The sequence below is a fragment of the Variovorax boronicumulans genome, from assembly GCF_040544675.1.
Classification (GTDB): domain Bacteria; phylum Pseudomonadota; class Gammaproteobacteria; order Burkholderiales; family Burkholderiaceae_C; genus Variovorax; species Variovorax boronicumulans_D.
This window is the reverse complement of the sequence record NZ_JBEPKK010000005.1, coordinates 1-57,042: the sequence shown is the minus strand read 5'-3', so window position 1 is coordinate 57,042 and position 57,042 is coordinate 1. Positions and strand designations below refer to the sequence as shown.

Annotated in this window: 45 protein-coding genes (1 of these 45 only partly in view); 27 read left to right on the top strand and 18 right to left on the bottom strand. The window is 69.1% G+C overall.

Annotation, left to right across the window (positions count from 1 at the left end; genetic code table 11):
* The 5 genes in view from ABIC90_RS10965 to ABIC90_RS10945 are tightly spaced (at most 22 nt apart) and all read left to right on the top strand, a layout consistent with a single transcriptional unit that may run on beyond the window.
* Positions 1-484, top strand: the 3' portion of a protein-coding gene (locus ABIC90_RS10965) for a type II secretion system F family protein (RefSeq protein ID WP_354354142.1). The gene continues 374 nt to the left of window position 1, outside the view; 484 of the gene's 858 nt are visible here — the last part of the coding sequence; the start codon falls outside the window, past its left edge; it ends in the stop codon at positions 482-484.
* Positions 485-491: 7 nt separating this feature from the next.
* Positions 492-1,382: a type II secretion system F family protein gene (locus ABIC90_RS10960; protein WP_354354141.1), complete on the top strand. Its 891-nt coding sequence runs from the start codon at positions 492-494 to the stop codon at positions 1,380-1,382.
* A 9-nt stretch (positions 1,383-1,391) separates the two neighbouring features.
* Complete coding sequence (locus ABIC90_RS10955) at positions 1,392-1,733, top strand: DUF192 domain-containing protein (protein WP_354354140.1); 342 nt, start codon at positions 1,392-1,394, stop codon at positions 1,731-1,733.
* 22 nt (positions 1,734-1,755) lie between these two features.
* On the top strand, positions 1,756-2,982 hold the full coding sequence (locus ABIC90_RS10950) for a TadE/TadG family type IV pilus assembly protein (RefSeq protein WP_354354139.1): 1,227 nt from the start codon (positions 1,756-1,758) through the stop codon (positions 2,980-2,982).
* Entirely contained in the window at positions 2,982-5,249 is a 2,268-nt protein-coding gene (locus ABIC90_RS10945; RefSeq protein WP_354354138.1) for a fused MFS/spermidine synthase, read from the top strand. The genes ABIC90_RS10950 and ABIC90_RS10945 overlap by 1 nt, the downstream gene beginning before the upstream one ends.
* Positions 5,250-5,272: 23 nt before the next feature.
* Here the strand turns inward: ABIC90_RS10945 and ABIC90_RS10940 are convergent, their stop codons facing one another.
* Positions 5,273-6,178: a hypothetical protein gene (locus ABIC90_RS10940; protein WP_354354137.1), complete on the bottom strand. Its 906-nt coding sequence runs from the start codon at positions 6,176-6,178 to the stop codon at positions 5,273-5,275.
* A gap of 64 nt (positions 6,179-6,242) precedes the next feature.
* On the bottom strand, positions 6,243-8,030 hold the full coding sequence (locus tag ABIC90_RS10935; protein ID WP_354354136.1) for an FMN-binding glutamate synthase family protein: 1,788 nt from the start codon (positions 8,028-8,030) through the stop codon (positions 6,243-6,245).
* A gap of 57 nt (positions 8,031-8,087) precedes the next feature.
* Between ABIC90_RS10935 and ABIC90_RS10930 the strand changes: the two genes are divergently transcribed.
* Both ABIC90_RS10930 and ABIC90_RS10925 read left to right on the top strand, forming a co-directional pair.
* Positions 8,088-8,870, top strand: coding sequence for a UPF0149 family protein (locus ABIC90_RS10930; RefSeq protein ID WP_354354135.1), 783 nt, complete (start codon positions 8,088-8,090; stop codon positions 8,868-8,870).
* Positions 8,871-8,930: 60 nt separating this feature from the next.
* Entirely contained in the window at positions 8,931-10,118 is a 1,188-nt protein-coding gene (locus ABIC90_RS10925; protein ID WP_354354431.1) for an MFS transporter, read from the top strand.
* Here ABIC90_RS10925 and ABIC90_RS10920 read toward each other — a convergent pair.
* From ABIC90_RS10920 to ABIC90_RS10905, 4 genes are read right to left on the bottom strand one after another with little or no spacing between them, the layout of a single operon-like run.
* On the bottom strand, positions 10,108-10,416 hold the full coding sequence (locus ABIC90_RS10920) for a GNAT family N-acetyltransferase (protein ID WP_354354134.1): 309 nt from the start codon (positions 10,414-10,416) through the stop codon (positions 10,108-10,110). The genes ABIC90_RS10925 and ABIC90_RS10920 overlap by 11 nt on opposite strands.
* Positions 10,417-10,422: 6 nt before the next feature.
* Positions 10,423-10,920, bottom strand: coding sequence for a nuclear transport factor 2 family protein (locus ABIC90_RS10915; RefSeq protein WP_354354133.1), 498 nt, complete (start codon positions 10,918-10,920; stop codon positions 10,423-10,425).
* A 55-nt stretch (positions 10,921-10,975) separates the two neighbouring features.
* Positions 10,976-11,500, bottom strand: a complete 525-nt coding sequence (locus tag ABIC90_RS10910) for a CinA family protein (RefSeq protein WP_354354132.1) — start codon at positions 11,498-11,500, stop codon at positions 10,976-10,978.
* 5 nt (positions 11,501-11,505) lie between these two features.
* Positions 11,506-12,033: a phosphatidylglycerophosphatase A family protein gene (locus ABIC90_RS10905; RefSeq protein WP_354354131.1), complete on the bottom strand. Its 528-nt coding sequence runs from the start codon at positions 12,031-12,033 to the stop codon at positions 11,506-11,508.
* On the opposite strand from ABIC90_RS10905, the gene ABIC90_RS10900 reads away from it, so the two are divergent.
* The 3 genes from ABIC90_RS10900 (at position 12,032) to ABIC90_RS10890 (ending at position 14,479) form a co-directional block, all read left to right on the top strand.
* Positions 12,032-12,166, top strand: a complete 135-nt coding sequence (locus tag ABIC90_RS10900) for a hypothetical protein (protein ID WP_354354130.1) — start codon at positions 12,032-12,034, stop codon at positions 12,164-12,166. The genes ABIC90_RS10905 and ABIC90_RS10900 overlap by 2 nt on opposite strands.
* A 47-nt stretch (positions 12,167-12,213) precedes the next feature.
* The gene (locus tag ABIC90_RS10895) at positions 12,214-13,677 is read left to right on the top strand and encodes an MFS transporter (RefSeq protein ID WP_354354129.1); all 1,464 of its coding nucleotides are present in this window, start codon (positions 12,214-12,216) and stop codon (positions 13,675-13,677) included.
* Positions 13,678-13,771: 94 nt separating this feature from the next.
* Positions 13,772-14,479 (top strand): DUF3053 domain-containing protein, encoded by a 708-nt coding sequence (locus ABIC90_RS10890; RefSeq protein ID WP_354354128.1) that lies wholly within the window; start codon positions 13,772-13,774, stop codon positions 14,477-14,479.
* Between the two features lie 33 nt (positions 14,480-14,512).
* On the opposite strand, the gene thiL is transcribed toward ABIC90_RS10890, so the two are convergent.
* The gene (gene thiL / locus ABIC90_RS10885; RefSeq protein ID WP_354354127.1) at positions 14,513-15,472 is read right to left on the bottom strand and encodes a thiamine-phosphate kinase; all 960 of its coding nucleotides are present in this window, start codon (positions 15,470-15,472) and stop codon (positions 14,513-14,515) included.
* Positions 15,473-15,594: 122 nt separating this feature from the next.
* Between thiL and ABIC90_RS10880 the strand changes: the two genes are divergently transcribed.
* Together ABIC90_RS10880 and ABIC90_RS10875 are read left to right on the top strand one after the other, a co-directional pair.
* Positions 15,595-16,548 carry a hypothetical protein gene (locus ABIC90_RS10880; protein WP_354354126.1) on the top strand — a complete coding sequence of 318 codons (954 nt, stop codon included), beginning with the start codon at positions 15,595-15,597 and terminating at the stop codon, positions 16,546-16,548.
* Positions 16,545-16,769: a hypothetical protein gene (locus tag ABIC90_RS10875; RefSeq protein WP_354354125.1), complete on the top strand. Its 225-nt coding sequence runs from the start codon at positions 16,545-16,547 to the stop codon at positions 16,767-16,769. The genes ABIC90_RS10880 and ABIC90_RS10875 overlap by 4 nt, the downstream gene beginning before the upstream one ends.
* A 34-nt stretch (positions 16,770-16,803) precedes the next feature.
* Here the strand turns inward: ABIC90_RS10875 and ABIC90_RS10870 are convergent, their stop codons facing one another.
* The 4 genes from ABIC90_RS10870 to apaG form a co-directional block, all read right to left on the bottom strand.
* Positions 16,804-18,024 (bottom strand): YbdK family carboxylate-amine ligase, encoded by a 1,221-nt coding sequence (locus tag ABIC90_RS10870; protein ID WP_354354124.1) that lies wholly within the window; start codon positions 18,022-18,024, stop codon positions 16,804-16,806.
* Positions 18,021-19,292 carry a cation:proton antiporter gene (locus ABIC90_RS10865; protein WP_354354123.1) on the bottom strand — a complete coding sequence of 424 codons (1,272 nt, stop codon included), beginning with the start codon at positions 19,290-19,292 and terminating at the stop codon, positions 18,021-18,023. Before ABIC90_RS10865 ends, ABIC90_RS10870 begins: the two co-directional genes overlap by 4 nt.
* A complete protein-coding gene (locus ABIC90_RS10860) occupies positions 19,289-21,280 on the bottom strand; it encodes a site-specific recombinase (protein ID WP_354354122.1) in 1,992 nt (663 codons plus the stop codon). Before ABIC90_RS10860 ends, ABIC90_RS10865 begins: the two co-directional genes overlap by 4 nt.
* Positions 21,281-21,400: 120 nt before the next feature.
* Entirely contained in the window at positions 21,401-21,796 is a 396-nt protein-coding gene (gene apaG, locus ABIC90_RS10855; protein ID WP_354354121.1) for a Co2+/Mg2+ efflux protein ApaG, read from the bottom strand.
* Between the two features lie 83 nt (positions 21,797-21,879).
* Here apaG and rpe point away from each other — a divergent pair, with 83 nt between their 5' ends.
* Complete coding sequence (gene rpe, locus ABIC90_RS10850) at positions 21,880-22,572, top strand: ribulose-phosphate 3-epimerase (RefSeq protein ID WP_354354120.1); 693 nt, start codon at positions 21,880-21,882, stop codon at positions 22,570-22,572.
* Here the strand turns inward: rpe and ABIC90_RS10845 are convergent.
* The 3 genes from ABIC90_RS10845 to ABIC90_RS10835 form a co-directional block, all read right to left on the bottom strand.
* Positions 22,562-22,831 carry a hypothetical protein gene (locus tag ABIC90_RS10845; RefSeq protein ID WP_354354119.1) on the bottom strand — a complete coding sequence of 90 codons (270 nt, stop codon included), beginning with the start codon at positions 22,829-22,831 and terminating at the stop codon, positions 22,562-22,564. The genes rpe and ABIC90_RS10845 overlap by 11 nt on opposite strands.
* 172 nt (positions 22,832-23,003) lie before the next feature.
* The gene (locus ABIC90_RS10840; RefSeq protein WP_354354118.1) at positions 23,004-23,225 is read right to left on the bottom strand and encodes a hypothetical protein; all 222 of its coding nucleotides are present in this window, start codon (positions 23,223-23,225) and stop codon (positions 23,004-23,006) included.
* A gap of 188 nt (positions 23,226-23,413) precedes the next feature.
* The gene (locus ABIC90_RS10835) at positions 23,414-24,220 is read right to left on the bottom strand and encodes an Imm49 family immunity protein (protein ID WP_354354117.1); all 807 of its coding nucleotides are present in this window, start codon (positions 24,218-24,220) and stop codon (positions 23,414-23,416) included.
* Between the two features lie 164 nt (positions 24,221-24,384).
* Between ABIC90_RS10835 and ABIC90_RS10830 the strand changes: the two genes are divergently transcribed.
* The 3 genes from ABIC90_RS10830 (at position 24,385) to ligD (ending at position 29,078) form a co-directional block, all read left to right on the top strand.
* Positions 24,385-25,383 carry a succinylglutamate desuccinylase/aspartoacylase domain-containing protein gene (locus ABIC90_RS10830; protein WP_354354116.1) on the top strand — a complete coding sequence of 333 codons (999 nt, stop codon included), beginning with the start codon at positions 24,385-24,387 and terminating at the stop codon, positions 25,381-25,383.
* 65 nt (positions 25,384-25,448) lie between these two features.
* The gene (locus ABIC90_RS10825; protein ID WP_354354115.1) at positions 25,449-26,471 is read left to right on the top strand and encodes a Ku protein; all 1,023 of its coding nucleotides are present in this window, start codon (positions 25,449-25,451) and stop codon (positions 26,469-26,471) included.
* A 12-nt stretch (positions 26,472-26,483) separates the two neighbouring features.
* The gene (gene ligD, locus ABIC90_RS10820) at positions 26,484-29,078 is read left to right on the top strand and encodes a DNA ligase D (RefSeq protein ID WP_354354114.1); all 2,595 of its coding nucleotides are present in this window, start codon (positions 26,484-26,486) and stop codon (positions 29,076-29,078) included.
* A gap of 18 nt (positions 29,079-29,096) precedes the next feature.
* Here the strand turns inward: ligD and ABIC90_RS10815 are convergent, their stop codons facing one another.
* Complete coding sequence (locus ABIC90_RS10815; RefSeq protein WP_354354113.1) at positions 29,097-29,915, bottom strand: transglutaminase-like domain-containing protein; 819 nt, start codon at positions 29,913-29,915, stop codon at positions 29,097-29,099.
* A 317-nt stretch (positions 29,916-30,232) separates the two neighbouring features.
* Here ABIC90_RS10815 and ABIC90_RS10810 point away from each other — a divergent pair, with 317 nt between their 5' ends.
* From ABIC90_RS10810 to ABIC90_RS10790, 5 genes are all read left to right on the top strand, one after another.
* Entirely contained in the window at positions 30,233-30,385 is a 153-nt protein-coding gene (locus ABIC90_RS10810; RefSeq protein WP_354354112.1) for a hypothetical protein, read from the top strand.
* A 54-nt stretch (positions 30,386-30,439) separates the two neighbouring features.
* The gene (gene katE / locus ABIC90_RS10805; protein ID WP_436318195.1) at positions 30,440-32,626 is read left to right on the top strand and encodes a catalase HPII; all 2,187 of its coding nucleotides are present in this window, start codon (positions 30,440-30,442) and stop codon (positions 32,624-32,626) included.
* A 169-nt stretch (positions 32,627-32,795) separates the two neighbouring features.
* Complete coding sequence (locus tag ABIC90_RS10800; protein ID WP_354354110.1) at positions 32,796-34,946, top strand: CHAT domain-containing protein; 2,151 nt, start codon at positions 32,796-32,798, stop codon at positions 34,944-34,946.
* 1 nt (position 34,947) lies between these two features.
* A complete protein-coding gene (locus ABIC90_RS10795; protein WP_354354109.1) occupies positions 34,948-36,654 on the top strand; it encodes a ShlB/FhaC/HecB family hemolysin secretion/activation protein in 1,707 nt (568 codons plus the stop codon).
* A gap of 2 nt (positions 36,655-36,656) precedes the next feature.
* On the top strand, positions 36,657-42,020 hold the full coding sequence (locus ABIC90_RS10790; RefSeq protein WP_354354108.1) for a beta strand repeat-containing protein: 5,364 nt from the start codon (positions 36,657-36,659) through the stop codon (positions 42,018-42,020).
* A 165-nt stretch (positions 42,021-42,185) separates the two neighbouring features.
* Here ABIC90_RS10790 and ABIC90_RS10785 read toward each other — a convergent pair whose 3' ends face one another.
* The 3 genes from ABIC90_RS10785 to ABIC90_RS10775 all read right to left on the bottom strand — a co-directional run bounded on the left by ABIC90_RS10785 (position 42,186) and on the right by ABIC90_RS10775 (position 47,291).
* The gene (locus ABIC90_RS10785; RefSeq protein WP_354354107.1) at positions 42,186-44,150 is read right to left on the bottom strand and encodes a hybrid sensor histidine kinase/response regulator; all 1,965 of its coding nucleotides are present in this window, start codon (positions 44,148-44,150) and stop codon (positions 42,186-42,188) included.
* Positions 44,147-45,250, bottom strand: coding sequence for an ABC transporter substrate binding protein (locus ABIC90_RS10780; RefSeq protein ID WP_354354106.1), 1,104 nt, complete (start codon positions 45,248-45,250; stop codon positions 44,147-44,149). The genes ABIC90_RS10785 and ABIC90_RS10780 overlap by 4 nt, the downstream gene beginning before the upstream one ends.
* A gap of 151 nt (positions 45,251-45,401) precedes the next feature.
* Positions 45,402-47,291, bottom strand: a complete 1,890-nt coding sequence (locus tag ABIC90_RS10775; protein WP_354354105.1) for an ATP-binding response regulator — start codon at positions 47,289-47,291, stop codon at positions 45,402-45,404.
* Between the two features lie 175 nt (positions 47,292-47,466).
* Here ABIC90_RS10775 and phnD (ABIC90_RS10770) point away from each other — a divergent pair, with 175 nt between their 5' ends.
* From phnD (ABIC90_RS10770) to tagF, 6 genes are all read left to right on the top strand, one after another.
* Entirely contained in the window at positions 47,467-48,543 is a 1,077-nt protein-coding gene (phnD, locus tag ABIC90_RS10770) for a phosphate/phosphite/phosphonate ABC transporter substrate-binding protein (protein WP_354354104.1), read from the top strand.
* Positions 48,544-48,686: 143 nt separating this feature from the next.
* Complete coding sequence (gene phnD / locus ABIC90_RS10765) at positions 48,687-49,709, top strand: phosphate/phosphite/phosphonate ABC transporter substrate-binding protein (RefSeq protein WP_354354430.1); 1,023 nt, start codon at positions 48,687-48,689, stop codon at positions 49,707-49,709.
* A gap of 184 nt (positions 49,710-49,893) precedes the next feature.
* A complete protein-coding gene (gene tssK / locus ABIC90_RS10760) occupies positions 49,894-51,225 on the top strand; it encodes a type VI secretion system baseplate subunit TssK (protein ID WP_354354103.1) in 1,332 nt (443 codons plus the stop codon).
* Positions 51,226-51,256: 31 nt separating this feature from the next.
* Complete coding sequence (locus ABIC90_RS10755) at positions 51,257-52,621, top strand: DotU family type VI secretion system protein (RefSeq protein WP_354354102.1); 1,365 nt, start codon at positions 51,257-51,259, stop codon at positions 52,619-52,621.
* Positions 52,618-56,217, top strand: a complete 3,600-nt coding sequence (gene tssM / locus ABIC90_RS10750) for a type VI secretion system membrane subunit TssM (RefSeq protein WP_354354101.1) — start codon at positions 52,618-52,620, stop codon at positions 56,215-56,217. The genes ABIC90_RS10755 and tssM overlap by 4 nt, the downstream gene beginning before the upstream one ends.
* Positions 56,214-56,861 (top strand): type VI secretion system-associated protein TagF, encoded by a 648-nt coding sequence (gene tagF / locus ABIC90_RS10745; RefSeq protein WP_354354100.1) that lies wholly within the window; start codon positions 56,214-56,216, stop codon positions 56,859-56,861. Before tssM ends, tagF begins: the two co-directional genes overlap by 4 nt.
* Positions 56,862-57,042 lie beyond the last annotated feature (181 nt).

Below are 57,042 nucleotides of genomic sequence, written 5' to 3'. Positions count from 1 at the left end.
GTTGCGCGCGGGCAGTGCGCTGTCGGTGGCCATCCAGGTGCTGGTGCGCGACCAGGTGGGTCCGCTGGGCCAGGAGTTCGGCCTGGTGCTCAAGGAGCAGCGCCTGGGCGTGAGCTTCGACGACGCCATCCAGAAGATGTCGCAGCGCCTGGGCATTCCCGACTTCGTGCTGGTGGTGGTGGCGCTCCGAGTGTCCAAGGAAGTGGGTGGCAACCTGTCGGAGCCGCTGCAGGTGCTGGCCGAGACGCTGCGGCGCAAGGCCATCCTCGAAGGCCGCATCAAGGCGCTGACGGCGCAGGGCCGCATCCAGGGGCTTGTGATGACGCTCTTTCCGCTGCTGCTGATGGGCGTGCTCTACCTGATGCAACCCACCATGGGCCTGCTGTTCTCCACCACCATCGGCTGGATCGTGCTGAGCGTGATCGCCATCATGCTGCTGCTGGGCTACGCCATGATCCGCAAGATCGTGGCTATCGACATCTGAGGCCGCCATGCGCTCGCTGATCCTCCTGGCCATCATCTTCCTGTGCGCAACCACGGGCGTGATCCTGCTGCTGTACATCATCTCGCTGATCCGCAAGGCCAGGCCTTCGGAGCGCACCCACATGGACCCGCTGCCACCCACGCTGCGGCTCATCTGGCCGGTGGTGAACATCCTGCAGTTCCATGTGTCGGAGATCGCGCCCACGTCGATGCTGGTCAAGCGCAAGCGCCAGCTGCAGCTGGCGGGCCTGGAGTTCGTGCTCAAGGCCGAAGAGTTCATTGCGGTGCAGTGCGTGTCCATGCTCATCGTGGCCGCGCTGGGCCTTTGGACTGCGGGCCTCCTCGATGCGATGGCCGCCACCAAGGTGTGGGTCACGCTCGCGTCCTGCGTGGTGGGGTGGTACTACCCGGTCATGTGGATGCGCGACCGGCGCAAGAAGCGCGAGAAGGACATCCTTCGCACGCTGCCGGGCTACCTGGACATGATCACGCTGTGCTGCCAGGCGGGCCTGAGCCTCACGGGCGCGATCGCGCAGGCGGTGCAGAAGGGCCCTGGGGGCGCGCTGGGCCAGGAGTTCGACCGCATGATGCGCGAGATGCGCACCGGCGCGAGCCGCATGGACGCGCTCAACGCGCTGGCCGACCGCCTGGACAACAAGCACATCAAGAGCCTGGTGTCCAACCTGACGCAGGCCGAGTCGCTGGGCGCGAGCCTGGCCGACACGCTCTCGGCCATTTCGGACCAGCGCCGCACCGAGCGCTTCCAGATGGCCGAGAAGCTCGCCATGGAAGCGCCCGTGAAGATGATCGGGCCGTTGGTGATCTTCATCTTTCCGGTGACCTTCATCATCATCTTCTTCCCGCTGGTGATGCAGTTCCTCGAAACCCAGAACCACTGAACCCGCCTCATGCGCATCGTCTCTCTACGGTCCCTCCATGCCCAGCCCTTCGGTCCCGTGCGCGTGGCCGAGCGCGGCTGGGACCGCACGCGCGGGCTGCTCGGCCGGCCGCGGCTGGCGGCGAGCGAGGGGCTTCTGATCATGCGTTGCCGCTCGGTGCACACGGTGGGCATGCGCTATCCGATCGACGTGGTCTTCCTCGACCGGCACGGCGGCATCGCGCGCGTGGTCGAGAGCCTGCGGCCGATGCGCATGGCCATGTGCCTGGGCGCGGCCCATGCGCTCGAACTGGCCGCGGGCCAGGCGAAGCGGCTGGCGCTGCGCCCGGGGTCGAGGTTGTCGGGCTGGTAAACACACTCAGGAGAACAAGGCCATGCATTCCACGCTTGAACGGAACCCGCAACGCCGCCCCGCGAAAGTGCCGCGTGCGCGGCGCGGGCAGCGGGCGCAGGGCGGCGCCTCCATGACCGAGACGATGATCGCGCTGCCGGTGCTGATTCTTTTCGTGATGTGCGTGGTGCAGTTCGGCCTCATCTACCGCGCGCGCCTCACGCTGGAGTACGCCGCGCACGAGGCCGCGCGCGCGGGCTCGCTGAACAACGGCATGCCGCTGCCCTTCATCTTTCGCATCGGCAACTCGACCACGCCGGGGCTGAGCACGCTCAACAGCGCCGCGCTGGAGCTCACCACCAACGCGCTCACGCGCGGCAGCGTGTGGCAGGGCCTGGTGAAAGGCATGATGCCGCTGAACGTGCGGGACGCCAGCGTGGGCGGCATGTTCAGGGGCTGGATCGACACCAACACCGACATGATCGAGTCGGCCTGCATCGAGTACCTGAACCCCACGCAGACCTCCTTCGTCGACTGGGCCTTCATCGAGAACTTCGGCGAGAACCGCTGGATCGTGCAGATCCCCAACGACACCATGCGCTACCGCAAGCCGCTGCCCTACGACTTCAAGGCCAAGGCCATGAGCACCACCGCGGGCATCAACGACCCGACGCCGCCCGATGCGGAACTGCGCGGCAATGTGTCCAACAAGACGCTGGGCGAAGCCAGCGTGCTGCACCTGCGGGTGCACTATGGCTACCGGCTGGGCATTCCGGTGGCCAACAAGATCATCCTGACCGCGCTCAAGGGCTACCAGTTCGCGGGCGAGGCGTGGTTCAAGCTGCTGTCGGTGGACGGTGCCACCGCGCCGGGCACCGACTTCCGGCTGAACCAGCTGGACGCCTACTACATCGCCAACGGCAAGATCCCGCTGGCCGCCGACGGCGTGGCGGGCATGGAGTCGCCGATGTTCTGGCATCCTTTCTATTCCTTCGGGCCCAAGAGCGACCGCAGCATCGACCTGCAGTGGGACCCGGCGTGGAGCAACAACATCGGCATCAACGTGCTGGAGAAGCCGCAGGACGCCATGACCAACATCTTCGCCTTCGTGCGCAACAACAGCACCGAGTGGGCTTCGCAGCTGACGGCCCGCGGCATCGACGCGCTGGCCGACAAGGTGGGCGACGGCAACTCCTTCTGCCCCGCCATCTGGGACGCCTCCGTGAAAGGGCAACTGGACAAGGTGCCCAACCCCGGCAGCCCGCCCTGATGCGCAAGGCTTCGAATGGCGCGGGCGCGCTGGTGCTTTGCGCATCGACGATCTTCGTCTCGGCCTTCCTGCTGTTCCTGGTGCAGCCGCTGATCGCCCGGCAGATATTGCCGTGGTTCGGCGGCTCGGCTGCGGTGTGGACGCTCTGCCTGGTGTTCTTCCAGGTGGTGCTGCTGCTCGGTTATTTCTATGCCGACTGGCTCTCGCGCCGGCCGCTGCGCCTGCAGGCCATCGTGCATGCGCTCCTGCTGTTCGCGGCTTGCGCGATGCTGCCGGTGATTCCCGATGCGGCGTGGAAGCCGACCGGGCAGGGCGATCCCTCGGCGGGCGTGCTCCTGGTACTGGCCGCCACCATCGGGCTGCCGTACCTCGCGGTGTGCACCACCGGGCCGCTGGTGCAGAGCTGGGTGACGCGGCTGCATGCGGGCGATGCGCCCCGGCAGGCCAAGGTCTACCGGTTGTTCGCGCTGTCGAACCTCGCGGCGCTGGCGGCGCTGGTGGTGTACCCCTTCGTGCTCGAGCCTGTGTTCGCGCTGCGCGCGCAGGCCATGGCATGGTCGGTGGGCTTCGGGCTGTTCGCCATGCTGGCCATCGTGTCGGTGGTGGCCGTGGGCAAGGCGCGGCCGGTGCGGGCGAGCGCCGAGGCGACCGCAGCATCGAGCGTTGCATCGGCCGCACCCGCGGCCCCGCTGCCGTGGTCCGACCAGCTGCTCTGGCTGGTGCTGGCCGCGCTCGGCACGGTCGCGCTGCTGTCCGTGTCGGCCTTCATCACGCAGGACATCGCCTCGGTGCCCATGCTGTGGATCGTGCCGCTCGCGCTGTACCTGCTGAGCTTTGTGCTGTGCTTCGACAGCGACCGCTGGTACCGGCGCTGGCTCTTCTGGCCCGCGGTGCTGCTGCTCACGCCGGTGATGGGCTGGTACCTGAACACGCCGCAGCGTTCGCTGCCGATTGCCGCTGCCATCGGCCTCTACTGCGCAGGGCTCTTTGCGATCTGCATGTTCGCCAACGGCGAGCTCGCGCGGGCGCGGCCGGGGCCCGAGCGCCTCACGCGCTTCTACCTGCTGCTGGCGCTGGGCGGCGCGGTGGGCGGCCTGTTCGCGGGCGTGTTCGCGCCGCACTTCTTCAACGGCTACTGGGAGCTGCCGGCGAGCCTGGCGGTGCCGGGGCTGCTCATGCTGTGGCTCACGCGGGCGCGCCAGCAGTGGGTGTGGCTCGTGTTCGCATTCGCCGTGGTGGTGGGGTTCGGCGCATTCCTGAAGATGGACGCGGTCGCGGTGTCGGTCAACGTGTTCTATGCATCGGTGACCGCGCTGGCCTGCTTTGCGACGGCCTATACCGCGTGGCGCGCACGTTCATGGGCGGCGGGCGCCGGGCTCTTCGGTGCGCTGGCATCGGTGGCGGTGGCCTGGCTCTCGATTTCCTATGTGCTCGAAACCGACAACCGCACGATGCTGCGCGTGCGCAACTTCTACGGCGCGCTGCGGGTGGAGCAGTTCGGCATTCCGGGTGGGCTGACCTCGTCGCGCCGGCTGATGCACGGCGTGATCTCGCACGGCGAGCAATTGCAGGGTGCGGTGCAGCGGCGCCTGCCCAGCACCTACTACGGGCCGGCCTCGGGCGGCGGCCTCGCGCTGCTCACCCACCGCCATGCGGCGCAGCGCGTGGGCGTGATCGGCCTGGGCGTGGGCACGCTCGCGGCCTATGGGCGCGCCGGCGACACGCACCGCTTCTACGAGATCAACCCGCGCGTGACCGAGGCGGCGCGCTCGCATTTCACCTACCTGGCCGATTCGGCCGCGACGGTCGAAGTCGCGCAGGGCGATGCGCGGCTGTTGATGCAGCAGGAGCTGGACGCGCACGGGTCGCAGCGCTTCGACGTGATCATGGTCGACGCCTTCTCGGGCGATGCGATTCCCATGCACCTGATGACGCGCGAGGCGCTCGCGCTCTACAGCCGGCACCTTGCGCCCACGGGCGTGATCGCCTTCCACATCAGCAACCGGCATCTCAAGCTCGCGCCGGTGGTCAAGCGCCTGGCCGAGGATGCGGGCATGCAGGCGGTGCGCGTCGAGTTCACGCCGGCGCCGGGCAATGCCACGCTCGAACATGCGTCGGAATACGTGCTGCTGACGCGCGACGCGCGCTTCCTGCAGGACCCGGTGATCCGCGAGCGCGGCGAGGCCATCGATGCGGGCGGCGTGGCGGTCTGGACCGACGACCACAGCAACCTGCTGGCCGCACTTCGATGGAGGGCCAAGCCCTGAGACGGCGAAGCGGCAGGCCGTGATCAGGCGGGCGCGGTGTCGTGCCAGCGCCCCAGCAGCCGCGCCACCGCGCGCACGCGCTGCGTGTCGCGGCCCCAGCGGCGGCTGGCCGGCAGCTTCTGGGCCCAGCGCATGCGCCGCGCCGCGTTGGCGATGCGCTCGCGCACCTCGCCGTTCACCGAGGCCAGCGCCGCATGCCAATGCTGGCCCGCGGCCTGCGGCGCGGCGGCCTCCAGCATCATGGCCGTGGAGTGCAGGTAGCTGAGCCAGTCGCGGGCCTGGCATTCGGCCAGCGTCATGACCTCGGCGGGGTCGTCCTCGAAGTCGATGTAGCCGATCACGCCGTCGGGGCACTGCACCAGGTTGCGGTCGAAGGCCTGGCTCAGGTGCTGGCCGCGCAGGTGCACGGCGGCGATGGCGGCGAGCCCTTCGCGCCACACGGCGAGCAGCGCGGCGGGGCCGGCCGCGGCGGCCTGGTCCAGGCGCTCCTGCAGCGCGACGGTGGTGCGGCCGCTTTCGCCGAGGTCGGAAATCAGCAGGCCGTCGGGTTGCTGCGCCAGCACCCGGGGCACGCGCAGGCCCGCGGCGGCGAGTTGCTTCAGGCGCCGCGCCTCGGTGGCGATGGCGGCTTCGCCGCCGGGGTTGGGCACCGGCTTGATGATGTCCAGCCGCACCATGCGCGCGACCGCCGCCATCACGCGGTAGCCCCATTTGCCGTGGCGCGGGCCGGCCTTCTTGAGCCACACGCGCTCGCCGCCCAGGCGGTGGCTGGCCACGTTCTTCTGCTGCCGGGGCAGGGTGACGCGCAGGAACTCGGCGTAGTCGCCAGGGCCGGGCGTGCGCGCGAGCGCGTCCAGGGGCGCGGGCGCCGAAGCGGCACCCTTGCGCGATTGCAGGCGCGCCAGGGCGCCTCGTCTCAAAGGATTCATCGGGTCGTTACTTCCGCATTTCGTGCGGCGGTGCGAGCCTTTGGGGGGCGGCTCGGCGCTGCGCTCATGCGGCCATGGCAAAACCGGGCACCAGGCCGTACGGCCCCTGCGTCACGGGCTGGAAACTCTCCGCACTGGCCAGCGGCCAGTAGGTACGAAAAACATTGTGCTGCGCATCGAGCGGGCCGAGCAGCGCGCCCGGCTGCACCTGCATCACCAGGTTGCTCAACAGGCGCACCTCGGTGTCGGAGATGCGCCGCACGATGTGGTGCGCCGTGATCTGCTGCGGATGATCGAGGCCCGCGGCCTGCACCAGCTCCTGCAGCGCATGCAGCGTGCTGCGGTGGAAGTTGCGCACCCGGTCGGCCTTGGTGGGCACCACCAGTGCCTGCTGGCGCAGCGGGTCCTGCGTGGTCACGCCGGTGGGGCAGTGGCCGGTGTGGCAGCTCTGCGCCTGGATGCAGCCCAGCGCCATCATGAAACCGCGTCCCGCGTTGCACCAGTCGGCGCCCAGCGCCATCATGCGGGCCACGTCGAAGGCGGTGATCACCTTGGCCGCGCAGCCGATCTTGATGCGATGGCGCAGGTTCACGCCGATCAGCGTGTTGTGCACCAGCAAGAGGCCCTCTTGCAGCGGCGCGCCCACGTGGTCGCTGAACTCCACCGGCGCCGCGCCGGTGCCGCCCTCGGCGCCGTCCACCACGATGAAATCGGGCGTGATGCCGGTGGCCTGCATCGCCTTGACGATGCCGAACCATTCCCACGGATGGCCCAGGCAGAACTTGAACCCGGTCGGCTTGCCGCCCGAGAGCTCGCGCAGCTTCGCGATGAAATGCATCATCTCCGTCGGCGTGGAGAACGCGCTGTGCGACGAGGGCGAGATGCAGTCCACCCCCACCGGCACGCCGCGCGCCGCCGCGATCTCGGGCGTGACCTTGGGCGCGGGCAGCACGCCGCCGTGGCCGGGCTTGGCGCCCTGGCTCAGCTTGATCTCGATCATCTTGACCTGCGGATCGCGCGCGTTGGCGGCAAAGCGCTCGGCGTTGAACGTGCCGTCGTCGTTGCGGCAGCCGAAGTAGCCGGAGCCTATTTCCCAGATGAGGTCGCCGCCGTGCACCCGGTGGTGCTGCGAGATCGAGCCCTCGCCGGTGTCGTGCGCAAAGCCTCCCATCTTGGCGCCCTGGTTGAGCGCCAGGATCGCGTTGGCCGACAGCGCGCCGAAGCTCATCGCGGAGATATTGAAGACACTCGCGCTGTAAGGCTGCGTGCAGGGATGGTTGGCCCCCCGGCTTGCCACTTCGTGTGCTTCGCCACCCCCCGAGGGGGAGGCTCGACCGCCTTGGGGCGGCCCGGCGGCGGCCGATTGCGCCGGGTTCGCATCGCCCGGCTGCGGCGTGCCGCCGATCACGATTCGGAAGTCGTGGTTCGCGAGCTTGGTCGGCTGCATCGAATGGTTGATCCATTCGTAGCCTGCAATGGTCACGTTCAGTTGCGTGCCGAACGGCCGGTTGTCGGGCTCGCCCTTGGCGCGCTGGTAGACCAGCGAGCGCTGCGCGCGCGAGAACGGCGCCGCTTCGGAGTCGCTTTCAATGAAGTACTGCCGCATCTCGGGCCGGATGAACTCCAGCAGAAAGCGCAGATGGCCGATCACCGGGTAGTTGCGCAGGATGGCATGGCGCGTCTGCCGCAGGTCGTGGATGCCGGTGCCCGTGAGCACCGCGAAAACCGCCACGCCGATCCAGGCCAGCCACAGATGCGGCGCCACCAGAACAAAGGCCAGGCAGGCGACCAGGCCGACCGCACACAGGGCAAAGGCGGTGTAGCGCGTCGGAAACGGAATAATCGAGGGCATAGAAATTGGATGACTCCGGGAGCCTGCTGCATCATAGAGGGCTGCCCGGAACCCGCCATGACGACATCCCCCGATACCCCAACACCCCCCACACCCGCCCAGGAACCCCTCGGTCCCGACGATTTCGACGCCCTCGACCAGGCCCTGGACGCCATGCGCGAGCATGACGAAGAGATTCCCCAGTGGGAGTTCTGCGAAGGCTTCATGGCCGCGCTGATCTGCACCCGCCGGGCCATCGAACCCACCGAATACTGGCCCGTGCTGCTGGGCGACGACTTCGTGCCCGCGCAGCACATGGAGTTCATCTGGAACTGGAAGCGCCGCTGGCGCGAAATCGAGGAAGGTCTCGATGCCCCGGTCGAGACGCTGGACGACGAGCGCAGCTGGCAGCCCGAGGTGCTGGACACCCGCGGCGCCATCGCCTCGCTGCCCGAGGAAGAGCGCGCCGAAGTCGAGGGCGAGGAGATCCCGTCCTTCGCCCAGGTCTGGGCGCTGGGCTTCATGTACGCGGTCGAGAACTGGCCCGAAGAATGGACCGCGCCGCGCGACAAGGAAGCCGCGCAGATGCTGGACGACGCGCTGGACAACATCGTCGCGCTGACCGAGGACGACAAGGCCGTGCCCACGGTGTCCATGTACAGCGACGACGGCCCGCCCAGCGTGAGCCAGCAGCGCCTGGACGACTTCGGCGCCGCCATCTGGGCGGTGTACGACCTGCGCCAGCTCTGGAAGAGCCTGGGGCCCAAGGTCGAGACGATCCGCAAGGAACCCACGCCGGGACGCAACGATCCGTGCCCCTGCGGCAGCGGCAAGAAGTACAAGAAGTGCCACGGTGAATAACTGGCGCGTGCGGGGCGTGTCTTGCTCAAGGAACCCCTGACGCCGCGCGCCGCCTGGGTCATGGTCCTGGCCCTGTGCGCCGGGGTCGCGCTCAGCCAGGCTTTCCGCACGGTCGGCGCCATCATGGCGAGCCCGCTGCAGACCGATTTCAAGCTCTCCGCCCAGGCCCTCGGGATCTTCTCGGGGGCTTTTCATTTCGCCTTCGGTGCGATGCAGCTCTTCATGGGCATCGGCATCGACCTGCACGGCGTGCGCCGCACGGTGCTGGTGGCCTTCCCGATCGCCATCGCGGGCGCGCTGCTCTCGGCGGTGTCGTCCAGCTACCTGGTGCTGGTGGCGGGGCAGGCGCTGATCGGCGTGGGCTGCGCACCGGCCTTCCTGGTGTGCACCGTGTTCATCGCGCGGCACTTTCCGGCGGCGCGCTTTGCCACCGTCTCGGGCATGGTGCTGGCCATCGGCGGCATCGGCATGCTGGTCACGGGCACGCCGCTCGCGTGGCTGGTGCAGGCTTATTCATGGCGCGCGGGCTTCCTGGTGCTGGCGGTGGCCGCGGCGCTGGCGTGGCTGGCGATCTGGCGCTGGGTGCATGAGCCCGCGTCGGCCATGCCGCAGAAGAAAGAATCCGTGCCCGAAGCGATCCGCCAGTTCGGCGCGCTGTTCGCGATGCCGCACACGCTGGGCATCATGGTGCTCGGCGCGGTCACCTATGCCGCCTTCATTTCGCTGCGCGGCCTCTGGCTCGGCCCGCTGATGATGGAGCGCCACGGCTACTCGCTGGTGCAGAGCGGCAACGTCGCGCTTGCGGTGTCGGTGATCTCGCTGGTGGGCGCGCCGCTGTTCGGCCGGCTCGACCGCGACGGCGCCGGGCGCCGCCGCTGGATCGTGATCTGCGCGCTGGTCTACGCCGCGCTCTTCGCCCTCATCGCCGTGCTGCACTCGGCCTGGCTCGACGTCTTCGGCATGGTGCTGATCGGTGTGCTCTCGGGCTTCATCGTGTGGCAGTACGCGGACGTGCGGGTGGCCTATCCGGCCGCGCTCACCGGGCGCGCGATGGCTGTCTTCACGATGGCGATGTTCCTGGGCGTCGCGCTCATGCAATGGGGCACGGGCGTGGCGGCCTCAATTGCCGCGGCGCACGGCGGCGATCCGCTCACCGCTGTGCTCGCCACCATCGCCGCGCTGCTGGTGATGGGCATCGCGGCCTTCGCGTGGCTGCCCGCGCCGAAGGCTGCCGCCCTCAGATCTTGAAGGCGCGCTGGACGTCGGGCCGCACCAGGTCCGCGTATTCGCGGTGCTTGCGGATGTAGCCCGCAATGAACTGGCACACCGGAATCACATGCAGCGCCTTGTCGCGCGCTTCGTTGAGCACGTGCTTCGCAAGTCCCGAGCCCACGCCCTTGCCTTCGTGTTCGGGCAGCACCTCGGTGTGCGTGAACATGATCGCGTCGGTCAGGAGGTTGAACTCGGCGTAGCCCGCAAGCTGGCCGCCGATGGAGGCCTCGTAGCGGTGGGCTGCTTCGTTGGTGGTGTAGGTGATGTCGCTCATGGTGGTTCAGGGTTGGTTCGCGGCAAGGAACTTGTCGAGATTGGCGCCGGCCGTCGCGCGGATCTTGTTGCGCAGCATCGGCGTCCAGCCGAGCAGGAGGCCCGGCATGCCCAGCGCCTGGCGCGCCCAGGCCGGGAAGGAAAAACTGTCGCGGTGCGTGGCGATGAGGCCCTCGGGCGTGAAGGTGAAGCGGGCGTCCACGCTGTTGTCGACGATCCGGCCGGTGGTGCTGAAGCGGTAGTGCGCGTCCCAGTGGGCGCTGCCCGTGGCCTCGTCGGCCTTCACGTCGCGCCACGTCAGGCGCCACACGTCCGCGCCCTTGGCCTGCGTGGCCGTGGCCAGCATGCGCCACATGCCGGCAACCTCGCGCCGGCCGCGCAGCGAGAAGACCTCGTCGTCGAACACCGCATCGGGGGCGTAGCAGGCCTCCATGGCGGCGGCGTCGAGCCGGGCGAAGGCGCTGTAGAAGCGCTCGATGGTCTGGGCGTTGGCGGTTGCTGTCATGAGGCCTCCTGGAGTGATGGAAATCAGAGTTGGCGCCGGGATCTTGCGTGCGGGCTCAGTCGCCCAGCAGTTCCAGCAGCGTCTGCAAGGCGTAGTGCACGGTGGCCGCGCGCACCGTGGCGCGGTCGCCGTCGAAGCGCCGGCGTTCGGTGCGGATCTGTCCGTCGACCGACCAGCCGAACCACACCGTGCCCACCGGCTTCTGGTCCGTGCCGCCGGTGGGGCCGGCGATGCCCGTCACCGCGATGGCCGCGCGCGAGGGTGCCGAACGCGCGATGGCGCCTGCCGCCATGGCGCGCGCCACCGGCTCGCTGACCGCGCCGTGGGCCGCGACCAGGGCCGCATCCACGCCCAGCACCTCGGTCTTGGCCGCGTTCGAATAGGTGATGAAGCCGCGCTCGAACCATGCGCTGGAGCCTGCCAGCTCGGTGCAGGCCGCCGCGATCAGGCCGCCGGTGCAGCTCTCTGCGGTGGACAGCAGCCAGCCTTTTTCAAGCAGGCGCCCGGCCACGGCCGCCACCAGCGCGGGCGTGTCCTGTTCGGGGAGCGGCAACAGGGCCGAAGGAAAAGAAGAATCCATGGGGTTCACCACGCGCGCCAGAGTGCAATGACCAGCAGCGTGCAGAAGGCCGCCACCAGGTCGTCCAGGATGATGCCGAAGCCCGCACGCCGCCAGTTCACCTGGGTGGCATCGCGCTGCTTGAAGAGCGCATCGGCCCAGGCCACCGGGCCGGGCTTGGCGGCATCGAAGAAACGGAACAGCGCAAAGGCGATGACCTGCGCAAGGAGCCCGGCCGGCGTGACCAGCCACAGCACGATCCAGAACGCGACCACCTCGTCCCACACGATGGCGCCGGGGTCGGCCAGGTTCATGTCGCGCGCGGTGACCGTGCAGGCCCACCAGCCGACGGGCAGCGACACCAGGATGATCCAGCCGATGGTGGCCGGCGTGAACCACAGCTGCATCACCACGAAGGCCACCCAGGCCCAGAGCGTGCCCACGGTGCCGGGCGCCCAGCGCGGCAGCCCCGAGCCGAAGCCCAGTGCGATGGCATGCGCCGGATGCCCGAACAGAAAGCGCAGGCTGGGGCGGCGGATCGAGGGTTGCGGCATGGTGCCGGAAGCGCTGGAGGAGGAAGAAGGGGAAGAAGAAGCGGCTTGCATCAGGGCGGAAGTGTCGCGCATCTGGGCGCGGGGCGATTCGGCGCCCTGGTTTATTTATCAAAGCAATGACTTGTTTAATTGACTGGCGGCGCCTAGTATCCGGGCTCCTGTCACGTCATCCGTTCCGCCATGCCGTCCGTCACCGCTTCCTCCGCCGATCCCTCCGAGATGCCGCCGACCGCGTCATGGGCCGAGCTCTTCACCGGCCGCAATGGCTGGCGTGCCCTGGCCCTCACCGGCGGCGTGGCGCTGCATGCGGTCAACGTCCACATCGTGACCACGGTGCTGCCGTCGGTGGTGCGCGAGATCCGCGGGCTCGACTGGTACGCATGGAGCACCACGCTGTTCGTGGTGGGCTCCATCCTCGGCGCCACGCTGTCGGTGCGGCTGCTCGCGGTGCTGGGGCCGCGCGGCGCGTGCCTGGCGGCGCTGGCCGTGTTCACCGCCGGCTCGGTGGGCTGTGCGCTCGCGCCGGCCATGCCATGGCTGCTGGCCGGCCGCACAGTGCAGGGGTTGGGCGGCGGCCTGCTCGGGGCCCTGAGCTACGGGCTGATCCAGCTGGTGTTCGCACAGCGCCTGTGGCCGCGCGCGGTGGCGCTGGTGTCGGGCATGTGGGGCGTCGCCACGCTGTGCGGGCCGGCCGTGGGCGGGCTGTTTGCACAGGCGGGGCACTGGCGCTGGGCCTTCTGGTTCCTGCTGCCCGTGGCGGCGGCGCAGGCGCTGCTGGTCGCGGTGCAGTTGCGGCCCGGCGCCGGCGTGCGGCATGTGCGGCCGGCCGCGATGCCGGGCATTCCTTTGCTGCAGATCGGCTTGCTCGCCGCATCGGTGCTGGCGATCGCGGCGAGCGGGCTGCTGCCCCGCCTGGCCTGGCAGGCGTCCGGCGTGGTGGCGGGCCTTGCCATCGGCGTGGCCGCCACGCGCATCGACCGCCGCGCGGCGGTGCGGCTGCTGCCCACCGGCGCCTATGCGCTGAGCGCGCCGCTGGGCGCCATCTACGCGAGCGTGGCGCTGCTGCTCGTCGGCGTCACCACCGAAATCTTCGTGCCGTACTTCCTGCAGACGCTGCATGGGCATTCGCCGCTGGCGGCGGGGTACCTGACGGCTGCGATGGCCGGTGGCTGGAGCGCGGGCTCGCTGTTGTCGTCGGGGCGCAGCGGCGCCGGCGCCAACCGCATGCTGCGCGCCGGGCCGGTGGCCTGCACGCTGGGGCTGGCCGCGCTCGCGCTGCTGCTGCCGTTTCCGGGGCGCCTGGGCCAGGGCTTCGAAACCTCGCTGGTGGCTGCGGCGCTCGCGGTCGTGGGGCTGGGCGTGGGCATCGGCTGGCCGCACCTGGTCACGCGCGTGATGTCGCTGGCACCGCAGGGCGAGGGCGGGCTGGCCTCGGCCTCGATCACGACCATCCAGCTCTACGGCATGGCCGTGGGCGCCGCGGTGGCGGGGCTGGTGGCCAATGCCGCGGGCCTCACGGTGCCGGGCGGCGTCGAGGGCGCGCAGTCGGCGGCGGTCTGGCTGTTTGCGAGCTTCGCACTCGCGCCCGCGCTGGCGGCGCTGCTGGCCTACCGCGTCATTGCCGCGGCGCCGCGCCGGTGGTGACAGAAGACGCAAGGGCGCGGCGTTCGCCGACGGTCCGACGGCCTATGCCGGACGTCAGCTTGACCGCCATTCCGCAAGAGAAAACACTCCCCTCATGAAGAACATGCTTCGTTTCAGCGCCCTGGGCCTTTGCCTGGCTTTCAGCCTCATGCTCGCGGCCTGCGGCAACAAGGAGGCCGAGCAACGCACGGCCTTCATCGCCTTCCTGCAGACGCGCGTGCTCGACAAGCCCGGCCTGCGCGTGCCCAAGCCGACCGAGGAAGAGAAGGCCTCGTTCGGCGACTACGCCGCGCACTACGCGGTGATCGCCGATTTCAACGAAGGCATGAACAAGTCGGTGAGCCAGCCGATGGGCGAAGTCGTCGCCAAGGGCGCGTTGCGATCCATCGGCGACCTGGCCACGCGCCGCGACGACCTCAAGGCGGCGAAAGAAGGGCTGGCGGGCCTGCGCACCGCGCTCGACCAGCAGCTGTCCAAGGCCGATGCCGCGCGCGCGCAGCTCAAGCAGCCCGAGGACCTGAAGCAGGTCTACGACAAGGCCTACGAGAAGACCGTCTCGGCCCCGGCCGCCACCTTCAAGGAAGTGTTCCCCGCGCTCGCCACCACCTTCGACGGCGCGCTGGCCGTGGGCGACTACCTGCAGAAGAACAAGTCGAAGATCCAGATCTCGGGCTCCTCGGTCACCGTGACCGATCCGGCCGTGCAGGCCGAACTCAACAAGATGCTGCAGGACCTCAACAGCCAGTCGGCGGCCATCAACGCCGCGCAGCGCAAGATGCAGGCGATGGTCAGGGGGTCCTGATCGCAGGCCGATCGGGCGCCGTTAGGCCGCCGATCAGACGAAGTGGTCGAACGAGCCGAAGCGCTGCACCACCGGCGCGCCGCTTGCGTCCACGATGCGCAGGCCTGGTTCGGCCTCGATGCGGCCGATGCGCGTCACGCGCGTGGCGCTGTCCTTGCCGGCTTGCTCGACGGCTGCGCGCGCCGAGGGCGGCGCGGTGAACGCCAGTTCGTAGTCGTCCCCGCCCGACAGCGCGCAGGTGCGCAGCATGTCGGCGCTCAGGCCCGGCGTGCCCGCGGCCGCCACCGTGCCGGTGGCCGCATCGACATCGAGCGTGGCGCCCAAGTTGCTTGAGCCGAGGATGTGACCCAGGTCGCCGACCAGGCCGTCGCTCACATCCACCGCCGACGAGGCAATGCCGCGCAGCGCCTGGCCCAGCGCCACGCGCGGCGCGGGCTGTTCCATGCGCGCGCGGGCCTGCGTGAACACATCGGCCGGCAGCGCGAGCGTGCCGCGGAACACTTCGAGCGCCAGGCGCGCGTCGCCCAGCGAGCCGCTCACCCAGATGTCGTCGCCGGCGCGCGCACCCGAGCGCAGCAGCGCCGCGCCGGCCGGCACCTCGCCGAACACCGTGATGCAGATGTTGAGCGGGCCGCGCGTGGTGTCGCCGCCCACCAGCTCGCAGCCGTGTTCGTCGGCCAATGCGAAGAGGCCGCGCGAGAAGCCTTCGAGCCAATGCTCGTCCACACCCGGCAACGCGAGCGCGAGCGTGAAGGCCAAGGGCTTGGCGCCGCAGGCCGCGAGGTCGCTGAGGTTGACTGCCAGCGCCTTGTGGCCCAGCCGCGCCGGATCGACCGTCGAGAGAAAGTGCCGGCCCTCGACCAGCATGTCGCAGGACACCGCCAGCTGCATGCCCGGCGCGGGCGCAAGCAGTGCGCAGTCGTCGCCCACGCCCAGCGGCGAGCGCTTGGCGGGGCGCTTGAAGTAGCGTGTGATCAGGTCGAATTCACCCATGCGGCGAGCATAAGCGGTGGCCGTGGCGCAGGCCTACAGCCGCGGCGGAAGGCTTGGGTTAGATTCACCGCGACGCCCTCCTGCCACTGCACAAGTGCGCTGTACAAAGAAAGTTCGCGACGATGGCCGAAACCCTCTCCATGTCCGTTGGCAACCTCTCTGCGACCGACCGCGTCGGCGAGGCCATGCGCAGGTCCTTGCCCCTGTTGTCCGGCGATGCGCGCAAGACCGTCGAGGCCATGCTGGAGCCCGCGGCGCTGGCCATCGTGGCCGGCACGCTGGTGGTCTGGGCCGGCTCGCACTTCTTCGGTGTCGGCGAAGTGGTGGACGTGATCCTGCTGGTGGTCGGTTTCGCCGCGCTGGGCACGGCGGTCTTTTCGGGCGCGAGCGAGCTCTACGCCTTTGCCGACAAATCGGTCAACGCCCGCACCGGCGCCGACCTGGACGAGGCCGCGGCGCATTTCTCCAAGGCGGTGATGCTGCTGGGCATCTCGGCCATCCAGGCCCTCTTGCTGCGCGGTGCGGTCAAGCCGGTGGCCGCCCGAGGCATGCCCAAGATCGAGCCGCTGCCCGAGGTCGGCCTGCCGCCGCCGGCCGGCGGCCCCGGCCTGCTGATCAGCCGTCCTCGCTCCATTCCCGGCGGCGCGCTCGGCGGCACCGACATGTACGGTGCAGTCACCGTGGCGCGCAACCAGAGCCTGACCGAACAGCGCATCACGCTGTTCCACGAGCTCGTGCATCGCTATTTCTCGCCGCGCACCGGTCCGCTGCGGCAACTGCGCGCGCAGCTGCGATGGAACATGTATTCCAAGTCGGCGCTGCTGCGCTACCTCGAGGAAGCCATGGCCGAGGGCTACGGCCAGCTGCGGGTGCACGGGTTGTCGCAGGCGCTCGGCGCCTATCGCTTTCCGCTGCAGTGGGGCTATGTCACGGTCTCGCAGATGCAGGTCGAAGGCATGGCGATCGGCACCATCATTCTGGGCGGCACCACCTTCTGGGTCAGCGTGAGCGACGGGCCGATTCCGCGGGGCGCGGCGCCTGCCCTGCCGCCCCTGCCGCCACCGGGGTCGCGATGATCGACGAGCAAGCCGCCATCGCGCTGGCGCGCGCCGCCGCAGCAGCGGCCGGATGGGCCTTCGTCGATCCGGTGCAGACCCGGCTGCGCAAGCCCTGGTTCGGCAAGGGCGCGGGGCGCTGGGAAATCCAGAGCAATGCCATGGCCTTCGGCGCGCGTGCACGCTTCGTGATCGACGCGGCGGACGGCCGCATCCTGGACAAGGGCTATATCCCGCGTTGAAGAAGGCCGCCTGAAGAAGACGGCCTGAAGACGATCAGGCCGCCGCGCCGCGGAACCGGAGCGCCGCCTGGCGAACCACCTCCGCCAGCAGACGTTCCTTGCCCTGCTTTTCCCGCAGCCATCGCGCATCGTTGCGGTTGGCTTCCACGCTGGTGCGCAGTTCGCCCAGTGCCTGCGTGGCGTTGAGCGCCTCGCTGTGCCATTCGAGCTGCGTCATCGTCATGAGGATGTGGTCGCGCAGCGGCATGTGCTGGCCGCTGGCCGGGTCCACGTACACCGCATCGAGCCCGAAGCGGCAGGCCTGGAAGCGGTTGTAGGTGTAGACCAGGTAGTCGTCTTCCGTCGGCTCGAAGGGCTGCTCCTGCAGGAACCATGCGGCCAGCGACTGCACATAGCCCGCGAGCGCGGCGGCGCGTTCCACAGTGAGGGGCGTGTCGAACACGCGGATCTCGATGGTGCCGAACTCGGGCTTGGGGCGGATGTCCCAGTAGAAGTCTTTCATGCTGCGCACGACGCCGGTGCGGGTCATGCGCTCGAAGTAGGCCTCGAACTCCTTCCAGCTCAGCGTGAAGGGCGCGCGGCCCGACAGCGGGAACGCGAACACCGAGTTCAGCCGCGCCGAGTCGAACTGCGTGTCCTGCCCCTGCACGAACGGCGAGGAGGCCGACAGCGCAATGAAGTGCGGGATGTAGCGCGACATGCGGTGCAGCATCAAGAGCGCCGCATCGGCATCGGGGCAGCCGATGTGCACATGCTGGCCGAAGATGGTGAACTGCTTGCTGAGGTAGCCGTACAACTCCGACAGCTCACGGAAGCGCGGCTTGTCGTAGATGCGCCGCTCGTGCCACTGCTGGAAGGCATGCGTGCCGCCGCCGACCACCGCGATGTTGAGCTTGTCGGCGTTCCGGATCAGCGCCTCGCGAATGGGCGAGAGCTGCGTGATCACGTCCTGCGCCGAATGGCAGATGTCGGTGGAGATCTCGATCATGCTCGAGGTCATCTCGGGCACCACGCTGCCGGGCAGCGGGGTTTGCGCCATCAGGCGCAGCATGTCCTCGGCATAGGGCGCAAGGTCGTAGTCGTGCGTGTTCACGAGCTGCAGTTCCAGCTCCACGCCCAGCGACAGCGCTTCGGACTTGTTGAACGGCTCGAGCTTGACCGCGCGGCTCGCGGGGTCGGCCGCCAGCGGCGCCGAGCGCACGTCGTCGCTGTCCTTGTCGGCTTGCGGATCGATGGTGGGGAGGGCGGTACTCATCGCTGGGTGTCCTCGGTGGTGCTGAAGGCCTGGGGCGCCCATGGCACCGAGCTCTCGCCCACCGCATGGATGGCCACGGTGGCGAGCACGGCGCCCACCACCTCCATCAAGAGAATCGAAGGCAGGGCGACCTGCGTGATCATGGTGCCCAGGAGCGGCGAGGCCGTGGCGAAGTTCGACGCGATCAGAAGCGCGATCGACGACAGCGGCGACATCGCGCAGCCGACCCAGAAGGCCTGCTTCCAGCTTGCGCCGCTGCCGGGGTTGGCAATGGCCACGCCGGAGATCTTGGCGACCATGCGCACGCCGATCACGGCCAGCACCACGCTGGCCACCGGCAGCGTCCAGTCGGCCTGCGCCGCCACGATGGACACCAGCACGAACATCAGCATGGTCAGCAGCGACGCCGCCGTGCCCAGTTGCCGTTGCCAGGCCCAGGGCTTGGGATTGAGGGTTTTCAGAAGCACGCCGCCGATCAGCGCCGCCAGCGGCGCCGAGCCGCCGATGTGCGCGGTGAGCGCCGCACCGGCCGCAATGAGCGCGAGCAGCAGGATCGAGGTGTTCTCGCTGGTCGGGCTCATCACCCGCAGCGCCGAGCGCAGCGCCAGCGCCATCACCGCGCCGACCACGAACGACAGGCCCAGCACCACCGCCACCGGGTAGAGCTTTTGCAGCAGCGTGTGCGGCGCGCGTTCGATCAGCCCGGCCTGCGCATAGCCGAACGCCAGCGCATAGAAGGTGTTGAGCGTGGACAGCGTCATCGCGCGTTCGGTGACCGGCCCGGCGGCGCGGGTGTCGATGATCACGCGGCTGAGCACGGCCGGCGAGGCGACGATGGCCATCAGCGCGATCGGCACGGCCACCGGCTCCGGCAGGCCCAGCAGCGTGAGCACCCAGTACACGCCGAAATAGGTGAGGGTGGATTCGAGCAGGCTCTGCACCAGCACCATCGGGTTGTGGCGGAACCAGCGCAGCGGCAGCCGGCCCCCGGCCTCGAACAGCACCACGGCCACGCCCAGTTCCAGCAGGAACAGGCTGATGCCGCGCAGCGGCCAGATGGCGCCCTCGAAGCCGGCAAAACCGACCACCGCGCCCACCAGCGAGTAGCCGATCACCTTGGGCAGCCCCAGGTAGCGGCGTACCAGGTGGCCGGAGACGGCGGCGGCCGCCAGCAGCAGCGACCAGAGCACGGTGGGCAGGCCCGCCGAAGGGCGCACCCATTCGGACCAGAAGCCCAGGAGATCGTTGATGAAGTTCGTCAAATTCATGCGGGCAGGAAAAAGCTCACGGGCCGGCTGCGCCAGCGGGCCCAGATCGCGCTGCGGATGCGGGCGCGGTCACCGAGGCTCACGCTGTGCGCGCGCAGCGCGAGGCGGAATGCGAAATAGAAACTCACGCTCACGTTGAGCGCGCCGATCAGCGGGATGGCCGCCACCGCCCACCATAACGCGGGTTGGTGCAACACCGCCATGCCCGTGGACGCCGCGGCCGCGGCAATCTGCCCGGCCGAGAGTGTCACGTGCCGCACATCCAGCCCGAGCCCGAAGAAACCCGCGAACGCAGGCAACAGGCCCAGCATGAGTCCCAGCGAGATGTTGGAGGCGAAGCCCGAGATGTGTGTGCGCATGAAGGTGGCCCAGCGGCGAGCCCTGGCGGCGCCCAGAACGGCGCCGATGCGGGGGTTGTAACGCATCGCGGAGTCAAGCCGATGCAGGACAAAGGCGTTTTCTGTCCATCCGGCGATGATGCTCGCAGAAAACAGCAGGATGCCGGTGAATGCCGCAAAAAGAACGGTCGGGCCCAGCAAGGAGAGCGAATCGAGCGTGGCCGCGGCATGCGCCGCGTCCAGCAGCGGCCTGCCGAGCGCCTGCTGCACCAGAAATGCCAGCCCCACCATCGCCGGCACCACCACCCCCACATTGCCCAGCACGGCGGCCACCTGCGAGCGCACGAGGTTGGCCACTTCGTCCACGAAATCGTCCACCGCGGCATCGGCCTTGATGTCGCGCAGCCGCGCCGCCAGCGCCGGCGCGGTCATTGCGGGCTGCTTGGTGGCCAGCGTCAGGTGCAGCAGCTGGATCGCGACAAAGCTCGCCGCATACATGAGGCCCGAGGCCAGGCCGGTCCAGAAGGCCGACAGCGCCAGCGCATAGATGCCGAACTTGAGCAGCACCGTCACCGCGGTGAGCGCACCGCCGCCCGCGGCCTTCTTCACCATCTGCAGGTAGCTCCTGCGGTCGCGGGTGATGTAGTGCTCGCCGGTCTCGGCGCTGCGCTCGGTCACCTTGGCCGCGAGCATCGACGAATTGGAAGCGATCAGTGCGCGGATGCTGTTGCGCTCGCCGCCGGCCAGCACCAGCTTGCCGATCAGCCGCGCCACGCTGGGGCCGGGCACGGGCGACATCAGGCAGTCGAGCAGCTCGCGGATGCGCAGAACGCGCTCGCGCAACTGGCGCAGCCGGAACACCAGCCCCACCGAAATGCCGTTGTCTTCCAGGTGCGTGTAGACCGAGGACGCGCTCGCGCGGCAGGCGTCCAGCCGGTCGCGAAAGGCCACGAAGGCGGCCTGCAGCGCCGCTTCGCGCTGCTCGGGGCCCTGGCCGGGCGGCTGCTCGAACATCTGCTCGCGCAATTCGTCCAGGTCGGCCATCAGCCCGTGAAAGGGCCGGCTCTGGTGGTGCTCGGCGCTGATGCGCAGGCGCAGTTCGGGCGAGAAGCCCGCGGCCACCACCTGGCTGCCGCAGTAGGTGACCGCGTCCATCAGCGTGTGGCGCCAGCGCGGCGCGCCGTCGGCGTCGACCGTGGCGTCCGCCAACAGGGCGCCGATGCGGGCGAGCTGCGTCTCGTCGAGCAATGCGATCCAGCCCGCATCGAAAACGCCGGGCAGCACCATGCGGAACAGGTCCGACGCGTCGGTGGTCTCGGGCGTGCCCGGCAAGATCTTGCGGCGCAGGCGCTCGCTGAATTCGCTGGCGAAGGCGGTGCGCGGCGCGAAGCCGTAGTCGGCCAAGAGCGTGGTCAGGTCCACGGTCTGCGTGAACACGCGCCACCAGGCGCGCAGGCGCTCGCGCAGCTCGGGGCGCGCCTCCACGGCGTCCAGCAGCAGCGACACGCGGCCCATGGCCGCCTGCGGCGAGGCGCGATCGCCGCGCAGCCAGTCGAAGAGATTGATGAGCCAGATGTGGCGCTGCGCCACATCGGCCGTGGGGTCGAGGCCGGCAAGCAGCCCCTGCAAGTCGCGCGATGCGGCAGCCATGAGATTTGTAAAGGATCAGTGCGGGGAACACCGCGGAACCGGCTTAGCCGGGCCGCAGGTGTTGCCCCCGGCGAGGGGGGAGGAGAAGCGACACGAAGTGCGCGAAGCCTGGGGGAGTACCTAGTGAAGCACCCGTGAAACGGGTGCTCCGCCGATGTCGGCTTCCAGTACGAACATCGGCACCGGCACATCGAAACGCTCGCCTTCCTCGGTCACCACGAAGAAGCTGCCGTGCATGGTGCCGCTCGCGGCCTGCAGCCGGCAACCGCTGGTGTAGCGAAAGGACTCACCGGGGGCCAGCAGCGGCTGCTGGCCGATCACGCCCAGGCCCTTGACTTCCTGCGGATGCCCCGACGCGTCGTTGATGAGCCAGTGGCGCGCGATCAGTTGCGCGCCCACCGTGCCCACGTTGGTGACGGTGATCGTGTACGAAAAGGTGTAGATCTTGTCCTTCGGGGAGGACTGGTCGGCCAGGTAGCGCGGCTCGACCTGGACACTGAAGGGGCTGTTTGACATGGGGCGGATGGTAACGGAGGCCTTCCCTCCCGCCTTCCCCGCGACTTTCCTCGGACTTCCCCCGGCTGCGAGAATCGCGGCCCATGAGCACCCCGTTCCGCATCGCGCCCTCCATCCTGTCCGCCGACTTCGCGCACCTCGGCCAAGAACTCACCGACGTGATCGCCGCCGGCGCCGACTGGATCCATTTCGACGTGATGGACAACCATTACGTGCCGAACCTCACCTTCGGCCCGATGATCTGCCAGGCGCTCAAGCCCTACGCCAAGAAGGCCGACGGCACGCCGGTGCCGGTCGATGTGCACCTCATGATCCAGCCGGTCGACGCCCTGGCCGCCTCCTTTGCGCAAGCGGGCGCCGACTACATCAGCTTCCACCCCGACGCCTCGCCCCATGTGCACCGCAGCATCCAGGCCATCAAGGGCGCGGGCTGCAAGGCCGGACTGGTGTTCAATCCAGGGCTGGGGCTCGAAGCCCTGGACTGGGCCATCGACGACATCGACCTGATCCTCATCATGAGCGTGAACCCCGGCTTCGGCGGCCAGAGCTTCATCGACTCGGCGCTGCGCAAGATCGAACTCGCGCGCAAGCGCATCGAGCAGAGCGGGCGCGACATCCGCCTGGAAGTGGACGGCGGCATCAAGGCCGACAACATTGCGCGCGTGGCCTCGGCTGGCGCAGACACTTTCGTGGCGGGCAGCGCGATCTTCAATGCCAAGGATTACGGCGCAGTGATCGCCGACATGCGCAAGCAGCTGGCCGGCGTCAGCGCTTGACCTTGTCGTTGTAGACGCGGTCGGTCACCGGCCCCCGGTCGGTATCGACCATGCCGCGTTCGACGTCTTCGTGGGCCTGGCGGGCCACCTCGGACGGCTGCCCGTCCTGCGTTTCTTGGCTGTCGGACGACTGGTCGCGCTCGTGCGGCAGGCGCGGCGCCGCATCGCCGCCTTGCTGCACCTTGGTCTTGCCGCCGCCGGCGTCCTTCAGGGGGTCGCTGGGGTCGGTCTTGGGGGTCGGGTTCGTCGATCTGCTCATGCGAAGGCTCCTTCGGTCTTTGCCGAAATCATGCCGCGCGGAGGCCGGGGGCTGCGGTAGGACGTGCAAGGCAGGTCCTGTAGGTGACGGCTAGTCTGATGGCCCGCATCGCACTCTGCGCATCGCGACAGCAGAAGGTTCCAGAAATTTCTTCCTCGGAATCTGCATGATTTCACCAATGCCCTTTGTGCTTTCCGGCCAACCACATCACGGCCGTCGCAACAACCGTCATACCGAGGACGACAAACAGCAAGCTGCGCAATTCGGATGCGCTGACGGAGAAATAAAGTACACCCTGAATTGCCCAGCGAATCAAAGGCGCGGCGAGCAAAGCAGCCAGGGAAAAGCCGACGCCAAACATGAAGAGGCAGCTCACAAACAGAGTTCCGAACATTCTCAGGCCTGGTCTTCGTGACGGATTCATCTTCCACCTCTGGTTGGGTTGCCGGTGCTTTTAGACCATCAGGATTATTGAACCTGGCGCTTTAGCCATGGATTTAAATAACCATTTCATCCGTTCTGCGCGAGCGCGCCGACTGGAAAATAAGGCGTTTTTCCAATGACCGGAAAGATAACGTACGGTCAAAAATCATAGGCCTGCATGAATGGGTACGGGTCTTCATACCGTGAAGGTGGCTCGACCGGCAACCACTCCTTCGGGATGAGCGGCGTCTCCACATTCACCTCGTAACCTGCTCGCCAGGCAATCTTGGCGTACATCGTTGCGTGAGTGCCGATGAAGAAATGGGTGAAGCCGAACTCGAGTTGGTCGTTGCGTACCTTGGCGACTTTGGACGAGGTCAGTTCGGCCAGGGCGGTCTCCATGCCGGGCTTGTCGCCGCGGGCCAGCGCCAGATAGAAGCGCTGATCCACCATGAAGCGCTTAAGGCCCTTGGGTTCGGCGTCGAGTTGCTCTTGCGCGCGGCGAGCCAGTTCGGTCCAGTCGCCTCGCAGAGCCAAGGTCATCTGGTAGTGACGAAAGACATGTTCCTGGGGATTCCGAACACGCTTCCACGTGTAGTCGCTCAGTGGCTCCAGGCTCATGAAGCGATCGATCAAAGGAAGGCAGTCACTCATCAAGCAATGAAAATACTCTTGCTCTCGCATCACTCCTAGCTCATTGCCTTCCTTCTGCCGGATGTACATCAGCTTGCTGGCAACGTAGGACTCCTGTTTGAAGGCGTCAAGGCGGCCATTGCCAAACCACGCCACGATGGCGCGAGCTCGGTGAAGACTCTCAAGGGCCTGGATGCAACCATCACGGCTTCCCCGTCCCGTCGCAATCATCACCTCCGGGCGGTCATTTTCTTCCCACTCATCGAATTGCCTGGCGTGCCCCCCTACATGCGCCAGACCGGCACGCAACGACTCCATGTATCTTGCATCCATCGCCTGTTTCCCTTCATTCTTTTATTGTTTGTTCGACGTCCAGTGGCATATGCAACCGTTCGCCAGTGATTCGTTCAACTCTGCCAGACCAGCTCCCGGTCAGGCAGGCTCCTAAACAGCGCCCCGCTTCGCGCCCGCGCAGACCCTCCGCAATAATGCCCCGCATGTCCTCCGATCCTTTTGCCGGCGCGGCGACCGACAGCCTGCGCATCCACACCTTCGCCTCGCTCAATCCCGGCCCCCGTTTCCTCGTGATCGGCGGGGTTCATGGCGACGAGACCTGTGGCACCACGGGCATCGAGCGCATCCTGGCCGAGCTGGACGCCGGCACGCTGCAACTGCAGCGCGGCGAGCTGACGCTGGTGCCCGTGGCCAACCCGCTCGCGAGGCGCCGCCTGCAGCGCGAGGGCGAACGCAACCTCAACCGCCTGTTCCGCCCCACCCAAGACCCTGCCGACTACGAAGCCCGCATCACCAACCGCCTAGCGCCCGTCATTGCGCGCCACGAGGTGCTGCTGGACCTGCATTCCTTCCAGAGCGCGGGCGAGGCCTTCGCGATGATCGGGCCGCGCGACAACACAGGCACGCTGGAGCCCTTTGCCCGTTCGTACGAAGAAGGCCAGCTCGCGCTGCACATCGGCACGCCCATCGTGGTGGAAGGCTGGCTCGACATCTACGCCGCCGGCCTTGCCCAGCGCGCGGGCGGCGCGCCGGCCGACGAGGCTGCGCTCGATTTCGGCCGCGGCACCAACGAATACATCCGCAGCTGCGGCGGCTACGGCGTCACGCTCGAATGCGGCCAGCACCAGGACCCCGAGGCGCCCGAGGTGGCGTGGCGCGCCATCCGCCGCACGCTGGCGCTGCTGGGCATGGCTCCTTTGCCGCCGGGCCTGCCGGCCGTTTCGGCGCAACCGAAGCTCTTGCGCCTGGCCAGCGTGACCGACCGCCTGCACGAGGACGACAGCTTCGTGCGCGACTGGGCCACCTTCGACGAAGTGCGGCGCGGCGAGCCCATCGGCATGCGGCACGACGGCACCATGCTGAACGCGCCCGGCGACGGCTTCATCGTGTTTCCCAATGCGCTCGCGCAGCCCGGCGCCGAGTGGTTCTACTTCGCGCATCCGAGCGAACGCGTGCTCGGGCCGGTCGCTGGCAGCGCCTGACGCCGCGTTCCTACACCGCCCGTCCAGTGGAGGGGCACACATTCCAAAGCTGAAGGAGTGTGCCCATGCCCGTCTCGAAAAAATCGCCCGCGCCGCGCGTCCTGTGGAAGGGCGCGATCAGCTTCGGCCTGGTCCACATTCCGGTGGCGCTCTACTCGGCCACCACCGACCACGGCATCGACTTCGACTGGCTCGACAAGCGCAGCATGGACCCGGTGGGCTACAAGCGCATCAACAAGAAGACCGGCAAGGAGATTGCGCGCGAGAACATCGTCAAGGGCGTGGAATACGAGGACGGCGAGTACGTGGTGCTCAGCGACAAGGAAATCGCCGCCGCCTACCCCAAGACCACGCAGACCATCGAGATCGAGACCTTCGTGCCGGCCAACGGCATCCCGTTCGTGTACCTGGAGCGGCCGTACTACGTGGCGCCCATCAATCGCGGCGCCAAGGTCTACGCGCTGCTGCGCGAGACCCTGCAGCGCAGCGGGCGCGTGGGCGTGGCCCGCGTTGTTATCCAGACCAAGCAGCACCTGGCGGTGCTGGTGCCCGTGGGCCCAGGCCTGGTGCTGAACCTGTTGCGCTGGGGCGCCGACATCCGGCCCTGGGCCGACCTACCGCTGCCTTCGGAAGACGTGAAGAAAGCGGGCCTGACCGAGCGCGAGCTCAAGATGGCCAAGCAGCTGGTCGAGGACATGAGCGCCGACTGGGACCCCAGCGAGTTCAAGGACGAGTTCAAGGACGAGATCCTGCGGCTCGTCGACCGCAAGGTGAAGGCGGGCCAGACCGAGACGGTGACGCAGCCCGAGGCGGAAGAGGGCCAGTCCACCGAGCGCCAGGGCGCCAAGATCATCGACCTGACCGAGCTGTTGCAGCGCAGCCTGCGCAACAAGGGCGGCGGCAAGGCGAAGGCCTCTGCCGATGAGGAAGACGACGCGGAAGAAGAAGAAGAGGAAGAGCCGGCACCGCGCGCCAAGCCTGCGGCGAAAAAGACCAGGCCCACGGCCAAGTCCACTTCGAAGACCAGCTCCAAGACCACGTCCAAGACAGCATCCAAGGCGACCGCACGCACGCGCCGCGCGGCCTGAGGCACCTTCGCCATGGGCACCACCGCATCGGCCGCGCGCAAGGCGCTCGCCAAGTACCACGGCAAGCGCGATTTCTCGCGCACACCGGAGCCCAAGGAGGGCGGCCGGGCGGGCAAGGGCGTGCTCTCCTTCGTCGTGCAGAAGCACCACGCGAGCCATCTGCACTACGACTTCCGGCTCGAACTCGACGGCACGCTCAAAAGCTGGGCCGTGCCCAAGGGGCCGTGCCTGGACCCCGCGGTCAAGCGCATGGCGGTGCATGTGGAAGACCATCCGATTTCGTACGGCGGCTTCGAAGGCACCATTCCGCCGAAGCAGTACGGCGCCGGCAGCGTGATCGTCTGGGATCGCGGCGACTGGCTGCCGGAGGGGGGCAGCGAAGGCGATGCGCGCAAGGCGCTCGCGGCCGGCAAGCTCAAGTTCGAACTGCGCGGCGAAAAATTGCGCGGTCACTGGACGCTGGTGCGCATGCACGGCAAGGGCGACGAGAAGCACGAGCCCTGGTTGCTCATCAAGGAGCGCGACGACCAGGCGCGCGATCTGGCCGGCTACGACGTGCTTGAGGCGCAGCCCGTGAGCGTGCTGACCGGGCGTGGCGTGGACGAGGTGGACAGCCCGCCGAAAAAAATGGCGATCAAGGCACCCGCGAAGAAAGCAGCGGCAAAGACGCCCGCGAAGAAGACCGCCGCCAAAGAGGTCGCCAGGAAGGTCACCAAAAAGATCGCGCTGCCCGCCTCCCTGCAGCCCCAACTCGCCACCCTCGCCGCAGCGCCCCCGTCTTCACCCGACGACTGGCTCTACGAACTTAAGTTCGACGGCTACCGCCTGCTCACCCGCATCGACAAGGGCAAGGTGCGCTGCTTCACCCGCAACGGCCACGACTGGACCGACAAGCTGCCCGGGCTCGCCAAGGCCCTCGCGAAACTCGCGACCGACGCGGCCTGGCTCGACGGCGAGATCACTGTCGAAGGCGACAAGGGCGCGCCTGATTTCCAGGCGCTGCAGAACGCCTTCGACAGCGGTGCCACCTCGTCCATCGTCTACTGGCTGTTCGACGCGCCCTTTCTCGACGGGCAGGACCTGCGCGACACGCCGGTCGAAGAGCGCCGCGCCCGGCTCGCGCGCCTGCTGGGCAAGAAGCCGCCGGCATCGCTGCGGCTGAGCGAGGCCTTCGACGCGGACCCGCGCGACCTGCTCGCATCGTCGGCGCGCATCGGCTTCGAGGGCGTTGTCGGCAAGCGCAAGGGATCGCCCTATGTGTCGCGCCGTTCGCCCGACTGGATCAAGCTCAAGAACCAGCAGCGGCAGGAGTTCGTGATCGGCGGCTACACCGCGCCCAAGGGGGCGCGCACCGGCTTCGGCGCGCTGCTGCTCGGTGTGTACGACGAGGCCGGCGGGCGGCTGCGGTATTGCGGCAATGTGGGCACCGGTTTCAATGCCGACCGCCTGGCCGACATCAAGGCCCGCCTGGACACGCTGGCCACCGACGACTGCCCCTTTGCGACCCGGCCGCAAGGCGTGAAGGCGCAGTGGGTCAAGCCCAGGCTGGTGGCCGAGGTCTCGTTCGGCGAATGGACGCGCGAAGACCGCGTGCGCCATTCGGTGTTCCAGGGGCTGCGCGCCGACAAGCCCGCGCACGGCATCGTGCGCGAACGGCCGGGGCCGCCCGATGCGCCGCCCGATGCCCCGCCCGATTCACCGGCCGCGAAGCAGAAGAAAGGAAAGACGCCGATGGCGCTGAAGATCTCCCACGCCGACCGCGTGATCGACGCCCAGAGCGGTGTCACCAAGGGCGAGCTCGCGGCCTACTACGACAGCGTGGCCACGCTCATGCTGCCGCACCTGCGCGGCCGCCCCGTGTCGCTGGTGCGCGCGCCCGAGGGCGTGGGCGGCGAGCTGTTCTTTCAGAAGCACCTGCAGAACCGCGAGATCCCCGGCGTGAAGCTGCTCGATCCCGCGCTGGACCCCGGCCACGAGCCGCTGCTGCAGATCGACGTGAAGACCGGGCTTCTGGGCGCCGCGCAGATGAACGTCATCGAACTGCACACCTGGAACGCCACCTCGCGCGCCATCGACCGGCCCGATCGCATGACCTTCGACCTGGACCCGGGCGAAGGCGTGACGTGGCCGCAGATCCAGGAAGCCACGATGCTGGTGCGCACGCTGCTCGACGAACTGGGCCTGCCGTCGTTCCTGAAGACCAGCGGCGGCAAGGGGCTGCATGTGGTGGTGCCGATCCGCCGGCAGTACGGCTGGGACGAGGTCAAGGGCTTCTCGCAGGCCGTGGTGGTGCACCTGGCGCAGACCATTCCGGACCGCTTCGTCGCCAAGAGCGGGCCGCGCAACCGGGTGGGGAAGGTGTTCGTCGATTACCTGCGCAATGGCTTCGGTGCGACGACGGTGAGCGCGTGGTCCGCGCGCTCGCGTCCGGGGCTGGGGGTGTCGGTGCCCGTGGCATGGGACGAACTGCCCGCGCTGACGGGTGCCGCGCAGTGGAACGTCGCCAACGTGGCGGAGCGCTTTGCAATCGGCAACAAGCCGTGGGCCGCTATGGAGCGCAGCCGCAAGGGGCTCGCTGCGGCGATGAAGATGCTGGGCTACAAGTGAGTTGCGGGCCCCAGATGCCTACTGAAACACTTCCCGCGTCGTGACCTCGAAGCGCTGCAAGGTGTTCGCCCCGAACACCATCGTGATCGGCACGTCTGCCGCATCGCGCCCGTAGGCCATCACCACCCGTCCGATGCGCGGCGTGTTGTGGCGGGCGTCGAAGGTGTACCAGCGGTTGCCCAGGTACACCTCGAACCATGCGCTGAAGTCCATCGGATAGGGCACCGGCGGAATGCCGATGTCGCCCAGGTAGCCGGTCGCGTAGCGCGCGGGAATGTTCATGCAGCGGCACAGCGTGATCGCCAGGTGCGCGAAGTCGCGGCACACGCCCGTGCCCTCGCGAAAACCCTCCAGCGCGGTGCGCGTGGCGCGCGCGTTCTGGTAATTGAAGCGCAGGTGCCCGTGCACGAAATCGCAGATCGCCTGCACCCGGCTCCAGCCGGGCGTGATGTTGAGGAAGTTGGCCCAGGCGAACTGCAGCAGCTCGCTGTCGACCTCGCAATAGCGGCTGGGCAGCACGAAGGGCAGCACCGACACCGGCAGGTCGGCCGCCGCATGCTCGATGGCGCCGTAGTCGACCACATCGGGCAGGCCGCTGTCGTACACGGTCGCTTCGTTGCGCAAACGCACGCTGCTCACGCCGAGGGGCACATGCACCCGCGCGCAGTGGTTGTCGAAGCTGTCGCGGTAATGGTCGGTGACCAGCGGCGGGCTGATGGTGATCTGCTCGCTGCCCTGGATGTCCGCGGCGCGCGAGAGATGCACCTGCAGCATGTAGATCAGCGCGGTGGGGGCGGTCACGCCCAGTTCGATGTCGTAGCCGATCCTGATCTGCATTGGAGTTCTTCCCTGGAGGAGCCGGAGGAGCGCCGGTGCGCAAAAACACGGGATGGGGCTGAAAGCAGGAAGACAAGCACGATCAATGCCGTCTTGAAATTTGTGTCCGGCCCATGCTATGCCACGCGGCGCAAAAAACCACGCCGCCACAACGCGCAACGTGCCGTAGGCCGCCGCGAAGCGCTGTAGTCGTACTCCTACCGCCGACGCGCGCGCCCTCCCACATAGGAGGAGGGGGCGCCACTACGGGTAACAGTCGCTGCAAAAACTAACCTCAGGCACTCAATGCCCGGGGCGTCTTTCCTTGGAGGGAAATCATGGATCTTTCATCGCTGTTCGGCGCGCTCAACGGTTCGTTGGCCGACGAAATCCTCATCTGGACCGTTGCCGCGGTCGCGGGTTCCATCTGCCTTGTCGCCGTGGTCAACGTGCTCGACATGCTCCTGGACAACAACAACGAAATGGGCTGAACGCCTTTTTCCATCTGCCCCTTTACTGCTCCCATGAAAGATTCCAGGTCCTCGATGACGCCACAGAACAAAGCCGCTGCAGGTCGCCGCGCCGGATCCACCAAGCCAGGTGACGGCCGCAACGCCAAGCAGCAGCAGCTGGACGGCTTTGTCACCGAGCATCCCGCGCACCTGACGACCAACCAGGGCCTGCAGATTCCGGACAACCACAACTCGCTCAAGGCGGGTGCGCGCGGACCCACGCTGCTGGAAGACTTCCTCCTGCGCGAGAAGATCACGCATTTCGACCACGAGCGCATTCCCGAGCGCGCGGTGCATGCGCGCGGTTCCGCGGCGCATGGCTACTTTCAGGTCTACAAGTCGATGTCGCAGTTCACTTCGGCCGACTTCCTGCAGGACCCGGATGTGAAGACGCCCGTTTTCGTGCGCTTTTCAACCGTGGCCGGCGAACGCGGATCCGCCGATACGGTGCGCGACGTGCGCGGCTTTGCCGTCAAGTTCTACACCCGCGAAGGCAACTACGACCTGGTGGGCAACAACATCCCGGTGTTCTTCATCCAGGACGCGATGAAGTTCCCCGACCTCGTGCACGCCGTCAAGCCCGAGCCGCACCATGCGATGCCGCAGGCCGCGAGCGCGCACGACACCTTCTGGGACTTTGCCTCGCTCATGCCCGAAACCACCCACATGCTGATGTGGGCGATGAGCGACCGCGCCATCCCGCGCAGTTACCGGATGATGGAAGGCTTCGGCGTTCACACCTTCCGCTTCATCAACAGCCGCGGCGAGAGCCACTTCGTCAAGTTCCACTGGAAGCCCAAGCTGGGCATCCACGGCCTGGCGTGGGACGAGGCGCAGAAGATCGCCGGCAAGGACGCCGACTTTCATCGCCGCGACCTCTGGGAAGCCATCGAGAACGGCGATTTTCCCGAATGGGAGCTGGGCGTGCAGATCGTCCCCGCCGACAAGGAGCACTCGCTGGGCTTCGACCTGCTGGACCCCACCAAGCTGATCCCCGAGGAAATGGTGCCCGTCCAGAAGATCGGCAAGCTGGTGCTCAACCGCAACCCCGACAACTTCTTCGCCGAGACCGAGCAGGTGGCCTTCCACCCCGGCCATGTGGTGCCGGGCATCGACTTCAGCAACGACCCGCTGCTGCAGGGGCGGCTGTTCTCGTACACCGACACGCAGATCTCGCGGCTGGGCGGCGCCAACTTTCACGAGCTGCCGATCAACAAGGCCTTGTGCCCGTTCCACAACTTCCAGCGCGACGGCATGCACCGCCAGACCATCGCGCGCGGCCAGGTGGCCTACGAGCCCAACACGCTGGGCAGCGGCACCGAGTTTCGCGTCGACGGCGGCAGCAACGGCTTCCAGTCGTTCCCCGAGGAGATCGACGCACCCAAGGTGCGCCGTCGCAGTGCGTCTTTCGACGACCACTTCACGCAGGCGCGCCTGTTCTTCAACAGCCAGACCGCGCCCGAGCGGGAGCACATCATCGCGGCCTTCCGCTTCGAGCTTTCCAAGCTGGAAGTGCCGGCCATCCGCCAGCGCATGGTCGACAACCTCGCGCATGTGGACGAGAAGCTCGCGCGCCGCGTGGCCGAGCCGCTGGGCATCGGCGAGCCTGACGCCAAGGCGGCTGCGGGCCGCGCGGGCTTTCGCGACCACCGCATCGCCTTGCCCATCGACGAGTCGCCGGCGCTGCGCATGGCCGACACCGGCGACGGCACCATCCGCACGCGCAAGATCGCGATCCTCGTGGCCGACGGTGTCGACTCGGCATCGCTCAAGCCGATCCGCGAGGCGCTGGAGCAGGCCGGCGCGCAATGCAAGGTGGTCGGGCCGCGCCTGGGCACCGTGGCCAGCGCATCGAAGCGGCAGATCGACGTGGACGCGACCTTCTCGAACACGCCCTCGGTGATGTTCGATGCGGTGCTGGTGCCCGCCGGCGCCGACAGCGCCGCCTCGATGTCGGGCATGGGCGATGCGGTGCACTTCGTGCTGGAGGCCTACAAGCACTGCAAGGCCATCTGCACGGTGGGCGAGGGCGTGAAGCTCCTGGCCACGCTGGGCATCACCGCGGACGGCGAAGCGCCTGCGGGCGTGGTCGTGGCCGCCACCCCGGTCACCAACCTGGGCGACACCACCGCGGCGACGCAGATTGCGCAGGACTTCGTGGCGGCCATCGCGAAGCACCGCCATTGGGATCGTGCGAATACCGACGCGGTGCCTGCCTGAGTCCGGGCGCAATCGCTCGCTAGTCCTTTAGCGCTAGACCGTATTGCGAATAGCCCCGAAGGTAGCCCCCTCCTAGACTTTCCCCACGAGGCCTGAACGGCGCGCACTTCCGCGGCGTCGAGCATCTGCAGCACCAACAGCAGACGCAACGGCCGCGTGCGGGGGTCCAATGGCTTGGTTTTCAAGATGGGGATGGGAGCGCCCTGCACGTCGTCGTGCGGGATTCGCAGGTGCGATCGGTCTGGCCGGCATTCTTCTCCTGGGCTTCGGTCCTTCGGCATCGGCGCAGCAGCAGCAAGCGCCCGACGCCGAAGCCGCCGCCAGCAAGATGGAGCAGGCGCGGCTGGCCGACACCGACACCTTGCTGGCCCTGACCAGCGAAGGCGCCGTGCTCTACGGGCAGGACGCGGTCAAGCTCTCGGGCTACCAGTACTGCAGCCAGGCGGTCGCGCTCGCGGAAGCGGGCGAGTTCCGCCAGAGCATCCGCGCCGCCAGCAAGGCGCTGCACCTGGCCAACGCCACCCGCGATCCGAACCTGATGGCCATGGCCAACCGCGACCTCGCGATCGTCTACAGCTACTCGGGCCAGTTGGAAAAAGCCGAGGAGTTCGCCCGCGAAGCGCTCAAGCATCCGGCGCGCGACCCCCGCCTGGTGGTCGGCCCCGTGCAAAAGGTGCTGGGCGATGTGCGCACGCGCCGCGGCGATTTTTCGGGCGCTGTCATCAGCTACGACGAAGCGCTGGCCAACAGCTCGCCGCGCTATGCGCCGCTGGTGCAGGCATCGCTGGTCAACGCGCTGATCGAATCGGGCGACGCCGCGCGGGCGCGCCAGGTGCTCGGCACCATGGCCCCGCCCAAGGACGCCCCCCTCACCGCGCAGCTGGACCGCACCCGCGCACGCCTGTTGCTCGCCGAGAACAAGCCGGCCGAGGCGCGCGACATGTACCGCGCGCTCACCGCGCGCCAGGTCGGCGTCGACACCGAGTACTACCGCCTCTGGGCCTGGGACGGCGTGGCGCGCAGCGAGATGGCGCTGGGCCAGAAGCAGGCCGCGGCCGAGGCCGTGGGCCAGGCGCTGGGCGGCGTGGACAAGGTGCGCGCCAAGTTCCGCAGCGAAGAATTCAAGATGGGCCTGTTCTCGGACCTGCAGTCGGTGTTCGAGCGCGGCGTGGCCGTCTACAGCGACGCGGGCGATGCGCGGGCCGCCTTCGAGGTCAGCGAGCACAGCCGCTCGCGCGCGCTGCTCGATGCGGTGCGCGGCCGCGCCAAGATCGGCGACCAGTCCGCCACCACGGTGGACCTGGCCACGCTGCAGCGCACACTGGCGGCCGACGAGCGCGTGGTGCAGTTCCATTCGCTGCCCGATCGCCTCGTGGTCTGGGTGGTGAGCCCCACGGCCATCCAGGAGAAGACGATCGCGGTCAAGCGCGAAGAGCTCAACGAGCTGGTCGAGACCTTCCGCAACTCCATCGTTCGCGGCCGCCGCGCGGCCATCACCAACGCCGACAAGCTGGGCGCGGCGCTGCTGGGCCCGCTCGGCCTGGTCGCGGGCCAGCGCCTGGTGGTGGTGCCGCACGGCCCGCTGCACTACCTGCCGTTCCAGGCGCTGCGGCTGGACGGCCGCTACCTCATCGAGACGCATCCGGTCTCGGTGGCGCCTTCGATCAGCATCGCGGTGCAGCTGGCGCAGCGCACGCCGCGCGTGAACGCCTCGCTCACCGCCTTCGGCAATCCGCGCATCGAAGACAAGTACGACCTGCCGGGCGCCGAGACCGAGGTCAAGCGGCTCGCCCAACTGTTTCCGCGCAACACGGTGTACATGGGCGCCGCCGCCACCAAGACGCAGTTCCGCGACGTGGCCGCGCGCTCGCCGCTGATGCACGTGGCCGCGCACGCCGAGGCCGATGCGGTCGATCCGCTGTACTCCCGCATCCTGCTGGCCAACGAAGGCGGCAAGCAGAACTTTCTGGAAGCGCACGAGATTCTTGGCCTGTCGATGGAGGGCACCGCGCTGGTCACGCTCTCGGCCTGCGAATCGGGCCTGGGTCGCATCGCGCAGGGCGACGAGGTGCTGGGCTTCACGCGCTCGTTCCTTTCGGCCGGCAGCTCCAGCCTGATCGCCTCGCTGTGGCCGGTGTCCGACGACGCCACCGCCGTGCTCATGGGCACGCTGTACGGCGAGCTCGCCAAGGGCCGCGACATCCAGCGCGCCATGCAGGCCGGACAACTGGCCGTGTTGAAGGATCCCAAGATGTCCCACCCCTTCTTCTGGGCGCCGTTCAACCTGATCGGCAACTGGCGCCTCACCGTGGGAAGTTGACATGCATTTCGTTCGCCAACGCCCCACCCAGATCGTCCTCGCGGTCACCGCCCTCGTGGGCGCAACGCTGCTGGTCGCCGCCCCGCGCACGCACGCGGCAGACACCACCGAACTGCTGCCCACGCAAGACCCCTGCGGCAGCTGCGACCGTCCGCTCGCGCAGGCCACAGGCACCGTCGCGCCCCAGAGCCTGCCGGCCGCGCCGCGCCCCGCCGGCACCTCGTTCAGGCTCAACGACCTGCGCCTGAACGGCGTGAAGGCGCTGAGCAACGAAGAGCTGCAAGGCATCACCACGCCCTACATCGGCCGCGACGTCACGCTGGTCGAGCTGGAAGAGCTCGCCAAGGCGATCACCGCGCGCTACAAGGAGCGCGGCTACTTTCTCGCGCAGGCCGTGGTGCCGGTGCAGACCGTGCGCGACGGCATCGTGGAAATCAGCGTCATCGAAGGGCGCCTGGGCAAGGTCGATGTGGTGGTCGCGCCCGATGCGCCGCTGGCCGAATCGCGGGTGCGCGGCTTTCTTGCGCCGCTGCAGCCGGGCGAGGCAGTCAGCGCGCAGGGCTACGAACGCGCGATGCTGCTGCTGTCCGACCAGCCGGGCGTGAAGGTGTCCTCGGGCCTGCAGGAAGGCACGCTGCCGGGCACCACCGATCTGTCGGTCGAGGTGTCGGCCGCGCCGCGCTGGGCCTTCACGGCCGAAGCCGACAACCACGGCACCAAGGAATCGGGGCGCTTCCGCGTGGGCGGCACCGCGCGGCTGCTGAGCCCCTTCGGCATCGGCGACAACCTGGACATGCGGCTGATGGTGTCCGACAGCAATGCGCTGCAGTTCGGCCGCATCGCCTACGAGGCGCCCATCGGCACCAGCGGCCTGCGCGCCGGCGTGGGCCTGTCGCGCGTGAGCTACGAGCTCGGCGGCCAGTTCGCCGACCTGGAAGCGCAGGGCCGCGCCAACGTGCTGGACTTCTCGATCAACTACCCGCTGATCCGCCAGCGCCAGCAGAACTTGTTCCTGCGCCTGGGCGCCGACATCAAGGACCTGACCGACGAAATGCGCGCGGCCGACTTCACCGCGAAGAAGCGCATTCACGGCCTGAGCGCGGGCTGGACCTGGGAGCGGCGCGACGAGCTGCTGGGCGGCGGCTACTGGGCCAGCACCGGCACGCTGTACCACGGCAACCTGTCGATACGCGATGCGCTCAGCCGCGAGTTCGACGAGAGCAGTTCCGGCCACCGCACCGAAGGCAGCTTCACCAAGCTGAGCTTCCAGCTCTCGCGGCTGCAGTCCATCGTGCCGCGCCATTCGCTGTACCTGTCGGTCGGCGGACAGCTGGCCAGCAAGAACCTGGATGCTTCGGAAAAACTCGCGCTCGGCGGCGCGCGCGCGGTGCGTGCCTACCCCTCGGGCGAACTGCTGGTCGACCAGGGCGTGATCGGCACCGCCGAGTGGCGCTGGTCGTACAACGAAGAGCTCACTCCCTACCTCTTCTACGACGCCGCGCGCGGAAAGATCGTGCGCGACCCCACGCCCTTCGACGGACCCAACAACCACAGCCTGCGCGGCTACGGCGTGGGCCTGAGTTGGTCGCGGCCGGGCAATTTCTCGATCAACGCCACGCTCGCCTGGCGCGACGGCACCCGGCCGGCGCAGACCGACGGCGGCGGCCGCAACCCACGGCTGTACGTGCAGCTCACCAAGGCGTTCTGACCATGAAGCAACGCAACCTCTCCCGCCAGCGGCCCCGCAACCATCGCGGGCCGATGCTGCGTCCGCTGGCGTTCTCGCTGATGTGCGCGGGCCTCGCGCCGGCCATGGCGCAGGTGATGCCCTCGGGCTTCACCACGCCGGCAGGCAGCGGCGTCGCGATGATGCAGGACGGCGCGCTGATGAATATCACTCAGCAGTTCCAGCGCGGCATCGCCAACTGGCAGTCGTTTTCGATCGGCGTGGGCGGCACGGTCAACATCACGCAGCCGAATGCGAGCAGCGTGCTGCTCAACCGCGTGACGGGCGGCCAGATGTCGACCATCGCGGGCAGCATCAACGCCAACGGCCGGGTCATCCTGGTCAACCCGAGCGGCGTGATGTTCAGCCAGGGCGCGACGGTCAACGTGGGCGGGCTCATCGCGTCCACGCTGTCGCTGAAGACGTCCGACCAGGCCTTCATGGACGGCGCCACCAACCTCGTGTTCGAGCAGGAAGGCGCGGCCGGCAAATCCGTGCGCAACTTCGGCAGCATCACCGCCAACGGCGGCCCCGTGGTGCTGATGGGCGCCGCGGTGGAAAACGGCAGCACCGGCACCATCACCGCCAACGGCGGCACGGTCGGGCTGGCGTCGGGTGGCAGGATCACGCTGGACCTCGTGGGCGACGGGCTCACCAACATCGTCATCTCGCCCGACTCGATGGCCGCCAACGCCTCGGTCGACAACAGCGGCACGCTGCAGGCCGACGGCGGGCGCGTGGCGCTCATGGGCAGCTCGGCCACGGTGGGCGAACTGGTGGTCAGGCAGACCGGCACGGTGCGCGCGCGCACGCTGGGCACGGTCAATGGCGAGATCTTTCTGGGCGGCGGCGCCGACAACCGCGTCGAGATGACCGGCGGCATCCTGGACGCCACGGGCACAGCGGCCGGACAGAGCGGCGGCACCATCCGCATCGCGGCGGGCCAGGTGAAGCTGGAGGGCGCGGGCCAGGGCCCGGTGATGGCCGACGCCAGCGGCCAGGCTGGCGGTGGCACGGTGTCGGTGCGAGGCTACGACGTGGCGCTCGGGTCCGGATCGGTGCTGCGCGCCGATGCCACGAATGCGGGCACAGGCGGCACCGTGGAGGTCGGCACGGCCATGGGCTACAGCCTGCCGGGCGACGGCAATGCACAGCCGACGCGCGACTCGCGCGTGCAGGCCTTCGGCGAAATCTCGGCGCGCGGCGCCGGCAGCGGCAAGGGCGGCGAGATCGATACCTCCGCCGATTTCCTGCGCATCGATCCGACGCGGGTGGACGCAGGCGGCGGCGCGCAGGGCGGCGCCAACGGCAACTGGCGCGTGGCCACCTCGTCCAACCTGGCCGTGGTTACGGCCGCGGACATTCCCGCCTACGACCCGGCCTACCCGCCGCTCTCGTTCGCCGAAGTGAACGCCGAGGCGGTGGGCGCCGCGCTGGGCCGCGGCACCAACGTGACGCTCGCGAGCACCGCCATCGGCGACAACGCCGGGGTGCGCTTCGGCACGGATGCCAAGGTCGTCAAGGCCGAAGGCGGCGCCGCCACGCTGCGGGTCGATTCGGCCGGCAGCATCGTCATGGACCCGGGCTCGTCCATCGACGCCAAGGTGGGCGCGCTCAACGTGGACTTCAACGCCGACTCGACCGGCCTCGTCGCCGCGAACGCCGCGACCATCAACAGCGGCGGAGGCACCGTCACCGAACTCGACTACGCGGGCGCCATCCGCCTGGACAACGCCACCGTCAACGCCAACGGCGGTTCGGTGCGCTTCTTCGGCCAGAGCTTGGAGAAGAGTGGGCGCGCCATCGGCGGCTCGGCCTCCCACACCGAAGACCCGAGCGACACATGGCGCGACGGCGTCTACTTGACCGGCAGCACCGTGACCACCCACGGCGACGGCCAGATCTCGATGCGCGGCCAGGGCCGCAACTGGATCTTCACGCCCGACGGCTCGCCGCCTCGCTATGTGGCGAGCGGCGGCGTTACCGTGGACGCCGGCAGCACGGTGCAGGCGGGCCTGGGCGGCGTGCGCATCGACGGCGCCGGGGCGCTGGGCGGCAACGGCGTGAGCATCTTCGGCGGCTCCAGCGTCCGAGCCACGGGCGACGTGACCCTTGCCGGCACCGGCGGCGTGTGGCAGGAAGGCATGACGGTGGCCAGCGTGAACTCCAGCGCCGGCGTGTCCGTCGGCTCGGGCACCGTCGCCAGCGAGCGCAACGTGCGCATCGACGGCACCGGCACCGACCTCGACGCGCTTCGCACCAGCGGCGAGTTCCTGTCGATCAACGGCAGCGCCGGCATCGGCACGGGCGTGGCGATCTACGGCAGCGTCAGCGCCGGCGCGGGGCAGCGCATCGACGTGAACGGGCGCGCGGGCAGCGACGGCTTCTTCGCTTCCGGCGGCAGCGACGGCGACATCTTTCCGGCGGGCAGCGCCTTCGGCGTGGACGTGTCCGCCAATTCCAACAACCCCAACCCGCTGCGCACCTCCGGCGGCACCATCGCCATCGACGGCCTGGGCACCGACATCTCGCTGCGCATGGAGACCTTCGGCTCCGGCGCCTTCGCGCTCGCCGCGGTGCCGCAGGCGGGCGCGCTCGCGGCTGTACCAGAGCCGGCGCTGCTGTCGGTCATGAGCGAAACCGGCAAGGGCGGCAACATCTCGGTGCGCGGGCGCAACATCGTGATCGACGGTACCGACGGCTTCGGCGACGGTCCGGAAATCGGCCGTATCGACGCCAGCGGCGCCACCGGCGGCGGCAGCATCGACATCCAGGCGGCCAACGTGCTGGCCGTGGGCAAGAACACCAGCCTGGAAGCCAACGCCACGGGCAGCGGCAACGGCGGCAGCGTGAAGGTGATCGGCGGCGACACGCTGCGCGGCTACGGAAGCATTTCCGCGCGCGGCGGCGCGGCGGGCGGCAACGGCGGCTTCGTGGACACCTCGGCAGCGCACTTCGACCTGACCGGCGTGCGGGTCGATGCCTCCTCGCCGATGGGCAGCGCGGGCACCTGGCTCATCGATCCCTACAACGTCAACATCGCGAGCGGCACCGCCAGCGGCAGCCTCACCGGCAACCCCTTCGATCCGCTGACCAACTCCATCATCCAGGACGGCGACATCAACGCCGCGCTGGACAAGGGCTCCAGCGTCACGATCACCACCGGCACCGGCGGCAACGCCTTCGACGGCAACATCACCTTCGACAAGGGCGCGACCATCACGCGCTCGGTGGGCGGCGCGCCGGTGACCTTCCGGCTGGATGCGGGCCGCGACATCATTGCCTTCAACGACAACCAGATCCAGTCGAACGACGGCATCCTGAACGTGGTGTTCAACGCGGGCGTGGGCACGGACGGCGGCTCGGTGATCTTCGGCGGGGCGATCCGCACCAACGGCGGCTATGTCGCGATGAACGCCGACGCCGGCATCACCGGCAGCCCCGCCATACAGCTGAACAACACCACCATCGACACGCGCACGACCGCGTCGGGCGACGCGGGCCCCGGCGGCTTCGTGCAGATCGCGGGCACGCGGGCGACGCCGCCGTTCTCCAGCTTCGGCGCCACCGTCGATCTGAACGGCATCGACATCCAGACCAGCACGGGCGACGTGTCGATCTCGGGCATCGGCACGCAGGGCGCGGGCGTGCGCATCGCCACGGGCAACGTCGTGACGAGCCAGATCCTCACCACCAGCGGCGACATCGACATCGCGGGCGTCGGCACGGGCCTCACGAGCAGCTTCGGCTCCACCAGCGTCTACAGCGTGGATGTCAACAACACGCTGGTGCGCAGCGTGGACGGCAACATCGGCATCCGCGGCCTGGTGTCGCCGGGCGCGCTGGGCACCGGCTCGGGCGGCGTGCTGCTGGCCAACAACGCGCTGGTCACCACGCTGGGCGTGGGCAACATCGACATCGCGGGCGAGGCGCAGATCAACGGCACGGGCCTGAACATCGCCACCGGCGCCCGCGTGGACGGCAACAGCGCGGTGGTGCTGCGCGCCGCCAACAACGGCGGTGTGGACGCCGTGGCGATCAACGGCACGGTGCGCGCGGGCAGCCTGCTCAACCTGCGCCCCGGCGGCGTGGATGCGGCGGGCAATGCGGTCGAGCGTACGGCCAACCCGATCACGCTGGGCGGCACGGCGGCCAACGGCTTTGCGGTGTCGGCGGCGGAGTTCACGCGGCTGGACGCGCCCACCATCGTGGCCGGCAGCAACGCGCACGCGGGCGACATCAACGTCGTGGGGCCGCTGGCGCTGTCCTCGGCGCTCACGCTGCAGAACGAGGGGGGCGGCAACATCAACCTGGGCGGCGCCATCGACGCGCCGAGGCTGGGGCTGCTCTCGCGCGGCAACATCACGCAGACGGCCGACGCGCCGATCACCGCCGGCACGCTGATGGCCCGCTCCACCGGCGGCAGCGTGCTGCTGGATGCGGCGCCGAACAACGTGAGCGCGGCCACGGTAGGCGGCGGCGCGGCGGGGGCGTTTCGCTATGTCGATGTGGACACGGTGCAGCTGGGCTCGGTCTCGGTCACCGGCTACGACGCCGGCGGCAATGCGCCGCAGCTCGTGTCGGCCACCTCGATGGCGGCCGACACGGTGTTCGTGCGCACCTTGTCCGGCGACCTGCTCCTGGGCACCGACGTGAGCAGCACCAGCGGCACCGACCTGGTGGCGGCCGCGCGGCTGCAGAACCTGGGCGCCTACGCGATCACCGGCGCACCGTGGCGCGTGTGGGCCGACACCTGGATCGGCGAGACACGCGGCGGCCTGCGCGGCTCGGGGCCGCTGCCCAACCTCTACCACTGCGCGTACTCGGGCCTGTGCTCGGTGATCGTGTCGCCGGGCGACAACCACTTCATCTATGCGCAGCAGCCCACGGCCACGGTGGTCATCGGCAATGCGAGCCGTCCCTTCGGCTTTGCGAATCCGGCGTTCGGCTACACGCTGGCCGGCCTGATCCTGGGCGACTCGGGCGCGGGCTTCAGCGGGGTGCTGGGCACCACCGCCACGCGGGCGAGCCTGCCGGGCGGCTATCCGATCAACGGCAGCTTCACCTCGGCCGAGGGCTATGCGGTGAACGTGGTGCCGGGGAACCTCACGGTCACGCCGGCCTTCGACTTTCCGAGGGTGGACGTGCTGCGCGACATTCCGTCGACCTGGCTCTACGACCGCAACATCGGCGCGCCGCCGATCTGCTTTGCCACCGGCGCGGTGGACGGCGACCGCGCCGCGCAGGGCGGCGACGTGCTGGCGCGCGAATGGTCGCGCGTGCGCTCGCGGCCCAATCTTTCCAGCTGCGTGGACACCGAGAAGCGCAACGGCTGCGCTGACTTCTGAACTGAGAAAGCCGGCCGCGCCCGTACGGGCTGAGCTTGTCGAAGCAACTCACCCGTTCGGGCTGAGCCTGTCGAAGCCTTGCTTGCGGTGGGAGCAGCCCTTCGACAAGCTCAGGGCGAACGGGTGCGAAAGACAAGCCCAGGGCGAACGGTGCCAAAGACAAGCTCAGACCACGCGCGCATGCCGCCGCGTGGTCAGCAGCGCGCGCAGCTTGGCCGGCGCGACCGGCTTGGTCAGCAGCATCACGCCGCCGTGGCGCAGCCGCTGCAGCACCTCGGGCCCTGTAGCGCCCGACACCAGCACCGCCAGCGCGTCGGGCTGCAGCCGCCTGGCGGCTTCGATCACGTCCACACCGTCGCCGTCGCCGGCCAGCTGCAGGTCGCACAGCACCGCATCGAAGTGGATGTCGCCGGTGCCCAGCCGTGCGATGGCCTCGACGCTGGTGGTCACGCACTCCACCTCGCAGCCCCATTGCGCGAGCAGCGCGCGGCTGCCGTCCAGGATGGCGGGGTCGTCGTCCACCACCAGGCAGCGCAGGCCCGCCAGCGGCGCCGGTGCCGCGGCCAGCGGCGCGGGTTCGGGCGGCACCGCGTCGGCGGCGCGGGCGGCGGGCAGCGTGAAGGCGAAGGTGCTGCCCGCCTGCAGAGCCGAGCGCACGGTGATGCGGGTGCCCAGCAGCGCCGCGATGCGCGCGCAGATCGCCAGCCCCAGGCCGAAGCCGCGGCGCCGGTCGCGCTCGGTGTTCGCCACCTGATAGAACTCCTCGAAGATGCGGCCCTGGTGGATGGGCGCGATGCCCACGCCGTTGTCGCGCACCTCGATGCGCACGCCGGCCGCCGAGCGCCGCGCGGCCACCAGCACCGTGCCGCCCGCGGGCGCGTGGCGTAGCGCATTGGTCACCAGGTTGCCCACGATGCGCTGCAGCATCGCCGCGTCGGTGCGCACCGCCAGGCCGCGGTCGCTCCAGCGCAGGCGGATGCGCGACTCGGCGGCGGCGGCCGCGTGCAGCGCCTCGAGCTGGTCGAACAGCGCGGCCAGCGACACGCGGGTGATCGCCGGCGTGAGCACCTGCGCGTCGAGCCGCGAGATCTCCAGCAGGTCGTCCAGCAGCACGCCCATGAACTCGGTGCTCTCCTGCAGCCGCAGCACCGAGGGGCGCTGCGCCGGGGTGGCGGTGGGCAGCAGTCCATCGATGAACAGGCCCATCGCATGCAGCGGCTGACGCAGGTCGTGGCTCGCGGCCGCCAGGAAGCGCGCCCGCGAGAGCGCCGCCTGCTCGGCCTCGGCCATGCGCTGCAGCGCGACGGCGGTGGCCTCGCGCACCCGCTCCTCGCTCACCTGGCGGTTGCGCTGGAGCCGCTCGGCCAGGCGGTCGATGTCGTGCGCGAGCACGGCCAGCTCGTGCGTGCCGCGCGTGCCGCCTTCCACCACCTCGCAGCGCATGTCGAAGTGGCCCGCCTCCAGCGCCGCCACGGTGCGCGACACGCGCCGCAGCGGCCGCGCCACCGTGCGCGCCATGTGTCGCACCGAGGCCCATGCGGCCAGCAATGCGACCAGCGCGATGCCGATGCCCGCGAACAGCGAGCGGCTGCGCTCGCGCGCATAGGCGGTGGTGTCGCGGAAGGTCTGCACCAGGCCGATGGGTGCATCGCCGGCGGCGGTGGAGCCTTCGGGTGCGAAGGCGCTGGCGCGCGAGGCTTCGCGCAGCGTGACCGGCGAGGTGAACATGCGCAGCTGCGCGAGCGATTCGGTCTTGGGCCCGGCCGTGACGTACACGCCCGCGCTGTTGCTGATTTCCACCCGCATCACCTGCCCGCCGCGCAGCGCCGCGTTGGCCACGTTCTGCAACGCCGGCACGTCGCCCGCGTAGAGGCTCAGGTCCGACATGGCCGCCACCTGGCGCGCCACGGCCTGGCCTTCGGCGTCGAAGGCGGCTTCCAGCGTCTGCAGCCGGTTGTGCGTGAACCAGCCGGTGAGCGCGAGCGCCACCGCTGCGCAGGGCACCACGCCCAGGCGGAACAGGTCGCGCTGCAGGTTGCCGCGCACCACCAGCTCCGACACGGAACCGGTGCGGTGCGGCTGCGCGCCGGCTGCTGCTGCCGGACCTTCGGCGGGGCGGGCGGCGCTCATCGCGGGGCCGCGAGCCGGTCGGTCAGTTCCCGTTCCTCCGGCAGGCGCAGGCCGAGTCCGCGTGCCACGGTGGCGTTGATGCGCACGGTGGCCGGCGTCGCCGCCTCCACCAGCGGTTGGTTGTTGTTGCCGGCGTTGCCCGCGTTCGCCACCTTCTGGCCGAGCAGGCGGGCCTGCTGCGCGAGCTGCGAGGGCGTGGACACCGCCGCGGCCAGCCCGCCCGAGCGCACCAGGCCTTCGCTGGCGCCGAACACCGGCAGCCCCGCGCCCGCGCCCGCGCGCAGCACCGACAGCGTGGCCGCCTGGTTGTCGCCGATGAGGTCGGGAAGCACCATGAGCGCATCGCTCTGCGGCACCACGTTGCGCAGCGCGGCGGCGAGCGACCTGGCGTCGGGCGCGTACTCCACGCGCACATCCCAGGCCGGGCTGGCGCCCTGCGCGGCGCGCTGCAGCTCGCGCACCAGCGGCTCCGATTCGGGCGTGGCCACCACGCCGATGCGATGCTTCTGCGGCAGCACCGCGCCGATGAGCGCGAGCTGGTCGGACATCGCCGGGTCGCGCAGCAGCACCGCCACGCGCCGGTCGCCGCGCCGCAGGGCCGGGCTCGCGGCCTTGAGGGTTTCGTAGTCGAGCCGGCTGAGCATCGCGAGCAGCAGCGTCTCTTGGCCCGGGCGCTCGACGGCGGCGCGCGAGGCCGCCAGGCCGACCGCCACGGTGAGGCCGGCATCGGCCGTGGTGCGCAGGCCGCGGGTGCGCACGCCGGCATTGATTCGATCGCGATCGCGCTCGGCTTCGGCGGCTGCGGCCACGGTGGTGCCAGTGTTCTGCGGCGCCTCGCCGCCGGGCGAGAGCCGGACCACGTCGAACCTGCCGCCCGGCTCCTGGTTGGCGCGCAGCTGCTGCACGAATTCCGAATGCGCGGCGCTGTCGTCGCCCATCAGCACCGTGAGGCTGGGGACGGAGGCGGCGCGGGCGCTGCCGGCGCCCAGCGGGGTCAGCGCGGCGAATGCGGCGAGCGCCATGAGGGCGAAGGCGGACCGCGCAGCACCGGGCAGCCTTCGCGGGAAGGTGATGAACGATGTTGTGGCGACGGCGGACATGAGACTGCTTCTGCAGCGTGGGTGCATGACCCAATGTAAGGACGGGCCTTGCTTCGCGCGATAAGGCGGAGGGGCTATGTCAGCGCCGGGGAGGCCTTGCCAACGTGACGAACTGCACAGTGCGGCAGCCGAGCGGTCTATGCCCGAAGAACTAGGCCTCGATGAGGCGCAAGGCAGCCGCGCGCTGCGCCTGTATGGCCTGCCGCAGCACGCGCGGCGACACCGGCTTGTAGAGCACCGCGATGCCCGCGCTCGCCACCTCGCGCAGGCGGTCGGGCTTGGTCTCGCCGGTCACCAGCAGGCGCGCCGTGCCGGGGCCGATGCCGCGCGGATGGCGCTCCAGCGCGGCGAGCACGTCCAGGCCGTTGTCGCCGCCCTGCAGCAGCAGGTCGCTCACCACCACGTCGGGCGGCTGCTCCCAGATGTCGGCCAGCGCCAGCGCCTCGGCGCGGGTCTGCGCGGCCAGCACCTCGGCGCCCCAGTTGGAGAGCACCACCGACAGGCCTTCGAGGATGGTGCGCTCGTCGTCGATCACCAGGATGCGAAGCTTCTCCAGGCTCACGTCGTCCTCGATGTCCGCCGGCAGCGGCGCCGCGGCCGGCGCGGGCAGGGCGGCCGGGGCCGAGCGCACCAGCACCCGCACGCAGGTGCCCTTGTGCAGGCGCGAACTCAGCTCGACGCGGGTGTTCAGCAGCTCCGCCAGCCGCTGCACCGTGGCCAGTCCCAGGCCCATGCCGCGCGCGCCGCGCGCCGCCTGCTTGCCCGTGGGCTCCACCTGGTAGAACTCTTCGAACACGCGGGTCTGGTGCTGCGGCGCGATGCCCACGCCGGTGTCCAGCACATCGATGCGCACACCCTTGCCACGCCGCCGCGCGCCGATGAGCACGCCGCCCTCGATGGTGTGGCGCAGCGAGTTGGAGACCAGGTTGTTCAGGATGCGCGAGAGCATCACGTAGTCGCAGCGCACCCACAGGTCGGTCTTGCGCGCCACCAGGCGCAGGCCCTGCTGCTCGGCCACCGAGCGGAAGTTGCGGCTGATTTCGTCGAACAGCCGGTCCAGCGGAAAGTCGGTCCATTGCGGCTGCAGCACGCCGGCATCGAGCTGCGAGAGGTTGAGCAGCTCCGAGAACAGCCGGTCCAGCGATTCCACGCATTCGCGGATGTGGCCGATGCGCTGCAGCCGCACCGGGTCGGTCTCGCCGTTGGCCAGGCCGTCCGAAAAAAGCGTGAGCGCATGCAGCGGCTGGCGCAGGTCGTGGCTGGCGGCGGCCAGGAGGCGGGTCTTGGCCTGGCTTGCCACTTCCAGCTGCGCGTTCTTGCGGGCCAGCTCGGCCGTGGCCGCGCTGATGCGGCTTTGCAGCAGGCGGCGGCTTTCGGCGAGCGCGCGCGCCGCCTGGTTGAAGCCGTGCTGCAGATGCCGCACCTCCGAGGAGCCTTCGACGGACACACTCGCATCCTCGCCCGCGCCCAGCCGGTCGACGGCCTTGCCCAGCGCGCGGATCGGCTCGCTGATGCGCCGTGCCGCCCACCAGCCGGCCAGCCCCACGCCCACGAGGCTGATCGCCAGCACCAGCGCCACGTTCAGCCACACCGAGCGACGGGCGCTCTGAACGGCATCGAGGCTGATCTCCACCATCACCTTGCCGGTCGGCCGGCCGTCGTCGGCCACGATGGGCGCCAGCACCTGGAGGCCCTCGGCGCGCGCGCGGTCCACGGTTTCGGAATTGGCGACGATCTCGCCGTCCTCGGTCCAGATCTGCACCTGCTGCACATGGGGCTGGTAGGTGCCGGTCTGCGCGGTGCGCTGCAGCGCGCGGCGGTCCATGCGGCCGAGCGGGGCCTGCGCCGCCGTGGCCACCTGCAGCGCCACCGTCTGCGCATTGGCGCGCATCAGCTCGGTGAGATTGCCCAGGTGCTGGCGCGTCAGGACGGCAATGGCGGTGAGCGTGGCGGCGGTCGCCGGCACCAGCGCCAGCAGGATCAGCTGCTGGGCGAAGGTGAGGCGGGCCAGGCCGCGCAGGACGCGAAAGTTCCAGTTCATGGGGGCAGTGAACGCATGGGGGCCGAGCTTAGGTGGGTTCTCCTATACAGGGAAGCCATGAAAACGTCACCTCAAAAACATCGGCTGAAATGTTTGCATTTGTTATCTAATCGCAAGCGTCCTGACGCTGCCAGCTGCTGGCGGCCTGTCGGAATCACCTGTGTCCGGGTCCAACATGCAGATATTCATGCGGCGTTTTGCCGATGTCCTTGCCGAGTTTCTGGCCGGCTTCGAGGCCGGTATGCGCGCCGCATTCGGCCCGGCCGCGCTCGGGCTGATGCTGCTGCTGGCTTTGCCGCTGGCGGCGACGGCCCAGGCGCCCGCGGCGGATGCGCCGGTGCGCTTCGGCATCCTGCCGCTGGGCGGCGCCTTCGAGTCGCGCAGCGACTGGGATCCGCTGCTGGCCGAACTGAGCCGCGCCATCGGCCGGCCGGTGAGCGTGCTGTCCGTCAACTCGTACGAAGCGCTGGAGCAGGCGATCCAGCGCAACGAGGTCGACATGGCTTTTCTCTCGGGAAAGATGGCGCTGGACGCCGTGACCCAGCGCCGCATGAAAGTGGTCGCCCAGGTCGTTCGCCACGACGGCCTGCCCGGCTACCGCGCGCTGCTGCTGTCCCGCAAGACGCCGCCGATGCACTCGCTCAAGCACCTGCTGGACCAGCCGGAGCGCTGGCGCCTGGCGCGCGGCGAGAAGCAGTCGGTGTCGGGCTTCATCGTGCCGCAGCTGCAGTTTTTTTTGCCGAACCACATCGCGATGGAAACCCGCTTTCAGAGCGAGATCGTGGGCACCCACCAGACCAATGCGCTGGCCGTGGCCAACAACGAGGCCGACGTGGCCACCAACAACTCGGCCGACTTCGAGCGCTTCAGGCAGCGCTTTCCGGCCGAGGCCGAGCGGCTGCAGGTGCTGTGGGAATCGGAGCTCATTCCGCATGCGCAGATCGTGGTGCGGCGCGAGTACCCGGCCGAATTGCGCACCCGGGTGCAGGCGTTCCTGGTCGCCTACGGCCGCGCCAAGGGGCCGCGCGGCGATGCCGAGCGGGTGGTGCTCAAGTCGCTGCACGACCTGGCCGGCTTCGTGGCGGCCGACAACAGCTCGCTGCAGCCTGCGGCCAAGCTGGCCTACCAACTTGCTAAGCAGAACGCGGTCACCGCGCAGTGGGTGAACGACGCCGCGCGGCAGGCGCGGCTGCAGCGCATCGAGAGCGTCTACGCCGAGCAGGCCGGCGTGCTCAAGGACCTGACGCCCTGAAAATGGCACTCCCCCAGGCTTCGCGCACTTCGTGTCGCTTCTCCCCCCCCCTCGCCGGGGGCAACACCTGCGGCCCGGCGGAGCCGGTTCCGCGGTGTTCCTGGCATTGGCCGTGGCGGGTGCATGGGCCATGGCGCTCGCGGCTGACGGCGGCATCGCGGGTCTTCGGCGGGTTCATCGCTGTTGCAAGCTTGCTGGCCCTGCCATCGCCGGCGCTGGCGCAGGCTGCGCAGGACAAACCCATCCAGTCCATCCGCTTCGGCGTGCTGCCGCTGGGCGGCACTGTCGAGTCGCGGGCGCTGTGGACGCCGCTCATGGCCGACATGAGCCGCTCGCTGGGCATGCCGGTCACCGCGTATTCGGTGCCCTCTTATGAAGAGCTGGACCGCGCCATCGGCCGCGACGAGATCGACATGGCTTTTCTGTCGGCCAAGATGGCGCTGGACGCCGTGATGCAGCGGCGCATGAAGGTGGTGGCGCAGATCGCGCGCCGCCCGGACATGCCCGAACACCGCGCCATCCTGCTGACCCGCAAGACCGGCCCGCTGAACACGCTGGACGGCGTGCTCGCCGAGCCCGAACGCTGGCGCCTCGCGCGCGGCGACAGGCGCTCGGTCACCGGCTTTGCCGTGCCGCAGAGCCAGCTCTTCCTGCCGAACAACATCGACATGGAGACGCGCTTTCGCAGCGAGCTCGTCGGCACCCACCAGGCCACCGCCCTGGCCGTGGCGAATGGCGACGCCGACGTGGCCACCAACAACACCACCGACCTGGAGCGCTTTCGCCAGCAGTTCCCGGTCGAGGCCGAACGGCTGAAGGTTGTCTGGGAATCCACGCCGCCGCCCGGCGCGCCGATGGTGGTGCGGCGCAACTGGCCGCCCGAGTTCCAGGCCAGGCTGCAGACCTTTCTGACCAGCTACGGGCAAGGCACGGGCCCGCGCGCCGAGGCCGAGCGCGAAGTGCTCAGGAACCTGCGCGCCACCTACGGCTACGTCGCGGCCGACGACAGCGCGCTGCTGCCCGCGGCGCGGCTGGAGTACGAACTGGGCAAGCAGCGCGCCATGGCCGCCTCGTGGGTGAACGAGGCGGCGCGCACGCAGCGCCTGCAGCGCATCGACAAGCTGTACGCCGAGCAGGCGCGGGTGCTGCGGGCCGGCGGGCGCTGAACAAGCCCATCACCCGACCAAGCCCGCCCGCTCCGCGTGGCACTGATGCGCACCCGCCCGCATCTACTCCCTTCGCCGTAGCTCCAATCCGCGCCATCTAGGCCATTAGGCGGATTTGCCCGCCGCCCGCCGCGCCGGAAACTTCGTGTTTCTTTTGGCAACCCTTGCCGTTGACGGAGTGCGGATGAGTTGGCGAACAAAAGTGGTCTGGAGCGAGGGGATGCTGTTGCAGCCTCAGCACCTGCAGCAGAGCGAGCGTCATGCCGACCACGCGAGGCATGTGCTCGTGCGTTCGACGACCCCCTACGCCTGGGGTTTTGCCGAGCTCGAAATCGACCAGGCCGCGCTCACGCTGGGCAAGCTGGCGCTGGTGCGCGCGGTCGGCATGTTCGGCGACGGCACGGTGTTCGACATGCCGGCGGTCGATCCGCTGCCCGAGCCCATCGACATTCCGCCGGCCATGCGCGACGAAGCGGTGGTGCTCGCGCTGCCCCTGCGCCGCGCGGGCGCCCGCGAGGCCGATGCCGAAGACTATGAAGAGCTGGTGCGCCACCGGGTGCTCGAATCGGAAGTGCCCGATTCCAACACCGCCGGCGAGCGCACCGCCATGCTGCAGTTGGGCCAGCTGCACACGCGCCTGATGCGTGCCAGCGAAGCCACCGACGCCTGGACCACGCTGGGCGTGGCCCGCGTGGTGGAGCGCCGCGTCGACAACCAGGTGCAGCTGGAGCGCGGCATGCTGCCGCCCCTGCTCGACGTGGCCGGCCATGCGGTGATCCGCGCCTGGCTCGACGAACTGCTGGGCCTCCTGCGCCAGCGCGGCGAGGCACTGGCCGGACGCATGACCCAGGGCGGCACCGGCGGCGTGGCCGAGATCGCCGACTTCATGCTGCTGCAGGCGGTGAACCGCAACGAGGCCATCTTTGCGCACCTGGCGAAAAGCGCCATGCTGCACCCGCAGCACTTCTTCGAACATGCGCTGGGGCTGGCGGGCGACCTGTCGAGCTTTCGCGATTCGCGCCGCGTGGCGCGCTTCGGCCCCTACATCCATGACGACCTGGCCCTGAGCTTCAGGCCGGTGATGGACGACCTGCGCCGCAGCCTGTCGATGGTGTTCGAGCAGTCGGCCATCCGCATCGAGCTGCACGACCGCAAGCACGGCGTGCGCGTGGCGGTGGTGACCGACGTGGAGCTGCAGCGCAAGGCCACCTTCGTGCTCGCGGTGAACGCCAACATGCCGAGCGAGGCGTTGCGCGCGCGCTTTCCCACGCAGGTCAAGATCGGCCCGGTCGAGCGCATCCGCGACCTGGTCAACCTGGCGCTGCCGGGCGTCACGCTCACGCCGATGCCGGTGGCGCCGCGGCAGATTCCGTTTCACACGGGCGCGAACTACTTCGAACTCGAAACGCGCAACAGCGACCTGTGGCGCCAGCTCGAGCAATCGGGCGGCATCGCGATGCATATCGCGGGCGACTTCCCCGGCCTGGACCTCGCCTTCTGGGCCATTCGTTCCTAGCCGCATTGGCTGACGGAAACGGAACACCATCATGAGCACACCCCCCGATCCCTTTGCCGCCTTCGAGTCGGAGCGCACGGTCATCAAGCCCAAGCCGCGCACGCCGGCCGGCACGCCGCCGGCTGCGGCGCCCGCGCCTTTCTTCGGCGGCGCCGATCCCACGCCGCCGGCCGATGTCGGCGAGATCGGGCTGATCAATCCGCTGGTGTCGGCCGCGGGCAAGCTTCTGGTCCTCATCGCCAAGCTGCGTACCCTGGCGCAGCCGCCCAATGTGCCGGCGCTGCGCGCCTCCACCGCCGAGGCGGTGAACCAGTTCGACGCCGCCGCGCGCCGCGCGGGCGTGAGCAACGAACAGGTGCTGGCCGCACGCTACGTGCTGTGCACCGCGCTCGACGAAGCCGTGGCCAACACGCCCTGGGGCGTGCAGGCCGGCTGGAACAAGCAGAGCCTGCTGGTGCAGTTCCACAACGAGACCTGGGGCGGCGAAAAGGTGTTCCAGCTGCTGGCCAAGCTCGCGCAGGATGTGCCCACGCACCGCCAGTTGCTGGAGCTGATCTACAGCGTGCTCGCGCTCGGCTTCGAAGGCCGCTACCGCGTGGTCGACAACGGCCGCGCGCAGCTCGACTCGGTGCGCCAGCGCCTGGCCGACCTGATCGCCAAGGACCGACCGCAGCTGGAGCCCGAGCTCTCGCCGCACTGGCGCGGGCAGGGCGCGGGCACGGTGCGGCTGCGCGAATCGCTGCCGCTGTGGGTGTTCGCGGCGGGCTTCGCCTTCCTGCTCGCGCTCGCGTGGGTGGGCATGCGGCTCATGCTGAACAACCGCTCCGACACCACCTACGCGGCCGTCTCGGGCCTGCGCGTGCCCAACATCCAGATCGCGCCGCCCGCGCCGCCGGCCAAGTCGCCGCGGCTCGCGCGCTTTCTTGAACCCGAGGTCAAGCAGGGCCTGGTCACCGTGACCGACGAAGCCGACCGCAGCGTGGTGCGCCTGCGCGGCGATTCCTTCTTCGGCTCCGGCAGCGCCGAGCCCATGGCGCAGTCGCTGCCGGTGCTGCGCCGCATCGGCCAGGCGCTGGCCGAGGTGAAGGGCGAGGTGCTGATCACCGGCCACTCGGACAACCAGCCGATCCGCTCGCTGCGCTATCCCTCCAACTGGCATCTTTCGGCCGCGCGTGCCGATGCGGTGAAGGGCGCCCTCACCACGCTGGTCGAGCCGGCGCGCATGCGCTCGGACGGCAAGGCCGACGCCGAGCCGGTGGCGGCCAACGACACGCCGGCCAACCGCGCGCGCAACCGCCGCGTCGACATCGTGCTGCTGACCGAGCCCGAGCGCATCGCTTCCGCAGCACCTGCCGCCACGGCCCCGGCCGCGCCGGCTCCAGGAGCGACGAAATGATCAAGAAAATCTTCGGCTTCCTGTTCAGCCCGCTGCTGCTGACGCTGCTCGCACTCGTCGTCGTCGCGCTGCTGATCTGGTGGATCGGCCCGCTGGTGAAGATCGGCGCGCTCGCGCCGCTCGAAAGCGAAATGGTGCGCGCCATCGTCATCGGCGTGATCGTGCTCCTCGTGGTGCTGCGCGTGCTGTACCGCCGCTGGCGCGCGCGCCGTGCGAGCCAGCACCTGACCGACGGCCTCATGAAGGCGCCTTCGGTCAAGACCGATGCACCGGTCAACGGCGAACAGAAAATCCTCGACACGCGCTTCAGCGAAGCCGTCGCCACCCTGAAGCAGATGCGCCTGCACGCCGCCGGCAAGAAGCCGGGCTGGCGCGACTGGATGTCGATCTCGGGCGGCAGCTATCTGTACGACCTGCCGTGGTACGTGTTCATCGGCGCACCGGGCGCCGGCAAGACCACCGCACTCGTGAACTCGGGCCTGAGCTTTCCCCTGGCCGAGAAGTTCGGCCCCGGCGCGATCCGCGGCGTGGGCGGCACGCGCAACTGCGACTGGTGGTTCACCGACGAGGCCGTGCTCATCGACACCGCCGGCCGCTACACCACGCAGGACAGCCACCAGACCGAGGACAAGAACGCGTGGGAAGGCTTCCTCGGCCTGCTCAAGAAGGCGCGCCCGCGCCGTCCGCTGAACGGCGTGTTCCTCACGGTGAGCGTGGCCGACCTGCTGAGCCAGGGCCCCGAGCAGCGCACGCAGCTGGCCGCGTCGATCCGCGCGCGCCTGCTCGAACTCGACAGCAAGCTCACCACGCGCCTGCCGGTGTACGTGCTCGTCACCAAGAGCGACCTGCTCTACGGCTTCACCGACTACTTCGACGACCTGGGCAAGGAACAGCGCGCGCAGGTCTTCGGCTTCACGCTGCCGGCCGACGAGAACGTGCAGCTGGAAGAAAAGGGCCTCTCCACCGCCTTCCACCGCGAGTTCGCGCTGCTGCACAACCGCGTGAACGACGGCCTGATTCCGCGCATGCAGCGCGAGACCGACGGCGCGCGCCGCGCGGCGATCTTCGGGTTCCCGGCGCAGTTCGGCTCCATCGGCTCGCTGCTGTCGGACCTGCTCGACCAGGTGTTCACCGGCTCGCGCTTTGCGCAGCCGCCGTGGGTGCGCGGCGTGTACTTCACCAGCGGCACGCAGGAGGGCAGCCCCATCGACCGCGTGATGGGCAGCCTTGCACGCAGCTTCGGCATCGAGCGCGCGATGCTCGCGCCGCAGAAGAGCAGCGGCCGCAGCTACTTCCTGACCTCGCTGCTGCGCGACGTGGTGTTCCCCGAGCAGCGCCTGGCCGGCGCCGACGTGAAGCTGGAGCGCCGCCGCCACACGCTGCGCATGGCGGGCGTGGCCGCGATGACGCTGGTCACCGTCGGTCTGCTGGCCGGCTGGGGCTACAGCACCTGGCGCAACCTGAACTACCTGAAGTCGGTCGAGGCCCGTGCCGAGCCCGCGCAGAAGATGCTGGCGACCCTGCCGGTGCAGATGCAGAACCTGGTCGAAGTCGCGCCCGTGATGCAGGGCCTGCGCGACATCTGGAAGACCCCCGAGAACCGCCAGGGCGACGAGCCGCTCAGCATGACGCTGGGCCTCTACCAGGGCGACAAGCTCGACGCCGCCGCCATGCTCACGCACCAGCGCGCGCTCAACGACGTGTTCCTGCCGCAGATCGCCAAGCGCATCGAAGACCAGCTGCGCACCGCGCAGAGGGACAACCTGGAGTACACCTACGAGGCGCTCAAGAGCTACTTGATGCTCTACCAGCCCGAGCACTTCGATCCCGAGGCGCTGAAGGCCTGGATCACGCTCGACTGGGCGCGCAGCCTGGACCGCGGCATTCCCGAAGACCAGCGCCAGGCGCTCGAAGCGCAGCTGGACGTGCTCATCGCCCAGGGGCCGCCGCGCTCGCCGCTCAAGATGGACGAGAACCTGGTGCGCAGCGTGCGCGCCGTGCTCGCGAGCTATCCGCTGGAGCAGCGCGTGTTCAGCCGCCTGAAGCGCCAGCGCGCGACCAAGGACATTCCCGGCTTCAGCGTGGCCACCGCGGCCGGCCCCTCGGCGCCCCTGGTGTTCGAGCGCATCAGCGGCAAGCCGCTGACCGAAGGCGTGCCGGGCATGTTCACCTATGACGGCTATCACAAGCGTTTCCAGAACGAAGTCACCGTGCTCACCGGCCTCCTGGCCGCCGAAGACCCGTGGGTGCTCGGCCAGGACAAGGGCGCCGCCGACCGCCTGCGCGACGTGGCCGCGCTGGGCGCGCTGACCGACCGCGTGCGCCGCCTCTACCTGGCCGAGTACGTCAAGCAGTGGGAAGCGCTGCTCGCCGACGTGCGCCTGATCCGCGCCAACGGCCTGGACAAGAACATCGAGTCCGCGCGCATCCTCTCGGGCGTGAGTTCGCCGCTGGCCAACTTCCTGCGCGCCGTGGTGAAAGAGACCACGCTGATCCCCGCCGACCAGCCCAAGGACGTGGTGAGCAAGGCCACCGCCACCGTCGCGAACACGCGCAAGGGCCTGGAAGACCTGTTCGGCGGCGACCCCAACAAGCCGGTGGCCAGCGGCAAGCGCATCGAGAGCATCGTGGACGACCGCTTCGAGCCGCTGCGCCGCCTGGTCACGCCCGCCGCGCCCGGCCAGCCCGCGCCGCTGGACGATGCGCTCAAGCTCTTCAACGAGGTGTACGTGTACCTCAACGCGGTGGACACGGCCGTCAAGGGCCGCACCTCGCCGCCGCCCGGCGACGTGGCCGGCAAGCTCAAGGCCGACGCCGGCCGCCTGCCCGAACCGGTGCGCTCGATGGTCGAGAACCTGAGTCAGACCGGCGCCACCCAGGCCCAGGCGGCCGAGCGCGGCAACCTGAGCCAGGACCTGCGCCCCGTGGCCGAGTTCTGTGCGCGCGCCATCGCCGGCCGCTATCCGTTCTCGCCCACCAGCAAGCGCGACGTGCTGCCCGAGGACTTCGGCCAGATGTTCGGTGCCGGCGGCCTGATGGACGACTTCTTCCAGAAGCGGCTGGCCGCGCTGGTGGACACCAGCACGCGCCCGTGGCGCTACAAGCCCGTGGCCGAGCGCGGCGCCATCACCACGCAGGCGCTGGCGCAGTTCGAGCGCGCCGCACGCATCAAGGACATCTTCTTCCGCGCCGGCGGCCGGGGCCCGTCGATGCGGCTGGACTTCAAGCCGGTGGAGATGGATGCGGGCATCACCCAGTTCATCCTGGACGTCGATGGGCAGCTCGTGAAGTACGCGCACGGCCCGGTGGTGCCGATGGCGGTGCAATGGCCCGGCCCCAAGGGCAGCAACCAGGTGCGCATCCAGGTGAGCCCGCCGTCGACCACCGGCAGTTCGGGCTCCGCGGTCGATGGGCCGTGGGCGCTGTTCCGCGCGCTCGACGACGGCCAGCTCGAAGCCGGCGATGCGCCCGAGAAATTTTTTATCACCTTCCAGGTCGGGGCGCGCAAGACGCGCTTCGAAGTGACGACCAACAGCGTGCAGCATCCGATCCGCTTGCGCGAGCTGCGGGAGTTTTCTTGTCCGGAGGGGTTGTGAGCTTGGCCTCTTCTTCTGCTTCTTCTTCTTCCATCTTCGCCTCGGCCGAATTGCCAGGATGGTTCGGCAAGTTGCCGGGGATGGGGGACTTTGCGCATCGGCGGCTGCCGGAGTCGTTTCGCTCGGTGTGGGACCAGTGGTTGCAGCGGGGTCTTGCGCGGCTGCGGGATCGGCATGCGGACTGGACGTCCTATTACCTCGAAGCGCCGATCTGGTGTTTTGCGCTCGGGCCTCAGGTGGCGGGGGAGCGGGCGTGGATCGGGGTGTTGATGCCTTCGGTGGATGGGGTGGGGCGGTACTTTCCGTTCACGCTGGCCGTGGAGCTCGATGAAGGTGCAGGGGAGTCGCTTCAGGGCGAGGCGCTGGTTGCGGCGCTGCACTGGTGGGCGTTGGCGACGCAGGCTGCGCTGGAAGGGCTGGATGGCGATCTGGATGCCTTGAGGTTCGATGCTGTGTTGGGGAGGCTTTTTGTTGTTGCCGCCGCAGGCGCGGGGGTGTCCGGTGTTCAGTCGCTTGCCCTGCCGGGGGCTGGTGCTTCTTTTTGGATGGGGGATCCTGCCGTTGAAGGTGGGGTTCGGATGGTTTCTACCGGGCTGCCTCGCGACTTGCAGTTCGAGGCTTTGTTTCTCGGGGGTGGGGAATGAAGGTCTGGGTTTCTTTTGTTTCCCGAGGTCGGGTCTCGCCCCGACAGGCGACCTACTTTTCTTTGCTTCGCCAAAGAAACGTAGGCAAAAGAAAGGCGACCCTGCTGTGTGTGTCCCTCCGCTGCGCTACGGGCAACCTGCGGTGCTCGCGGTTCGCGGGGTCTCGCAGAACTCGCTTCGC

Excerpts from the sequence above, each read along its gene's own strand:
- ABIC90_RS10755 (WP_354354102.1), top strand. The coding sequence starts at position 51,257 with ATGAGCACACCCCCCGATCCCTTTGCCGCCTTCGAGTCGGAGCGCACG.
- ABIC90_RS10925 (WP_354354431.1), top strand. The coding sequence starts at position 8,931 with ATGGTCCTGGCCCTGTGCGCCGGGGTCGCGCTCAGCCAGGCTTTCCGC.
- ABIC90_RS10895 (WP_354354129.1), top strand. The coding sequence starts at position 12,214 with ATGCCGTCCGTCACCGCTTCCTCCGCCGATCCCTCCGAGATGCCGCCG.
- ABIC90_RS10800 (WP_354354110.1), top strand. The coding sequence starts at position 32,796 with ATGGCTTGGTTTTCAAGATGGGGATGGGAGCGCCCTGCACGTCGTCGT.
- ABIC90_RS10815 (WP_354354113.1), bottom strand. The coding sequence starts at position 29,915 with ATGCAGATCAGGATCGGCTACGACATCGAACTGGGCGTGACCGCCCCC.
- ABIC90_RS10865 (WP_354354123.1), bottom strand. The coding sequence starts at position 19,292 with ATGAATTTGACGAACTTCATCAACGATCTCCTGGGCTTCTGGTCCGAA.
- ABIC90_RS10940 (WP_354354137.1), bottom strand. The coding sequence starts at position 6,178 with ATGAATCCTTTGAGACGAGGCGCCCTGGCGCGCCTGCAATCGCGCAAG.
- ABIC90_RS10870 (WP_354354124.1), bottom strand. The coding sequence starts at position 18,024 with ATGAGTACCGCCCTCCCCACCATCGATCCGCAAGCCGACAAGGACAGC.
- ABIC90_RS10890 (WP_354354128.1), top strand. The coding sequence starts at position 13,772 with ATGAAGAACATGCTTCGTTTCAGCGCCCTGGGCCTTTGCCTGGCTTTC.
- ABIC90_RS10835 (WP_354354117.1), bottom strand. The coding sequence starts at position 24,220 with ATGGATGCAAGATACATGGAGTCGTTGCGTGCCGGTCTGGCGCATGTA.
- ABIC90_RS10790 (WP_354354108.1), top strand. The coding sequence starts at position 36,657 with ATGAAGCAACGCAACCTCTCCCGCCAGCGGCCCCGCAACCATCGCGGG.
- ABIC90_RS10825 (WP_354354115.1), top strand. The coding sequence starts at position 25,449 with ATGCCCGTCTCGAAAAAATCGCCCGCGCCGCGCGTCCTGTGGAAGGGC.
- apaG (WP_354354121.1), bottom strand. The coding sequence starts at position 21,796 with ATGTCAAACAGCCCCTTCAGTGTCCAGGTCGAGCCGCGCTACCTGGCC.
- ABIC90_RS10845 (WP_354354119.1), bottom strand. The coding sequence starts at position 22,831 with ATGAGCAGATCGACGAACCCGACCCCCAAGACCGACCCCAGCGACCCC.
- tssM (WP_354354101.1), top strand. The coding sequence starts at position 52,618 with ATGATCAAGAAAATCTTCGGCTTCCTGTTCAGCCCGCTGCTGCTGACG.
- ABIC90_RS10860 (WP_354354122.1), bottom strand. The coding sequence starts at position 21,280 with ATGGCTGCCGCATCGCGCGACTTGCAGGGGCTGCTTGCCGGCCTCGAC.
- ABIC90_RS10945 (WP_354354138.1), top strand. The coding sequence starts at position 2,982 with ATGCGCAAGGCTTCGAATGGCGCGGGCGCGCTGGTGCTTTGCGCATCG.
- ABIC90_RS10930 (WP_354354135.1), top strand. The coding sequence starts at position 8,088 with ATGACGACATCCCCCGATACCCCAACACCCCCCACACCCGCCCAGGAA.
- ABIC90_RS10955 (WP_354354140.1), top strand. The coding sequence starts at position 1,392 with ATGCGCATCGTCTCTCTACGGTCCCTCCATGCCCAGCCCTTCGGTCCC.
- ABIC90_RS10785 (WP_354354107.1), bottom strand. The coding sequence starts at position 44,150 with ATGAGCGCCGCCCGCCCCGCCGAAGGTCCGGCAGCAGCAGCCGGCGCG.
- ABIC90_RS10960 (WP_354354141.1), top strand. The coding sequence starts at position 492 with ATGCGCTCGCTGATCCTCCTGGCCATCATCTTCCTGTGCGCAACCACG.
- ABIC90_RS10950 (WP_354354139.1), top strand. The coding sequence starts at position 1,756 with ATGCATTCCACGCTTGAACGGAACCCGCAACGCCGCCCCGCGAAAGTG.
- ABIC90_RS10775 (WP_354354105.1), bottom strand. The coding sequence starts at position 47,291 with ATGAACTGGAACTTTCGCGTCCTGCGCGGCCTGGCCCGCCTCACCTTC.
- ABIC90_RS10880 (WP_354354126.1), top strand. The coding sequence starts at position 15,595 with ATGGCCGAAACCCTCTCCATGTCCGTTGGCAACCTCTCTGCGACCGAC.
- ABIC90_RS10780 (WP_354354106.1), bottom strand. The coding sequence starts at position 45,250 with ATGTCCGCCGTCGCCACAACATCGTTCATCACCTTCCCGCGAAGGCTG.
- ABIC90_RS10840 (WP_354354118.1), bottom strand. The coding sequence starts at position 23,225 with ATGTTCGGAACTCTGTTTGTGAGCTGCCTCTTCATGTTTGGCGTCGGC.
- ABIC90_RS10795 (WP_354354109.1), top strand. The coding sequence starts at position 34,948 with ATGCATTTCGTTCGCCAACGCCCCACCCAGATCGTCCTCGCGGTCACC.
- ABIC90_RS10830 (WP_354354116.1), top strand. The coding sequence starts at position 24,385 with ATGTCCTCCGATCCTTTTGCCGGCGCGGCGACCGACAGCCTGCGCATC.
- ABIC90_RS10910 (WP_354354132.1), bottom strand. The coding sequence starts at position 11,500 with ATGGATTCTTCTTTTCCTTCGGCCCTGTTGCCGCTCCCCGAACAGGAC.
- thiL (WP_354354127.1), bottom strand. The coding sequence starts at position 15,472 with ATGGGTGAATTCGACCTGATCACACGCTACTTCAAGCGCCCCGCCAAG.
- ABIC90_RS10935 (WP_354354136.1), bottom strand. The coding sequence starts at position 8,030 with ATGCCCTCGATTATTCCGTTTCCGACGCGCTACACCGCCTTTGCCCTG.
- ABIC90_RS10920 (WP_354354134.1), bottom strand. The coding sequence starts at position 10,416 with ATGAGCGACATCACCTACACCACCAACGAAGCAGCCCACCGCTACGAG.
- phnD (WP_354354104.1), top strand. The coding sequence starts at position 47,467 with ATGCAGATATTCATGCGGCGTTTTGCCGATGTCCTTGCCGAGTTTCTG.
- rpe (WP_354354120.1), top strand. The coding sequence starts at position 21,880 with ATGAGCACCCCGTTCCGCATCGCGCCCTCCATCCTGTCCGCCGACTTC.
- ABIC90_RS10905 (WP_354354131.1), bottom strand. The coding sequence starts at position 12,033 with ATGCCGCAACCCTCGATCCGCCGCCCCAGCCTGCGCTTTCTGTTCGGG.
- ligD (WP_354354114.1), top strand. The coding sequence starts at position 26,484 with ATGGGCACCACCGCATCGGCCGCGCGCAAGGCGCTCGCCAAGTACCAC.
- ABIC90_RS10900 (WP_354354130.1), top strand. The coding sequence starts at position 12,032 with ATGGTGCCGGAAGCGCTGGAGGAGGAAGAAGGGGAAGAAGAAGCGGCT.
- tssK (WP_354354103.1), top strand. The coding sequence starts at position 49,894 with ATGAGTTGGCGAACAAAAGTGGTCTGGAGCGAGGGGATGCTGTTGCAG.
- katE (WP_436318195.1), top strand. The coding sequence starts at position 30,440 with ATGACGCCACAGAACAAAGCCGCTGCAGGTCGCCGCGCCGGATCCACC.
- ABIC90_RS10875 (WP_354354125.1), top strand. The coding sequence starts at position 16,545 with ATGATCGACGAGCAAGCCGCCATCGCGCTGGCGCGCGCCGCCGCAGCA.
- ABIC90_RS10810 (WP_354354112.1), top strand. The coding sequence starts at position 30,233 with ATGGATCTTTCATCGCTGTTCGGCGCGCTCAACGGTTCGTTGGCCGAC.
- ABIC90_RS10915 (WP_354354133.1), bottom strand. The coding sequence starts at position 10,920 with ATGACAGCAACCGCCAACGCCCAGACCATCGAGCGCTTCTACAGCGCC.